At 41.4% G+C, this 57671-nt stretch carries 49 protein-coding genes, 1 tRNA gene and 4 pseudogenes (1 of these 54 cut by a window edge); 24 read left to right on the forward strand and 30 right to left on the reverse strand.

Going from position 1 to position 57671, the window contains the following annotated elements; genetic code table 11:
• On the reverse strand, positions 1-240 hold the start of the coding sequence (locus tag VY86_RS09360; RefSeq protein ID WP_238591613.1) for a hypothetical protein. 663 nt of this gene lie to the left of the window's left edge; only the first 240 of its 903 coding nucleotides appear in the window; it begins with the start codon at positions 238-240; its stop codon lies off the left edge, out of view.
• Between the two features lie 800 nt (positions 241-1040).
• Between VY86_RS09360 and VY86_RS26485 the strand changes: the two are divergent.
• Positions 1041-1220: pseudogene (locus tag VY86_RS26485) on the forward strand (hypothetical protein); the annotation flags it as partial.
• 126 nt (positions 1221-1346) lie between these two features.
• Here VY86_RS26485 and VY86_RS09370 read toward each other — a convergent pair.
• The 4 genes from VY86_RS09370 to VY86_RS09385 all read right to left on the reverse strand — a co-directional run bounded on the left by VY86_RS09370 (position 1347) and on the right by VY86_RS09385 (position 4342).
• The gene (locus VY86_RS09370; RefSeq protein ID WP_052760807.1) at positions 1347-2021 is read right to left on the reverse strand and encodes a hypothetical protein; all 675 of its coding nucleotides are present in this window, start codon (positions 2019-2021) and stop codon (positions 1347-1349) included.
• 970 nt (positions 2022-2991) lie between these two features.
• The gene (locus tag VY86_RS09375; protein WP_046974769.1) at positions 2992-3270 is read right to left on the reverse strand and encodes a helix-turn-helix domain-containing protein; all 279 of its coding nucleotides are present in this window, start codon (positions 3268-3270) and stop codon (positions 2992-2994) included.
• Positions 3271-3572: 302 nt separating this feature from the next.
• Positions 3573-3890 (reverse strand): type II toxin-antitoxin system RelE/ParE family toxin, encoded by a 318-nt coding sequence (locus tag VY86_RS09380; RefSeq protein ID WP_046974770.1) that lies wholly within the window; start codon positions 3888-3890, stop codon positions 3573-3575.
• A complete protein-coding gene (locus VY86_RS09385) occupies positions 3887-4342 on the reverse strand; it encodes an antitoxin PaaA2 family protein (protein WP_011144683.1) in 456 nt (151 codons plus the stop codon). Before VY86_RS09385 ends, VY86_RS09380 begins: the two co-directional genes overlap by 4 nt.
• A gap of 651 nt (positions 4343-4993) precedes the next feature.
• Here VY86_RS09385 and ligB point away from each other — a divergent pair.
• Positions 4994-6736: an NAD-dependent DNA ligase LigB gene (gene ligB / locus VY86_RS09395; RefSeq protein ID WP_046974772.1), complete on the forward strand. Its 1743-nt coding sequence runs from the start codon at positions 4994-4996 to the stop codon at positions 6734-6736.
• Here the strand turns inward: ligB and VY86_RS09400 are convergent.
• Positions 6730-7347, reverse strand: a complete 618-nt coding sequence (locus VY86_RS09400; RefSeq protein ID WP_046974773.1) for a trimeric intracellular cation channel family protein — start codon at positions 7345-7347, stop codon at positions 6730-6732. The two genes, ligB and VY86_RS09400, sit on opposite strands and share 7 nt — an antisense overlap.
• Positions 7348-7480: 133 nt before the next feature.
• Between VY86_RS09400 and VY86_RS09405 the strand changes: the two genes are divergently transcribed.
• Positions 7481-8770, forward strand: a complete 1290-nt coding sequence (locus VY86_RS09405; protein ID WP_046974774.1) for a YidR family protein — start codon at positions 7481-7483, stop codon at positions 8768-8770.
• Between the two features lie 62 nt (positions 8771-8832).
• Here VY86_RS09405 and VY86_RS09410 read toward each other — a convergent pair whose 3' ends face one another.
• The 3 genes from VY86_RS09410 to VY86_RS09420 all read right to left on the reverse strand — a co-directional run bounded on the left by VY86_RS09410 (position 8833) and on the right by VY86_RS09420 (position 11712).
• Positions 8833-9153, reverse strand: a complete 321-nt coding sequence (locus VY86_RS09410; protein ID WP_046974775.1) for a YceK/YidQ family lipoprotein — start codon at positions 9151-9153, stop codon at positions 8833-8835.
• A 542-nt stretch (positions 9154-9695) separates the two neighbouring features.
• Positions 9696-10949, reverse strand: coding sequence for a valine--pyruvate transaminase (locus VY86_RS09415; protein WP_046974776.1), 1254 nt, complete (start codon positions 10947-10949; stop codon positions 9696-9698).
• Positions 10950-11154: 205 nt separating this feature from the next.
• Positions 11155-11712 (reverse strand): DNA-3-methyladenine glycosylase I, encoded by a 558-nt coding sequence (locus VY86_RS09420; protein WP_046974777.1) that lies wholly within the window; start codon positions 11710-11712, stop codon positions 11155-11157.
• A 195-nt stretch (positions 11713-11907) separates the two neighbouring features.
• Between VY86_RS09420 and glyQ the strand changes: the two genes are divergently transcribed.
• From glyQ to VY86_RS09445, 5 genes are all read left to right on the forward strand, one after another.
• Positions 11908-12822 (forward strand): glycine--tRNA ligase subunit alpha, encoded by a 915-nt coding sequence (gene glyQ, locus VY86_RS09425; protein ID WP_046974778.1) that lies wholly within the window; start codon positions 11908-11910, stop codon positions 12820-12822.
• Between the two features lie 9 nt (positions 12823-12831).
• Positions 12832-14901, forward strand: coding sequence for a glycine--tRNA ligase subunit beta (gene glyS, locus VY86_RS09430; RefSeq protein ID WP_046974779.1), 2070 nt, complete (start codon positions 12832-12834; stop codon positions 14899-14901).
• Between the two features lie 119 nt (positions 14902-15020).
• Positions 15021-15281 carry a type II toxin-antitoxin system RelB/DinJ family antitoxin gene (locus VY86_RS09435; protein WP_021325378.1) on the forward strand — a complete coding sequence of 87 codons (261 nt, stop codon included), beginning with the start codon at positions 15021-15023 and terminating at the stop codon, positions 15279-15281.
• Positions 15281-15553 carry a type II toxin-antitoxin system YafQ family toxin gene (locus VY86_RS09440; protein ID WP_046974780.1) on the forward strand — a complete coding sequence of 91 codons (273 nt, stop codon included), beginning with the start codon at positions 15281-15283 and terminating at the stop codon, positions 15551-15553. The genes VY86_RS09435 and VY86_RS09440 overlap by 1 nt, the downstream gene beginning before the upstream one ends.
• Positions 15554-15924: 371 nt before the next feature.
• Positions 15925-16001 (forward strand) — tRNA-Pro (locus VY86_RS09445).
• Between the two features lie 100 nt (positions 16002-16101).
• On the opposite strand, the gene VY86_RS09450 is transcribed toward VY86_RS09445, so the two are convergent.
• From VY86_RS09450 to VY86_RS09475, 6 genes are all read right to left on the reverse strand, one after another.
• Positions 16102-17178, reverse strand: a complete 1077-nt coding sequence (locus tag VY86_RS09450; protein ID WP_223121375.1) for a methyltransferase domain-containing protein — start codon at positions 17176-17178, stop codon at positions 16102-16104.
• A 132-nt stretch (positions 17179-17310) separates the two neighbouring features.
• The gene (locus tag VY86_RS09455) at positions 17311-17604 is read right to left on the reverse strand and encodes a PadR family transcriptional regulator (protein ID WP_052760808.1); all 294 of its coding nucleotides are present in this window, start codon (positions 17602-17604) and stop codon (positions 17311-17313) included.
• A 611-nt stretch (positions 17605-18215) separates the two neighbouring features.
• On the reverse strand, positions 18216-18518 hold the full coding sequence (locus tag VY86_RS09460; RefSeq protein WP_238591615.1) for a cytochrome P450: 303 nt from the start codon (positions 18516-18518) through the stop codon (positions 18216-18218).
• A gap of 85 nt (positions 18519-18603) precedes the next feature.
• The gene (locus VY86_RS09465; protein WP_046976644.1) at positions 18604-19641 is read right to left on the reverse strand and encodes an IS5 family transposase; all 1038 of its coding nucleotides are present in this window, start codon (positions 19639-19641) and stop codon (positions 18604-18606) included.
• 45 nt (positions 19642-19686) lie between these two features.
• Positions 19687-20607, reverse strand: a complete 921-nt coding sequence (locus tag VY86_RS09470; RefSeq protein WP_238591649.1) for a cytochrome P450 — start codon at positions 20605-20607, stop codon at positions 19687-19689.
• An 85-nt stretch (positions 20608-20692) separates the two neighbouring features.
• Complete coding sequence (locus tag VY86_RS09475; protein WP_238591650.1) at positions 20693-21238, reverse strand: tRNA-dependent cyclodipeptide synthase; 546 nt, start codon at positions 21236-21238, stop codon at positions 20693-20695.
• On the opposite strand from VY86_RS09475, the gene VY86_RS09480 reads away from it, so the two are divergent.
• Entirely contained in the window at positions 21229-22440 is a 1212-nt protein-coding gene (locus VY86_RS09480) for an IS701 family transposase (protein ID WP_238591651.1), read from the forward strand. The two genes, VY86_RS09475 and VY86_RS09480, sit on opposite strands and share 10 nt — an antisense overlap.
• Before the next feature lie 118 nt (positions 22441-22558).
• On the opposite strand, the pseudogene VY86_RS24085 reads toward VY86_RS09480, so the two are convergent.
• Both VY86_RS24085 and VY86_RS09495 read right to left on the reverse strand, forming a co-directional pair.
• Positions 22559-23364: pseudogene (locus tag VY86_RS24085) on the reverse strand (IS5 family transposase).
• Between the two features lie 29 nt (positions 23365-23393).
• Entirely contained in the window at positions 23394-23750 is a 357-nt protein-coding gene (locus VY86_RS09495; RefSeq protein ID WP_338012147.1) for a tRNA-dependent cyclodipeptide synthase, read from the reverse strand.
• A 1091-nt stretch (positions 23751-24841) separates the two neighbouring features.
• Here VY86_RS09495 and VY86_RS09505 point away from each other — a divergent pair.
• The 8 genes from VY86_RS09505 (at position 24842) to VY86_RS09540 (ending at position 34633) form a co-directional block, all read left to right on the forward strand.
• Entirely contained in the window at positions 24842-25771 is a 930-nt protein-coding gene (locus VY86_RS09505) for an EamA family transporter (protein ID WP_046974784.1), read from the forward strand.
• Positions 25772-26357: 586 nt separating this feature from the next.
• Positions 26358-27965 (forward strand): dipeptide ABC transporter periplasmic-binding protein DppA, encoded by a 1608-nt coding sequence (gene dppA, locus VY86_RS09510; protein WP_046974785.1) that lies wholly within the window; start codon positions 26358-26360, stop codon positions 27963-27965.
• Positions 27966-28083: 118 nt separating this feature from the next.
• A complete protein-coding gene (dppB, locus tag VY86_RS09515; protein ID WP_046974786.1) occupies positions 28084-29103 on the forward strand; it encodes a dipeptide ABC transporter permease DppB in 1020 nt (339 codons plus the stop codon).
• A gap of 10 nt (positions 29104-29113) precedes the next feature.
• Positions 29114-30013 (forward strand): dipeptide ABC transporter permease DppC, encoded by a 900-nt coding sequence (dppC, locus tag VY86_RS09520; protein ID WP_046974787.1) that lies wholly within the window; start codon positions 29114-29116, stop codon positions 30011-30013.
• 12 nt (positions 30014-30025) lie between these two features.
• Complete coding sequence (gene dppD / locus VY86_RS09525) at positions 30026-31006, forward strand: dipeptide ABC transporter ATP-binding protein (RefSeq protein WP_011144700.1); 981 nt, start codon at positions 30026-30028, stop codon at positions 31004-31006.
• The gene (gene dppF / locus VY86_RS09530) at positions 31003-32022 is read left to right on the forward strand and encodes a dipeptide ABC transporter ATP-binding subunit DppF (protein ID WP_046974788.1); all 1020 of its coding nucleotides are present in this window, start codon (positions 31003-31005) and stop codon (positions 32020-32022) included. Before dppD ends, dppF begins: the two co-directional genes overlap by 4 nt.
• Positions 32023-32256: 234 nt before the next feature.
• On the forward strand, positions 32257-32964 hold the full coding sequence (locus VY86_RS09535) for a HAMP domain-containing protein (protein ID WP_046976796.1): 708 nt from the start codon (positions 32257-32259) through the stop codon (positions 32962-32964).
• A gap of 178 nt (positions 32965-33142) precedes the next feature.
• A complete protein-coding gene (locus VY86_RS09540; protein ID WP_046974789.1) occupies positions 33143-34633 on the forward strand; it encodes an insulinase family protein in 1491 nt (496 codons plus the stop codon).
• A 42-nt stretch (positions 34634-34675) separates the two neighbouring features.
• Here the strand turns inward: VY86_RS09540 and VY86_RS09545 are convergent, their stop codons facing one another.
• On the reverse strand, positions 34676-34882 hold the full coding sequence (locus VY86_RS09545; RefSeq protein WP_011144704.1) for a 2-hydroxymuconate tautomerase family protein: 207 nt from the start codon (positions 34880-34882) through the stop codon (positions 34676-34678).
• Between the two features lie 55 nt (positions 34883-34937).
• Positions 34938-35930 (reverse strand): inner membrane protein YhjD, encoded by a 993-nt coding sequence (yhjD, locus tag VY86_RS09550; RefSeq protein ID WP_046974790.1) that lies wholly within the window; start codon positions 35928-35930, stop codon positions 34938-34940.
• Between the two features lie 393 nt (positions 35931-36323).
• Between yhjD and VY86_RS24630 the strand changes: the two are divergent.
• From VY86_RS24630 to VY86_RS09575, 4 genes and pseudogenes are all read left to right on the forward strand, one after another.
• A pseudogene (locus tag VY86_RS24630) lies at positions 36324-37087 on the forward strand (Tn3 family transposase); the annotation flags it as partial.
• 41 nt (positions 37088-37128) lie between these two features.
• Positions 37129-37278: a hypothetical protein gene (locus VY86_RS26490; protein WP_387695699.1), complete on the forward strand. Its 150-nt coding sequence runs from the start codon at positions 37129-37131 to the stop codon at positions 37276-37278.
• 61 nt (positions 37279-37339) lie between these two features.
• The gene (locus VY86_RS09570; RefSeq protein WP_046974793.1) at positions 37340-37597 is read left to right on the forward strand and encodes a hypothetical protein; all 258 of its coding nucleotides are present in this window, start codon (positions 37340-37342) and stop codon (positions 37595-37597) included.
• Entirely contained in the window at positions 37594-38274 is a 681-nt protein-coding gene (locus VY86_RS09575) for a transposase (RefSeq protein ID WP_046974794.1), read from the forward strand. Before VY86_RS09570 ends, VY86_RS09575 begins: the two co-directional genes overlap by 4 nt.
• 121 nt (positions 38275-38395) lie before the next feature.
• Here VY86_RS09575 and VY86_RS09580 read toward each other — a convergent pair whose 3' ends face one another.
• From VY86_RS09580 to cpmA, 8 genes are all read right to left on the reverse strand, one after another.
• Positions 38396-38938, reverse strand: a complete 543-nt coding sequence (locus VY86_RS09580) for a hypothetical protein (protein WP_023046562.1) — start codon at positions 38936-38938, stop codon at positions 38396-38398.
• Positions 38935-39492 (reverse strand): carbapenem self-resistance protein CarG family protein, encoded by a 558-nt coding sequence (locus VY86_RS09585; protein WP_046974795.1) that lies wholly within the window; start codon positions 39490-39492, stop codon positions 38935-38937. Before VY86_RS09585 ends, VY86_RS09580 begins: the two co-directional genes overlap by 4 nt.
• Complete coding sequence (locus VY86_RS09590) at positions 39482-40342, reverse strand: formylglycine-generating enzyme family protein (protein WP_167630895.1); 861 nt, start codon at positions 40340-40342, stop codon at positions 39482-39484. Before VY86_RS09590 ends, VY86_RS09585 begins: the two co-directional genes overlap by 11 nt.
• A gap of 2 nt (positions 40343-40344) precedes the next feature.
• Entirely contained in the window at positions 40345-40593 is a 249-nt protein-coding gene (gene cpmE, locus VY86_RS09595; protein ID WP_046974796.1) for a carbapenem biosynthesis protein CpmE, read from the reverse strand.
• 7 nt (positions 40594-40600) lie between these two features.
• Entirely contained in the window at positions 40601-41764 is a 1164-nt protein-coding gene (locus VY86_RS09600; RefSeq protein WP_023045187.1) for a proline dehydrogenase family protein, read from the reverse strand.
• 72 nt (positions 41765-41836) lie between these two features.
• Positions 41837-42658 carry a TauD/TfdA dioxygenase family protein gene (locus VY86_RS09605; RefSeq protein WP_023045188.1) on the reverse strand — a complete coding sequence of 274 codons (822 nt, stop codon included), beginning with the start codon at positions 42656-42658 and terminating at the stop codon, positions 41837-41839.
• A 13-nt stretch (positions 42659-42671) separates the two neighbouring features.
• Positions 42672-43421: a carboxymethylproline synthase gene (gene cpmB / locus VY86_RS09610; protein ID WP_023045189.1), complete on the reverse strand. Its 750-nt coding sequence runs from the start codon at positions 43419-43421 to the stop codon at positions 42672-42674.
• Between the two features lies 1 nt (position 43422).
• Complete coding sequence (gene cpmA / locus VY86_RS09615; RefSeq protein ID WP_046974797.1) at positions 43423-44925, reverse strand: carbapenam-3-carboxylate synthase; 1503 nt, start codon at positions 44923-44925, stop codon at positions 43423-43425.
• Positions 44926-45246: 321 nt separating this feature from the next.
• Here cpmA and VY86_RS24095 point away from each other — a divergent pair.
• Positions 45247-46743 (forward strand): annotated as a pseudogene (locus VY86_RS24095) (IS1634 family transposase); the annotation flags it as partial.
• A 177-nt stretch (positions 46744-46920) separates the two neighbouring features.
• On the opposite strand, the gene VY86_RS09625 reads toward VY86_RS24095, so the two are convergent.
• The 3 genes from VY86_RS09625 to VY86_RS09635 form a co-directional block, all read right to left on the reverse strand.
• Positions 46921-51363: a hemagglutinin repeat-containing protein gene (locus VY86_RS09625; RefSeq protein ID WP_046974798.1), complete on the reverse strand. Its 4443-nt coding sequence runs from the start codon at positions 51361-51363 to the stop codon at positions 46921-46923.
• Between the two features lie 62 nt (positions 51364-51425).
• Positions 51426-53093 carry a ShlB/FhaC/HecB family hemolysin secretion/activation protein gene (locus VY86_RS09630; protein WP_046974799.1) on the reverse strand — a complete coding sequence of 556 codons (1668 nt, stop codon included), beginning with the start codon at positions 53091-53093 and terminating at the stop codon, positions 51426-51428.
• A gap of 839 nt (positions 53094-53932) precedes the next feature.
• Positions 53933-54523 (reverse strand): AidA/PixA family protein, encoded by a 591-nt coding sequence (locus tag VY86_RS09635; protein ID WP_046974800.1) that lies wholly within the window; start codon positions 54521-54523, stop codon positions 53933-53935.
• A gap of 516 nt (positions 54524-55039) precedes the next feature.
• On the opposite strand from VY86_RS09635, the gene VY86_RS09640 reads away from it, so the two are divergent.
• On the forward strand, positions 55040-55768 hold the full coding sequence (locus tag VY86_RS09640) for a LuxR family transcriptional regulator (RefSeq protein ID WP_046974801.1): 729 nt from the start codon (positions 55040-55042) through the stop codon (positions 55766-55768).
• A 580-nt stretch (positions 55769-56348) separates the two neighbouring features.
• Positions 56349-57521, forward strand: coding sequence for a MalY/PatB family protein (locus VY86_RS09645; protein ID WP_046974802.1), 1173 nt, complete (start codon positions 56349-56351; stop codon positions 57519-57521).
• The last annotated feature ends 150 nt before the right edge of the window (positions 57522-57671 follow it).

The following is a 57671-nucleotide window of genomic DNA, read 5'->3' on the forward strand; positions in this document are numbered from 1 at the left end:
CACCGGTTTCCCGAGAGCTTTGATTGCCCAACTTGGGTTCCAATTGGGTGTAGCAGCGGCGAATACCGAGGTGGAAAAGAGCGCCCCTACAGACACGCACATTATCCATACCGGCCACTGGCGGTAATGTGCCGTTATCCGACCAATATCCTGTTTCATTCTGTTGATGAATGTGTTACCCGCATTCATGGGATATTCAGATGGGGATAGTTCCCCAGTTGTTACGTGAGAAATTTTCATTTATTGCTGTAATCCCGTCCCGGTCAAATGACATCGACCTTTCAGAGATTCCCCTTTTTCCGGTTATTATTTTCTGCATCGGGTACCCGTGCAGGTCGTTACTACACGTTATCTGTCTTAATGACAGGTTTTGTTCAATTAGTCTCTGGACTCCGGCTCTTATTCACTTCCTCTTGATCGGAGGAAACCCAAGTCAAATACCACTTTGCACTGACTGTCCGCATTACTTTATGTTGCTTTCCGAGCCTTTAGGTATATTTGCCTACCATTTTCTGTTATTACTATCGCCGCTAGATTTATCAGCTATTGCTGGCTGATACACATGAGATAATTCAATATGACTATTGTTTATTGAGTTGAAGCCGGAATGGAAAACCATCTCGGCCAATGTAACCTTGGCTATTTGTATCCCAAAAACTCAGAGGGTAGCGTGCAGAATAGCGATGCATCTTGAAATCCATAGGGTATATATTGGATTTACCTTTTACCCACAGGGGAACCTATGCCATAAAACCTATCCCTTGCGGGTTAAACTGAATTTTTACTGACATGAATAATATTAGACATTATTTAAGTAAAAATCTAATAGAAAAAAGTTATCGGCTGATAACCTTAGGTTAATGCTACACCTGATTGTTGGTAGTGGTTTTTAGATTATTTTCCACGGATAGATCACAAGAGTGGTAATAATGAGATTTAGGCAGAGGGATTTAGCGGGGATATACATCTTTATGACTATTATTGCGTGAACGAGTAACTTAATTTGGTAATAACAGCGGGCAGGTAAGCTAATATTTCAAATTAATGAGACGCTGAAATCGGCCAACATAATGAAGGATCACCAGCTTGCCCGCGCTATCGGGGATGCGAGCTGGAATAGCTTCCTCATGAAACTGGAATACAAAGCCGCAGCGGCGGGACTCGTCGTTTCTGCCCACGGAGGCCAGCGTAAATCCGTCATAAAGACGGTGGCGGCCTGAGAAGTGGGAAGCCAACCGGGGATTACTCCCCGGTTGTTCTGTTAAAGATTTTTATTTATTGCTGCTACCGGCCTTCTCATTCCAGATAGGTTATCTGGGTTATTACAGGGATCTGGCTTCTCCAGGTTAGCTATTAGGTCTCAGGATGGCTGGGTCTTTAAACTGACCATTTGGATTGTTGCTTGGTGGCGTCCAGAAAGCAACATCATAAATCCAATCGCAAGTGTCTTGCATTTTAATTGTCAGTGCCGCGTTTTCCCACTTACTTTCCAATTCAAATTTCTCTTCGGGTTTACGCTCCCATGAAAATCCGGTCCCTCGGCAGCTTACTGTGTAAATCAGGTCGTTCACGCTAGATTCCATAACGTTTTTGTCTCCCTTGAACCTGTAGAGTATATAATTTACAACGTTAGCATCCGTATAGAGGGTCACTGTGGCTTTCCCTGGAGATTTATCTTTACGTTTGGCAACCATCTTACAGATATACGTGCCTGTGACCACACGTGGGACCTTGAAGATGCTGTTTTGTGCATTTATCCAGAACCTGCCTTGTTCCAGCGTCATATCGTCTACTCTCGGCTTTGGAAAATTACGATCTATTACTGTCGGAAAGACATTCAATAAGGTACTGGTACGTGATTCTGGGTAACGAATTGGCTTACCCCTGTTGTCTTTCCCATTTATCACCGGTTGCCCGAGAGCTTTGATTGCCCACGTTGGGTTCCAAGAGGGTGCAGCAGGATTAGGTTGATAATACTCTGATGGGGATAGCTCCCCGGTTGCCATATTAAAAATTTTCATTCTTTGTGATAACCCTGTCCCGGCCAGATTGTATTGGCCTTTTAAGGGCCCTCCTTTTTCAGATGATTATTCTCTGCATCGGGTCACCCGTGCAGGTTGTTATTACACGGTTTCGTTCATGTAAGAGTATTGCTGGAACTCATGTTTGAGGAGAAATCGTCTTGATTCATATTACTCTCCTAACTTAAGGTTATATCGGATTTGCCTTTACCTACAGGGAACCTATGCCATAAAATCTATCCCTTGCGGGTTAAGCTGAATTTCTATTGCTACGAAGACATAAATAAGATTAGCAATTATTTTAAAAAAAAGATAATAGGAAATAGTTATCGGCAGATAACTTCAGATTAATGCTAAATTAATTTTTTGGTAGTTGATTTCAGATTATTTTTTTATCTATAAGTGGTAAGGGTTGAAATTATGAGACTTGAGCCACAGAATTTAGGGGGGATGTACATCTTTATGGCTACTCTTATTAATACGTAAATATGTAACTTAATATGCTAAGTATTAACTGTAAAGCAAGGAAGAAAAATCACTAGGGGTGGCTTAATATCTTTTCTGTTTATAAAAAAGTGAGTTATTTTGGTTTTTTTAGGATTTACGTCCCAAACTATTTCGTAAAGTCATTGTCTTTTAATCTTTATTTGAAAGTGAATCTTAGTAATAACAGAGAGCGGCTGTGATGAGATTTCAAGTGAATACTCGACAGGCTGAACCGAGGTATTATGGCTCAGCCTTGGTTAATGGTTCACAATAATAAATTAATACTTAATAGATTAACTAATCGTATTCACCGTGTGCTTTAGTTCGAATGGCGAGGTTTCTCCCAGGCTAACTGATAATCATTGCAAAACCTAATGGAGAGAGCAAATTGATGCTCATTTGTGCTGTTGAGACGATCCTCATCGGTAAAGGCGAAAGTAAGCTGATGAAGCACACCCGAAGGTACTTTTCTATATCGTTTGGATTAAGTTGTTTTGAAGCCAAAATGTAATTCACAATTGCAAGCTCTGGCGTAGTTCAATAGTGTCTTAAGTGTTGGGTTTCCGTTTCCTTTTTCAAGCTTGGAAATATTCGCCTCTTTTGTTCCCATACGCTGTGCAACTTGGTTTTGCGTTAGACCAGCAGCATGCCGCATGCGTAATAAAGTATTAATTAGCTCGAATTCTGTCTCTAGCGCATCATACTCAGCTTTTACATCTGAGTTAGCTAATGCTTTGGATTTTAGGGATTTTAAGTTGCTCATTTTATAACCTCTTTCATTCGTTTATAAGCGAGACCAAGATCCAGATTGCTGACGAACCCCATTTAAAAAGTGGGGTTCTGTTGATGTCAATCATATTGTTGTCGTGTGGGGGTTTTTAGTATATCGAGGTATCGATTTTCCAGTACCTCTATTAGATCAAAGACCGGCCCCCGATGGTTAGCACTTTTGTCATTAATCCGATGGGGCTATTAAGGCCCTACATGATGTTTACTGACTTCATTTTCTAGCGCTTGATTCACGAAAGCATTAATCGTCACATCTTCTTCAAGTGCTACTCTTCCTCAGACTTTCCCACCAGAAACGCTCTCGCTTGACTTGGCCAGGGGCCATTGCTGGGCCGCATGGAGCACGCGCAGCACAACTACCGTACCACTTTCATCCTTGATGCGATAGACAATCACATAATTAGGCCGCACGACGATTTCACGGGTATCGTGCACACGGCCGGGGCGGTACAGTTTAGGCCGCTGCGCAGCGAGTTCGATTTTAGCATCAAAGTCTGCGTCAAGCTCAAGCGCGGCGCTGGGGTTGTTTTGTGCGATGTAATCAAAGATACGTTCTCGATCTGCTTCCGCGATCTTTCGCCAAATGATTTTCATGCGCGACCCTGTACAATGCGTTTACGCAAGGCTTCACGTTTGGCGGCAAATTTGGCCTTGACATCAGTGTGAGGGATACCCGGTCCGGGTTCATCTATGGCTTGCTGCACCTGCTCACGAAACCACGCATCATATGCAGCAGCCTCGTGGGTACGCTTGAGCGCTTCGGCACGATCTGGCCTGCGCGTTGAGGTATTGGGGGGAGCGGGGGCGTAGTTTGATGAATCCACGTCGAAGCGGGCAATGCCAATTTTTTTAAGGTAGGAAACCAGCGTTTCGAACTTGCGGAATAGCCGCACATTGCGGCTGCGCTGTGCGGCCAGTGGTCGCTCGTGCATTCCATAGCGTACCATCACGGCCCAGCCACCTGGCTGGCCTACGATGTGCGCTCCTTTAACGGCTCCGGCCTCCACTAGATGTGATAGGGTGCCGTGGTCGATAGTTTCAGCCATGTTGTCACCTCGCAATTTCTGAATATTTCACAATGTAGACTACTGTAATTTATAGAGCAAATTATAGTAAATTGCAAAGCGATTTATTATTTATCACCCAATAACTGAACGGAAAACAGGCAGTTTTCCTTGCCACATAAATGCCCCACAGTTTTTTATGCTCTCGCCCATTTTCGCGGGTTGCAGAAAATGCAAATACAGTGTCTAACCCCCTGACGGGCGATTGAATCGGGTCAATGAGGAAAATGGGTTGTATTAGGATTCATTATGAAAAGAACAGACCCCATTATTTTCAATGAGGTTTGTCAGCGGTCTGAGATCCTTTTTAGGATACGAGCCTGAATTTTGGGTGGCATATTTAATATCGACCCTTGAACTTATCGTATGTGATAAGTTTATCGGTTATTAAACCTCTGTCTTCGATGAGAACCTCTGGGGCGGGAATCGTTGATGGCAGCCCTGAATCAAATATTAAATATATCAGGTTTTCACCATAAATATCCGCTCTGTGTAGTGTATGAAAAAGTCCGCTACCTTGGGATTTCAGGCAGTTATTCTTCGAACCGCTTCGCAAAGTTATTATTTCTGCCTTGGACAGCATCTCTTTATCCTCTATTTTGTTGTTATGCATGGATAGCCAAGGAGCAACGGATGCTTAATTTATTGATATTAATTCTGTTCATTGTTTTCAGTTCACCGATAGTTGCGGCTGAAATTTTTGTTTCGAATACAGAAAAGAATTGCCCCGAATGGTCGCAGGACAAATTACAACGTGAAACTAACAGCTTGATGCAACAGATGGCGCACTGGGATCAGCTCTATCGTCAGAAAGGGATCAGCGAGATCGATGATGAGGTTTATGATCAATTAATGTCGGAGCTGACTCATTGGCAATTCTGTCTGAAACAAGCACCCCATTCAGATTTTCCTGTGGAAGTTTTTCCTGATAATAAGCTTGTTCATCCGGTTGCTCATACCGGATTAAGTAAACTGAAAGACAAGCAGGAAATTAACCGATGGTTGCACGGTAGATTACCTGTCTGGTTACAGCCAAAGATTGATGGTGTAGCGGTAACATTGGTTTATCAGAACGGGAAACTTGTTTCATTAATCAGCCGGGGCAATGGTGCCGAAGGGGTAAATTGGACAGCAAAAAGCCGACATATTCCCGATATTCCGCAGAATATAGAAAATGCTCCACCTGATTTGGTATTGCAAGGAGAACTCTTTCTGCATAAAGAGGAGCATAGACAGCAATTATTGGGGAGTGATGGCGCTCGTAATCGGGTTGCGGGTTTGATGATGCGTAAGGACCATTCGTCAGAATTAAAACAAATAGGTTTGTTTATCTGGAGCTGGCCGGATGGCCCTGCGGAGATGGAAAGTAAATTGCGCAAACTGGCAGATATGGGGTTTCCATTGGCGCTTCGCTACAGTCATAAAATAGAGGAACCAGAGCAGGTGCAGAAACTGCGGATGCACTATTTTGAACAACCCATGCCTTTTGCTACAGACGGTATCGTGCTGAAACAGGAAATTGAACCTAAAGGAAACCAGTGGCGGTCTGGATCTAACAGTTGGGCTGTGGCATGGAAACACCCTTTACGCCATCAGGTTACACAAGTCAGGGAAGTTAATTTTACTATTGGCAGAACGGGCAAAATCTCAGTGGTTCTTGGGCTGGATAAGGTGAAACTGGATGATCGGCAGATAAGCAGAGTCAATATTGGTTCTGTTCGTCGTTGGCGACAGTTGGATGTATTACCGGGGGATCAGGTGACGCTTACATTGGCAGGCCATGGTATCCCGAAATTAGCTCAGGTGGTATGGCGGATCAAAGAGCGTCAGGATATTCAGCCACCGGATAAGCAGCATTATCATGCACTAAGTTGTTTGACGTTAACGGTGGGTTGTGAACAACAATTTAATGCACGATTGAAATGGCTTGGTGAAAATCTGCAAATGACAGGCGTCAGTAGCGGTAGTTGGGCAATGTTGACCGAACAGAAGTTAGTCACTGATTTAACCGGTTGGTTAGCGCTTTCAGCTCAACAAATTGCGGCCTTACCAGGAATCGGAGATAAACGGGCACAGGCTGTTTATTCGCAATTCAGCAAGGCAAAAAATCAGCCTTTTTCCTACTGGATGAAAGGGATTGGAGTGCCTTATATGGATAAGCTGTCTGACAATGTTTATCACTGGCAGCAACTGGAGCAGAAATTAGCCGGAACACAGTTAAAACAGCAACTTACTACCGGGCAATTTAAAAAGTTGTCTGATTTTGTCAATGACACGCAGATTAAAGCAATCGCGGAAAAACTGTCAGTGGCAAGGATAACGGGTTTTGACCGGGAAAACGGGGTCGTAGTTAACCCCGTTGGTATGGTTCAGTGATCGGAGTGTTCGTAATTAAAGACCGGTAATCCAAGACGGTAGCGGATAGCAACCAATCTTGCTGTCAGACCGGCGATCAGGGTAATCAGAACAATGCCGTTTTGCGGTAACGGCGTGTGCTGTAAGCCAATATATAACCAGGCGGCGGTAAAGGAGACACCCGCATAGATCTCTTTCTGGAAAACCAACGGAATGGTGTTACACAACATATCGCGTAACACGCCACCGAAAACACCGGTAATAACCGCCGCAATGGAAGCAATGATTGGGCCATAGTTCATATCCAACGCAATCTGTGCGCCAAGAATGGAGAAGACAATCAAGCCAATGGCATCAAGGATCAGAAACAGGCGGCGCAAATGCTTCATCATCGGCGCAACCCAAGTGGTGATTACGGCGGCACAGGCAACGGTGACGATATATTCAGGGTGCTTAACCCAACCGAGGGGATAATGCCCTAGTAGTATATCTCGAACGGAGCCACCGCCAATCGCCGTTACGGAAGCAATAATAATCACGCCGAACATATCCATTTTACGGCGGCCCGCAGCTAAAGCCCCGGTCATCGCTTCAGCAGTAATACCGATGATATAAAGAACACTTAGTAACATAGAAATGAAATGTACGTAGCATAAAAAAGTAAGAGTAATGTCGAAGTGGTAAAGTCTCGACTGAAATTTTTTAGTTCCATCCATTTCGGATTAATATTATTTATCCGAAAAAACCTGATGCAAGGATAATAAAATGGCCTTTCAGGAACGGCAAATCACGTTAGATAACCGTAGCCACCAGCTTACTAATATTAATGTCTGGACACCAGACAGCCAGTGGTTAGTTTATGATGTGCGTCCTCATGGTGCTTCTTTTACTGGTTTAACGATAGAAAAAATTCATGTACAGAGTGGAAAAACAGAAATTATCTATCAGGCAAAGGAGGGCGCTCATGTTGGCGTGGTGACAGTCAGCCCAACAGAACCTGTCCGATATGCGTTTATTCATGGGCCAGAATGCCCAGATGAGCAATGGCACTATGACTTTCATCACCGTCGGGGCGTCATTGTCAGTGAGGATTCTCCGGGAAAAGCGGTTACGCTGGATGCAATGGATATTACTGCCCCTTATACCCCGGGAGCGTTGCGCGGAGGCAGCCACGTTCATGTATTCAGCCCGGATGGTAGCCGTCTAAGTTTTACTTATAACGACCATGTTATGCATAAGCTTGATCCAGCGCTGGATTTGCGCAATATCGCCGTGGCTGTGCCCCTCAAACCAGTTGAACCACCTAAGCACCATCCCCGTGAATATGATGGTAGCTATTTCTCCGTTGTGGTTAGTACTACTACTTTTCAGCCGGAGCCGGGCAGTGATGATATTAACCGCGCCTATGAAGAGTGTTGGGTAGGCCAAGCAGGATATCGTAAAGCGGATGGTAATTGGCAGCGTTGGGCATTGGCATTTATTGGCGATACTATTTCTGCAACAGGGGAAAAAGTACCGGAAGTCTATATCGTTGATTTACCTGAACAGGATGCTGATTATGCGGTAGCAGGGGAAAAACCGCTGCAAGGTACGGAAACAACGTTACCCGCGCCGCCTGCCAGTGTAATGCAGCGTCGTTTGACATTGACCAGCCACAAACGCTGGCCGGGAGTCGTGAATAACCCGCGTCACTGGTTGCGTGCTTCACCGAATGGTGAACAGATTGGTTTTTTAATGAAAGATGATAATGGTATTGTGCAATTGTGGACAATATCGCCAAATGGTGGCGAGCTCCGTCAAATAACTCAGAGTTACTGTGGCATCCAATCTGCTTTTAGTTGGGAAAGTAGCGGTCAGTTTGTTGCTTTTATTTGTGATAACAGTGTGATGCTGTGCGATGTGCGAAATAGCCAAATGCGGCGTTTGACAAAGCGTACAGAAAAAGCGCCTGCTGCGGAAGCGGTGGTGATTTCACCGGATAGTCATCATATTGCATTTATGCGTGAAGTCGATGGTTATATGCAAATTTTCCTGGTGGAAACCGGATTGAAATAAATATATTTGCCGTCAGTTCACTCTCCGCTGGTGGCAATAAATAAACCGGAACGGATTATCAATTAATTGGTTTTGGTTTGACGTTGTGCTTTTTCTATTTTTTCGATTCGTTCTTTTGGTGAACTTGCTGATTGATCCTCATCAGATTTTATATAGTCATACGGTAATAAAAGGGTATCCAGTAGCGCAGAAAAAGGCAGATCAATAGCCAGCAATGGTTTCATTACCCAGCCGGTATCATTATCTTTCAGCATTTCAATATTCGTCTTAGCGCCGGAATAATAACCACGGCTAGGCCCTGAATGGGTCATAATGCTTGTGCACCCGCTGGTTAACAGCCATCCTAATGTGACACAAAATAGAATTAATTTATTACTCTTCATCGGTTCTATTGATCTCGTATGGTCAAACAGCCGGAATACTTCGCTCTTGCGTTGGTTGCTTGGGTGGCTTCTATTCCCCTAAGTTCTTTAGCTAAGGGCTTTTACATCATCACTATAATCACGCTATGCAACTTTGACCATAGCATTAATACCTGAGAATAGTGAATTTTTTATGTAACACGTTTTTTCCTATTCTTCTGATGAATAAGAAACGACTCAAATCATCATAATGATTTGTGTAGCTCGTTTTTCAAACATCCTTTAAGAATAAAGCAATTTGGCATATCGGCTGAAAGTCTCATTAATGCATAATGCACTCTTGCATTAGCTATCAGTAAACGCACAAAAACCGGCCTATTCAAGCCATTAGATTGAGAATTTTCTGATTAAATAGATACTGCTGAAGGAGAGGGGGCAGACAAGGAATGTTTCTTTCTCTTCTTTGCACCAAGCACTCTACAAATTCTGATAATAATCATGTAAAAGTCCTCGTTGTCATTTGGCTCCCGCATTTTCATGCAGGAGCTTTTTTATTGCTGGTTTCAGGCGACTTTCTGATGTGCCAGTTCAATCTCTTCTGCCAGAATCGCAATCCCTTTTTCGATACTTTCCGGATCAGGAACGTAGTTCATGCGCATACATTCGTGAGCATGTGGCCAGTTTTGCTCGAGCCCTGGGAAGAAATAGTGACCTGGAACCATCAGTACACCGCGCTTTTTCAGCCTGTGGTAAAGCGTTTCTGTTGTTATTGGCAGGTTTTTAAACCACAGCCACAGAAAAATGGCACCTTCTGGTTTATGGATCAGACAAAGTTCCGCCGGCAGGTAACGACGGATAATATGAATGACGTCCTGAACCCGTTGTTGATAGAACGGGCGGATAACGTCCTGTGACAGGCGAAGAAGGTCATTACGTCGGATCATTTCCAGCGCCATTGCTGGCCCAACGCCGCCCGGTGCGAGGCTGATGATGCCGTTCATATTACTGACGGCATTGATGATTTTATCGTTAGCAATAATGATGCCGCAGCGGGAGCCGGGCAGCCCTAATTTGGATAAGCTCATGCACAGAATAATATTGGGATTCCATAATGGCGTGGCTTCGCTAAAAATAATGCCTGGGAAGGGTACGCCGTAAGCATTATCAATTAGCAGTGGAATTTGGTGTTGTTGAGCGAGATAATCTAGCCGTTGCAATTCTTCGTCAGTGATGACGTTACCCGTTGGGTTGGTTGGGCGAGAAACACAGATCAGGCCAATATCTTCGGTAATATTGAGATGGTCAAAATCAACACGGTATTTGAATTGGCCTTCTGGCAATAATTCAATATTGGGTTTATTGGCAACAAATAAGCCTTCATCCAGCCCTGAGTCAGAATAACCAATATATTCCGGTGTCAGTGGAAATAGTACCTTACGGGTGGAACCATCTTCACTGCGCCCGGCCAGCAGGTTAAACAGATAGAAAAATGCGCTCTGGCTGCCATTGGTCAGGGCTATATTTTGTGTACCAATTTCCCAGCCAAGTTTTTCGCGCAGCATCTCTGCCAATGCTCGAATTAGCGTATCTTTACCCTGAGGGCCATCATAGTTGCATAGTGTTTCCGTGAGTTGGCCGCTTGCGACCATTTCAGTCAGTAATTGCTGAAAATAGTCATCCATTTCCGGGATATGTGCCGGATTACCACCGCCCAGCATAATTGCACCGGGTGTCCGCAACCCTTGATTAAGGTCATTCATCAGGCGGGTTATACCTGCGTCTTGTGTAAACTTGTTACCGAATTGAGAAAAAATCATAGCCGTGTTCGTTGTCGGTGTGTTATTTAAATTAGAAGAAATAACACCATACCCTTCGCATTATCGAGGTGCAATCTGGAAAATTATGACTATTAATTATTTAATATGGCATTTAATTTAACATTTAAAATAAAGAGCTAAATGTTTGGTTAATATCCAGTTTTATTATTGGCGTTAATCTTGGTGCTATTGTAATTCACTGAATTTATTTTCTACATAAACAGTCAGTTATATGGTCATTGACTAAGCCTGTTGCCTGCATAAATGCATAGCAAGTGGTACTGCCGATAAATTTGAACCCTCTTTTTTTCAGTGCTTGTGATAACTCATCTGAAAGATCTGTTTTTACCGGCACCTCTGTGATGGTTTTCCACTGATTAATAATCGGTTTGTTATCAACAAAACGCCAGATAAAGGCGCTGAATTCCTCACCCTGTTGTTGCATTTTAAGATATGCTCGCGCGTTATTGATAATGGCGTTAATTTTGGCGCGATTGCGGACAATAGCGGGATTAAACATCAACCGTACCACATCATTTTCATCCATGACGGCAATTTTTACCGGATCAAACTGATGAAAACATTGGCGATAGCCTTCGCGTTTTTTCAGGATAGTCAGCCATGACAGCCCAGATTGCTGGCCTTCCAGACAGATCATTTCAAACAGCTTCTGGCTATCTTTTTGTGGTTTTCCCCATTCATTATCATGGTAAGACAGATATTCAGGATCAGAGGTCACCCAATTACAGCGTGTTAATTCCATGATGATTATTCCCGATGTTGATGGTTAATAATTGACTGTACTTTAACTGTATATACATACAAGTAAAATAGCCAGATTAAGATTTTTTTATTTCAGGGAGGAATTGAGAGCGAATTCAGGGCTGTATATCTTAAGGTCAAAGGGTATACTGACCGACTTCCTTTCAAATTCATATGTATCGCGTGCGGATCCAACATGCAAAAGTTTGATATCAAGACCTTTCAGGGGCTGATCCTGACATTACAGGATTATTGGGCGCGCCAGGGCTGCACCATTGTCCAACCACTGGACATGGAAGTCGGCGCGGGTACTTCTCATCCAATTACTTGCCTGCGTGCACTTGGCCCGGAGCCAATTGCTGCGGCTTATGTGCAACCTTCCCGTCGTCCGACGGATGGCCGTTACGGTGAAAACCCGAATCGCTTGCAACATTTCTATCAGTTTCAGGTCATTATTAAGCCATCACCAGACAATATTCAGGAATTATATCTGGCTTCTCTGAAAGAGTTGGGGTTAGACCCGACGGTTCATGATATCCGTTTTGTTGAAGATAACTGGGAAAACCCGACATTGGGTGCCTGGGGTTTGGGTTGGGAAGTGTGGCTTGATGGCATGGAAGTGACTCAGTTCACTTACTTCCAGCAGGTAGGTGGCCTTGAGTGTAAACCAGTCACTGGTGAAATTACTTATGGTCTTGAGCGTCTGGCAATGTATATCCAGGGCGTAGACAGTGTTTTTGATCTGGTTTGGTGTGATGGCCCACTGGGTAAAACCACTTATGGTGATATTTATCATCAAAATGAAGTGGAACAATCCGCCTATAACTTTGAGTATGCGGATGTCGATTTCCTGTTTAGCTGCTTCGAGCAATATGAAAAAGAAGCGCAGGATCTGATGGCGCTGGAAACGCCGCTGCCTCTGCCGGCTTATGAACGTATTCTTAAAGCGGGTCATACATTCAACTTATTGGATGCCCGTAAAGCTATCTCGGTGACTGAACGTCAGCGCTATATCCTGCGTATCCGCACCCTGACTAAAGCTGTTGCAGAAGCTTATTATGCCTCCCGCGAGGCACTGGGTTTCCCTATGTGTAAAAAGAATCAGAACTAAGAGGCTGTCATGACTCAACAGACTTTCCTGGTGGAAATCGGCACAGAAGAGTTGCCGCCGAAGGCTCTTCGTTCATTGGCTGAAGCATTTGCGGCTAATTTTGCGGCAGAACTGGATAACGCGAATCTGGCTCATGGTGAAGTGAGCTGGTTTGCCGCGCCGCGCCGTCTGGCGCTGAAAGTAGCTAATCTGGATGAAGCGCAGGCTGACCGTGAAGTGGAAAAACGTGGCCCGGCGATTGCTCAGGCATTTGATGCGGAAGGCAAACCGACAAAAGCAGCTGAAGGTTGGGCCCGTGGTTGTGGTATCACGGCCTCTCAGGCTGAACGTTTAGTGACAGATAAAGGCGAATGGTTACTGTATCGCGCGCTGGTAAAAGGCCGCCGTGCAACAGAGCTATTGTCGGGTATGGTCAATCACGCGCTGAGTAAGTTGCCAATTCCTAAACTGATGCGTTGGAGCGATAAAGAGACTCAGTTTGTTCGCCCGGTGCATACCGTTACCATGTTGTTTGGTGATGAACTGATTGAAGGCGAAATTCTGGGTATTAAATCTGCACGCGTCATTCGTGGCCATCGTTTTATGGGTGAGCCTGAATTCACGATTGACAATGCGGAACAGTATCCGGCAATTTTGCAGCAACGCGGTAAAGTGATCGCGGATTATGAAACCCGTAAGGCGCTCATCAAACAGGATGTGGAACAAGCGGCGGTTAAACTGGGTGGCATTGCGGATATTAGTGACAGCTTGTTGGAAGAAGTCACCTCGCTGGTTGAATGGCCGGTTGTGCTGACAGCGAAATTTGAAGAGAAATTCCTCGAAGTACCAGCAGAAGCACTGGTTTACACCATGAAAGGTGATCAGAAATACTTCCCGGTTTACGACAATGCGGGCAAGTTGATGGCGAACTTTATCTTTGTTGCCAACATTGAATCTTCTGATCCGCAACAAATCATTTCTGGTAACGAAAAAGTGGTTCGTCCTCGTTTGGCTGATGCGGAATTCTTCTTTAAGACGGATCGTAAACAGCGTCTGGAAGACAACTTGCCTCGTTTGGAAACCGTTCTGTTCCAGAAACAGCTTGGTACATTGCGCGATAAGACGGATCGTATTCAGGCTTTGGCTGGCTGGGTTGCAGAGAAGATTGGCGCTGATATTAATCACGCCACCCGTGCGGGTCTGTTGTCCAAATGTGACCTGATGACCAACATGGTATTTGAGTTCACCGATACGCAGGGTGTGATGGGAATGCATTACGCCCGTCATGACGGTGAAGCGGAAGAGGTTGCTCTGGCGCTGAATGAGCAGTATCAGCCGCGTTTTGCCGGTGATGAATTGCCTTCTACGGGTATTTCCTGTGCGTTAGCCATTGCGGACAAAATGGATACTCTGGCGGGTATTTTTGGCATTGGTCAGCATCCGAAAGGCGATAAAGATCCGTTTGCACTGCGTCGTGCTGCGCTGGGGGCTTTGCGTATTATCGTTGAGAAAAAATTGCCATTGGATTTACAGGCATTGACAGAAGAAGCGGTTCGTCTGTATGGCGACAAGCTGACGAATGCCAAAGTTACTGATGACGTGGTTGAGTTTATGCTTGGCCGTTTCCGTGCCTGGTATCAGGAGCAGGGTTACAGCATTGATACCATTCAGGCTGTACTGGCGCGCCGCCCAACCCAACCCGCTGATTTCGATGCCCGTGTTAAAGCGGTCACTCATTTCCGTACATTGGATGAAGCCGCAGCGTTGGCCGCGGCGAATAAGCGCGTTTCTAACATTCTGGCTAAGTCTGAAGAGACATTGAACGAGAAAGTAGATGTTTCTACGTTGAAAGCGCCAGAAGAGGTGAAACTGGCAACGCATCTGATAGTTTTACAGGATAAGCTGGCGCCTTTGTTTGCCGAAGGGCACTATCAGGAAGCTCTGATTGAATTGGCTTCTCTGCGTGAAGTTGTCGATGCTTTCTTCGACAATGTAATGGTAATGGATGAAGACCAGCAGGTGCGCGTGAATCGCTTAACTTTGTTAAGTGAATTGCGGGACCTGTTCCTGAAAGTTGCGGATATTTCGTTACTGCAATAGTGACCTGAAATAGTCAATTCCGGCTGTTGTGAAATGCGATAGCCGGAACTTAATACCTCTAACCTTGATTTTGTGGCTCATTCGAGCTACATTTTATTTATAAATTAAAAGGGGGATTTATGGCTGCAAATGCATTTGTTCGGGCAAGAATCGATGAGACATTAAAAGCAGAAGCTACCGAAGTTTTGGCTGGTATGGGGTTAACCATATCTGATCTTGTGCGTATCACCTTGACTAAAGTTGCGAAGGAAAAAGCATTACCGTTTGAAATGAGAGTACCTAATAAATTGACTGCCGAAACTTTGGCTAAGAGTGATCGTGGTGAAGACATTCATCAAGCAAAGGATGCTGACGATTTATTCGATCAGCTTGGTATCTGATGCGTCAGCCAAGATATTCAAGTCAATTTAAGCGTGATGTGAAATCCGCACAAAAACGTGGCAAAGATATGAACAAACTTAAGGTCCTAATGCGTTTGTTGATTGATAATAGACCATTGCCTGCTAACTATCAGGATCATCTTCTCCGTGGTGAATGGAAGGCGTTTCGTGATGCTCACATTGAGCCTGATTGGTTATTGATTTACAAAGTAGTTGGTGATGTCGTTAGGTTTGAACGAACAGGAAGACATTCTGACCTATTTGATGAATAAACCTTTCTAGGGGCACTGGGTAGCAGGTTAAAATAACTTACTGCCTATTTCAATAGGGCTATTTTATTTGCCATTTTGAACCTGGGCAGTGCTCAAAATCCTCACGTACTACGTGTACGCTCCGGTTTTTCCGCGCTGTCCGTGTTCAAACTGCCTGCAACAATTACGCCTATTGAGATAGGCTCTTAGTTAGAAAAAAGAAAGTCCAGATTTAGCTACAACATTATTTTTTACCTAATGACGTATTTCTGTGAAATCCGTGAGAAAGTGCGACATAACTGAGGTTCAGTTGTTTTTATCAGCAACTAATCTCTGGTTATCAAAAAGGTATTGACGGCCTGTAGCGAGCGCAGTAAGATTCGTCTCGTTTTCGGCGAGTAGCGCAGCTTGGTAGCGCAACTGGTTTGGGACCAGTGGGTCGGAGGTTCGAATCCTCTCTCGCCGACCAATTTAGAGTTCGGGGCTGTCAAATAAGCCGCAGACTTAAAGAAATAGAGAAGCCTTACAGTGATTGCTGTAAGGCTTTTTGCTATTTGGAAGCATTTACTCTAACAACCACAGCCACTTGGTGCATAAACTTGCATAACTTTGCTATCAGCATCAAAATGCTTCGCCCTTCCACCGTTGAAAAGGCCATAATGTTTTTTCCCATCACCTATTAAATCAAATAATGTATGGTAACGACTTTTGGTGATCATATCGGCGGTATTGCGGCATACAGGGACTGCTCTGCCTGTCTCAAAAATATGTTCTCGATCAAGCACAAACTGATCCGGTGCATCGGGTAAATTGCCTTTGTAAATGGCAACTTGACCATAATCCTCACAACGGTCTTCTAAATCTAATTTGAACAGCCTCAGCGTCATTGAATACAATTTTGCGCCGCCTAGTTTTGCCTCAATCTCCTTATTGTTGATGGATTTCAAACTGCTATTAATGACACGAACATCATTAAAACCGGCTGTTCTTGCTAGCCGTATGAAATCTTCAAAGTACAATGCGTCACCGATACACTCACAAACCATCTGTTGGTCATTTTTCAGTGATTGGTCCAGTCTTCTATCTAAAAAAATGTCAGAAAAATAGATTTCACCACCCGATTTGAGTAAACGGGCCATACCAGCCAACACACTTGCTTTAGATACAGATAGATTGATGACACAGTTTGAAACGATAACGTCTATACTTTCAGGTGGTAAATTAAGTTGTTCTAGTGACTCGATATAGCCTTGCTGAAAATGCACATTGGTGGATGAATAGTTAAAGATTTGACGATGATAATCCACAAAACGTTGGGCAAATTCGATTTGTTCTGCCGTTGCGTCAATACCAACAACTTTACCCTCAGTACCTACGAGATGAGACAGAATAAAACAATCACGCCCACTCCCACATCCCAAGTCTAATACTGTCGTTCCTTCTAGCAAGGGAGGAAAAGGCGTACCACAACCATAAAAACGCCTCTGTACATCAGGATGAATAAGCTTAAGAATTTCTTTGATTCGGTCTGAAGTGGTGCTGTCCACTGTGCATACATTTACAGCAAGCTCCTCTCTACTAGACAGGGTTTTGCCATAATAGTGTTGTATGTCTTTGATTCGCTGTTTAATCGATTGTTCGTTCATATTTATTTCCTCCAAATTAAATCATTAATAGGCTGATATTACGTTTCGGTAATTTGGCGCCAGATTGACAATAGATTCCTCATATTCCTGATCAATGCATAGATGTCCAATGTATTAAGTCAAAAAAAATCGTCATTGCTGACGATTGATATGTGCGGCGACTTCCATCCAAGCTTCTACAGCGACAGTAAAAGCTGTCCGCCCTTTATCTGTTAATGTGTATACTTTGCGTCCACGGCCTGCAACGGTTTCATTGTGTACCGTTACATACTCCCCCTGCTCAAATTCACGCAGCACCGGATAAATTGTACCTTCGGTAGGTGAACAACACCCTTGGGTAGAATGTTCAACCTCTCGGGCAATTTCGTAACCATGCATAGGCCGTTGTTGTAGAACACTGAGAATGAAAAATTTGGATAAGCTCATCTTAATGATGCCATTCCAATACATTCGATCAGTGTAGTCCACTGTTGCTCGTCCAACTGTGTTAAGTGTTTTCTTTGGCTTGTTCATAACGGCATCGTATACCTTGAACATCAAGGTGTCAATGTATCAGGTAGCCCGTTTAATTTACTTTATTATTGACTTTACTTATCATCATGAGTCTCCTCTTTTCGATAATAAAATGTAGGTATACCCGTTATCTTTCAAGTTGCCTCTTTGTTGGCTGCACTCACTCACCCCGGTCACATAGTTATCTATGCTCCCGGGGATTCACTCCCTTGCCGCCGCGATGCATCTTGAAATCCATAGGATATATCTCCTGATTGTTTCAAGGGATACTCACTTCCGGCATCCCTTATATTCCATCGCTTCCATAGTGATTTTCAGATAAGGGCGACTATTCCTTGACAGCAGACGATGCTATTGGATCAAAACTCAAAAGGAGTTTAGCGGGTCCTCGTGTATACACTCCTGTTTCTTGATAATGATCATTACTAAATAAGATTCCAAAATAGCGCTACATCTTATACTACTCATAATTCTATATATAACAATGGGTTGAAGAAGGCCATGTGTAGCAAAATTATGAAATGTTATTTAGCAAAACGTAAATTGTGCAGGCGATCCAAAATAATATTGGATGCAACTTCCAACTGATTAAGTGAAAATGCAGCCGCAGCACAGGCATGAGTACCTGCACCAAAAGCTAAATGTCTTTTTCGATTTGTTTTCTGTTGAGAAGTTGTATTTTTTCTTCGATATAGATCAAATTCATTTGGTTTGTGAAAAACCGATGGATCGCGATTAGCTGCGCCAATCATACAAAATATTACAGCGCCTTTAGGGGAACCTCTAAAAACTCTCAATACAAAAAATAAGATCAATTTTGCACTCACCAATAAATGACCTTATTGTGTATGACTTTTTCTTGCTTTTTCAGGGGAAAAAATAAACTCATCGCTTTTTCATCACATACCGGAATTAAAAGGCATGAATGCCGGATTTTCCAAAATAAACCAAACGTTGTAAATTATAGCAGGTTGCCTTCAGAGTCATCGCAAAAGTGGCTCGCAGCTGGCCTATCGTTCGGATAAATTTTTCACCCATCTGAGAGAATGAGCCAAAGATATGTTCTACTCGTGCCCGGGTTTTCGCTATTTTCTTATTTCGGCCTTTCTGACAGTCTGATAAGGGCTTATTGCGTGACGCTTTCCTCTGAATATGAACACGATAGCCCTGTTCCTTCAGCTCACGTTCACGCATCTGGCTGGCATACCCTTTATCAGCATAAATGTCCCGACTTGTATTTGACCGATCCAAAACGGCTTCAAAAAACTGGCTGTCATGGACAGCTGCGGTTCCTGTCGCGATGTGGCGGATCACTTTATATTTTGTATCGACATTAATGGTCAGTTTATAGCCAAAATAACTTTTACCGTTCTTTTTCGTCCAGGTTGCCTCGGTGTCTTTCTGGCATCGTTTGTTTGCTGTCCAGTTATCCGGGGTTTTACCCTGACGGATTTGTTCATTCTCTTCCTTCTTATTGTGCTGCTTAGGAACTGGAATCAACGTGGCATCAATGATTTGACCCCCTCTAGGAATGAATCCCTGTGTCGAAAGCTGATGCTTCGCCTCTTCAAACAACGCTCTGGCACCTGCCTGGCCAATCCGTTTTTCGAAACACCAAATCGTGTTACGGTCTGGAATATTAATGACATCGGTCAAGCGACAAAAACGTTGCCAGCTCATTCGGTCAAGCAATTGATATTCCATCTTTTCATCGGAAAGATTATGGAAATGTTTCAGGATAATGATGCGAACCATCACCTCAGTCGGGAATGGCGGGCGTCCACCTTTGGGAGAAATAATACGTGGCGCGACAAGGTCTATGGTGTCAGCCAGTGCCGAGAAATCAACATACTTATCAAGAACAAGTAGCGGATCACCTAATTCATCGATTTTTCGACGGTGATATTCGGATGCCAGCTTGTCTTTTTTTAAAGCAGAACGAGGCGGTATCATGACAGCGCTACCTTGCAGAGATGTACTGTGCCTACATTTTACTCAATTTTGTGGCTGTGAAAAGTTTTTAGAGGTTCCCTTAGGTATATCGATACCAGAAATAGTGACGTCTTCACCCGCTTCTCTTGGAATTAGCTGTACCGGTGATGTCAGACGTAAAGTTTCTTCAAATGCATCTCGAACCAGACTGCGATCTTTGAGCACTGCATCAAGCATACTTGGATTAGATATTAAGTGATTAAGCATCATTGCTAATATCTTGTCAGCAGGTTCTATAGCAGCTAATAGAATGTTTAAACACAGTGCTGTAATTTCACTCATGGACATCGCTGTATCTTGACAAAATATAGATATAATGTCCTCACTGGGATTACACCGTCTCTGATCTATTATAGGCTTTAGTAAGCGAATTAATTTCTGACTACATTCAAGACTGTGCATTTTTTCTGGTTCTGTTTGGTCAAACTGGGTAATAAAACTGGCGATACCCTTGTGCCATTCAGCTATATCACGATAGTTATCACTTGGCAGTCCGAGAATACCTAATGTTACTAATACGGCATAATCGCGGCCAAAGTCATTAACAATATCTATATTTCCTTTTTCCATATAAGGTTGTAAGAGATCTTCAGTAATCTTTCGAATCATGGGTTCGTAGTAGCGATTAAAATAATCTCTTGAAAGTCCTTGCATTATGAGTTTTCGTTTACACGCATGCTCTTCACCTTCCATTTGAGCAAGAACGCGATCCCCCATAACTGGTTCGGCAAGTGCAGTTAATGGCTGAGTATTGAAAATTGAGGATTTTAAAATAGCGTCAACATCCTCATATTTGCCAATAAAATAGCTATTTTGGGATTGTTCAAAATAAACTAAATCTTGTTTATGCAAGATATCGTAAAAATCATAAGGATTTTTTATGAATTTAGGATCGTGAATACTAAAAGAACTTAATTTAGCCATTATTTTGCTTCCTTTCTAAAGATATTGGGTACTAAGAGCTTATTAACTTTAAATACAATTACTATTTCATCAGACTGTTTGTATTTTATGGTTGAGTGACGATTCCGTAACTTTGTCTATCTCCTACTTGTATAGGATAACTGCCGTTAAACAACCCTTTTCCGATTGGCCAAGGACGGTGATAAAGTAACGTAGAATACTTTACCCCAAGTAATCGAGGGGTATCGAGGTAAAAGGGAATTTCAGCGAAAATATATGGTAACGCTTTATATACTAATTGTAGGTCAATTGGACCAAAGTATTGCCCGGTACCTTTTAGTCTCCCTTTTATGGCTTGAAAGGCCATATTAAGGCAGATTTTTTTAAAAGATTCTGATTCATTAAACGCGTTTTCAACTTGTGTTTTAAGAGATTGGTAGTCATGGTTTAGTGCAAAGTCACAAAATTGAATAACTCTGATTTGCTTACTTTTTAACATTTCTGTGGAAATAGCATAATCAAGGTTACATAAAAGACGTCTAATTTCGCGCTGTGTTTTCTTGATAGCCTTAGTACTACAGCCGTAGATAGATATTGTGTCATAATGCGCCAAGTTCTCATGCCAACATAGCGAAAGATTCGATGCAAACACCGTTGACCCTGTGGACACAGGAGCTGGATACATTACACGCCCGTTTAGCTCCCCTGTTCAAGCGCTCCGAACCCCGACAGCGCAGTCTGGCCTACCTTAAGGGACTCCTCAGCAACGTCGAACGCAAGAACGGCTGGCAACTGGCTGAGTGGATGGGCGAAGCCACGCCTGACGGGGTACAGCATCTGCTTGAACGTGCCTTGTGGGATGCCGACGCGGCCCGCGATATCTTGTGTGACTACGTTGTCGGCCACCTGCGGGATGACAACAGCGTGCTGATTGTCGATGAGACCGGATTCATCAAGAAAGGGCAGTACTCCGCCGGCGTACAGCGCCAGTACAGCAGCACCGCCGGACGGGTGGAGAACAGCCAGATTGGCGTCTTCCTGTGCTATGCCGGCGGTGGGGGCAGTGCCTTCATTGACCGGGAGTTATATCTGCCCCGTCAGTGGGTTGATGACCCGCCACGGCGTGAGGCGGCGGGTATCCCCACGGAAGTGAAGTTTGCCACGAAACCCCAGCTGGCCCGCCGGATGCTTGAGCGGGCACTGGATGCCGGCGTCCCCTGTGGCTGGGTCGCGGGCGACAGTGTCTATGGCGGTGACCGCCGCCTGCGGGTCTGGCTGGAGTCGCGCCAACAGCCCTTTGTACTGGGCGTCGCCCGGAATGAGCCGCTGTGGTGGAAGGGACCGGTGTTCATGAGTGCGCAGGCCATCGCCAAATCGCTGACGCCCCGAGCCTGGAAGTGCCGGTCTGCGGGAACCGGCGCCAAAGGCGAACGTCGATACGACTGGGCGTTTACCCCGCTGTGGCGCCTGCAATTAACGCGGGAAGAACGGCGTTTCGGTCACTACCTGCTCGTGCGTCGCAGTCGTGATGAGAAACAGGAATTAGCCTACTACGTGGTGTATGCCCCACGAAAGAAGGCGAAGCTCAAGACGCTGGCGCAGGTGGCGGGCCGGCGTTGGGAGATAGAGACGGGTTTCGAAGCCACCAAGGGGGAGTGCGGTCTGGCGCAATACGAAGTGCGGCGCTGGCAGGGCTGGTATCGCCACATCACGCTGTCCTTGTTAGCCCACGCGGTGCTGGTAGCCTTGCGGGTGCAGGAGAAAAAAAACGGTGCCGGGGCTGATTGCGTTGAGCGTCCCGGAGTTGCGCAGGCTACTATCACGACTGATGTGGAAAACCCAAGATGTCGTTGAACACATTCTGCATTGGTCTCTCTGGAGGCGGAGGCACCAGTACCGTGCTCAGCAGTGTCACTACCGTCGCAGAGGGGGGAGCCCACCCTCAGGATAAGTACGGCTGTAGTATTAGAGCCTATCCCAATAGGATTTTGTTCCAGACTATAATCCCGCAGGCAAAATGTAACATAGCTTCATAGTTTTCGACCTTCTTTTCCCATCGGATCAGTATCCGACGAAAGCGATTCATCCAGCTATGCGTCCTCTCGATAACCCATCTTTGAGCTTTAAAGTCCGTATTTTGGCAGGCATCTGATTCCTCCTTGCGAGACTGAATATGCGGCTCGTAATGCCGACTTCGTAGATAGTCTTTCAGCCATTTAGCATCATATCCCTTATCCAGACACAGCCTGACCTTTTTACCCGGCTTGCCTGTCTGAAGTGCATCGAGCGTATCTGCAACCAGTTTGATATCGTGCGTGTTTGCTGCGCCAACAACGAGTGAAAGAGGAAGCCCGTTAGCCTCGGTCATGAGGCTGCGTTTTACGCCTTGTTTCCCTCTGTCTGTGGGGTTACGACCTGTTTTTTTGTCCCCGCTAAAGGGGATTTGGTCATGCAACCATCCAGTGATAACCACGACCAGTCGATGATCGCGAGGTGCTTGCAGGCCAGCAAACCGTTCTGCCAGAAGCGTTCAAAAACGCCGGCGTCACGCCATTCCTGAAAACGACGGTGAGCCGAACTTGACGAGCATATTCCTGTTGCATTCAGGGCATTCCATTGGCAGCCTGTTCTGAGCACAAAGAAGATGGCATCCATAGCGGCGCGGTTATCAACCCGTTTGCGATGTGTACCTAGCGGATGCTGAGTTTTATGTTCGGGGATAAGTGGCATCATTTTTTCCCAAAGCTCATCACTGAGCCGCCATTTGTTGTTTGTCATACTCTCTATACCTTCAGAAATTATCCGTTCTAGAATATTATACAACATGACAATTCCTTTTGGGATAGGTTCTTAGCATTCTCAGCTCCACTAGCAACTAAAAGGCGTGAAGCTTCACGTTCACAAGGTAACAATATGTCAACTTGTCGGAAATAATGACTTGACCACTGAATAAGGTCCACTACATAGTCCTTTGAAAAACGTGAGTTAAAGGGGCTTATCCCTATTAGCGCGTGATCACCTTTTTGAATAATTTGGTCACAACGAGAGGTTTCACCTTGGACAGTAAATGATGGTGAATTCTCGTGTAGCAATGTTGAATGGACTGGTAATATTTGATTGTTCGTTTCTTTTAAATATTTTTTTTCAGTAGATAACATTTCCATTGACTTTCCATTTTTTAATGTAATCCTACATAATCTTGGTATAAATTGTTTAATTTTTATATAGACTTATTACATCTCCATTGAAATATTTATATACCCGTCATCTTTCACGCTGCCTCTTTGTTGGCTGCACTCACTCACCCCGGTCACATAGTTATCTATGCTCCCGGGGATTCGTTCCCTTGCCGTCGCGATGCATCTTGAAATCCATAGGGTATACATAAATTTGATCTAACTTAATCTCGTAAAAATGTCAAAAACTATCGAAAGTCAGAGTTAGATAAATCACATTTCGAGCCGATAAACGAATTGATGTTAAATGAGTCTTTATCAATTCAGGTTGCTGTTGAAAAAGTGAGAAGAAAATCGGATATAAAAATGCATCGTCACCCTTGAGGACAAGACTGCATTTTCTAATAAGAAGGTTGTTCGGACAACAACGTTTAATGCTGTATTTTTAACTTTACGTCGATATGATTCGCCCGTAAAATTATCCGCTTTGGTAGATAAATTCAATAGTTAAAGAAAAAATAATTAAAAAAACATATACAAATTCCGCTATTTAACTTGAGGTTTGTTGAATCTTTTGTGCCAATAATTCCTGTATAAAAGTTACGTATATACTAATGATGACATGGTGTAAAAATAACATTTAATTACTATCAATGGTATTTAATGTTATCTTTATAACATTAATTTTATGATAAATAAGACTTGGTTTGTTTATCTGAGGAATATCTCTCATTCATTAAATGACTTGTTTGAAAAAACATAAGAATGGTGTATGAATATTATCTTCTATGAACATCAAATGGAATGTAAATGTGAAATTAAATGACATAGGCAGCACAGTTTTACTCGAAATTAATAAGTTTAAAATAAACGGTAATCGAGTATTTTCGAAGTGTGAATATCAAAATTCTATAAGTAGACATAAAGATAGGAATATATACCCTATGGATTTCAAGATGCATCGCGACGGCAAGGGAACGAATCCCTGGGAGCATAGGTAACTATGTGACCGGGGTGAGCGAGCGCAGCCAACAAAGAGGCAACTTGAAAGATGACGGGTATAGAATAATAGGTGATATATGTCTTCATATAATGGCGTAATATATGGGGTTATTTTTTGCCTCATCAGTGCAGCATTTGATGTGTTTGTGGCGTATTTAACACAATCGATAAATTCAGCTATTGTTATCTTTTATTGCTTTATATCATCTACTTTATTATTTATGATGATAAGTATTTTCAAAGGGATTGATCAATTAATTGTGAAGGTCCGCAAGAACACCTTATTGGTGTTAATTGTTAATATCTCAATTCTATTAAATTGGGGGGGATTAATCATTTCGCTACGTTTTCTTGAGCCTGCAATAGTGGGTGTCGCTTCAGTGGCTTGTGGCCCTGCGATAACAATCCTCCTTTCATCTTTTATCGATAAAGATGAGGCAAAAACAGAAAAATTAGAAGTCGTCATATCTTGGTTAGTTCTCATTGGGGTAGGTGTGATGCTAGTGAATACATTTTTAGGAAATAGTGGATTATCATCAACCTCAACTCAGGATAGGATTATTGGTATTGTTAGTGTGATAATTGGTGCTGTAGGAACGGTATTATACACTATTTCTTCTAAGAAATTATTCAAGGAAAAATGGCAAACATATGAGATATTGTCTGTTAGAAGTATCTTAATGGTGATACTTTCATTTTGTTATATTTCACTATCCGATGTTTCTCTTAGTTTGAATATTGATCTGATTCTTCCGATGTTGATTCTTGTTGCTGTCGGGCACTTACTTCCAATCTATCTCGTACTGAAGGCAATTAATGCCATTACTCCCCTTCATATCTCTTTATTATTTTTACTGATACCTGTATTTACGATTCTTTTTCAATATCTTGATTCACGCATAGCGTTTTCTGTTGAAAGTTTGATTGCAGCTTCGGTTATAGTTTCTTTATTAATTATTCTTGGAGTGAGCAAGATAAAAAAGACAAAAGGGTATAATGAGGTATAAATAGACAAAATAGTTCGCCGCTATCCTGTGTGACGATGGTAAGACGATGGTAAATAGTATTAATAGCGATCTGATAATGACAACGGTCATTAATTTACTAGTTAATCATTAATGAAACCAGAAGCGATGAAAAGTAGATAAACTAGTAACAGGTTTTTGTATTTATTTATATTATTAATGTTATATTTATTTGACTTACTTTTCAGGTGCCGACTTTATTCGGCGCACAGCATTTTATGCCAGTTATCATCTTTTTCACTGAAATAATCGTTTACTAATTAATCAAACAACCACAATTTTTGCGCACAGGTTAATAGCGATTAATCCTGTAGTCATGGTCTTTTTATGGTCTTTTTGTCTATAAAATGTGCTCGCTGTCATGTTTTTGTGCTAACTATGTTAATTATTAGTTTCCTTTGTGTTTTCCTGTTGTTTATGACATCTGTTGAGATCTTATTGACGCAAGAGACAACAGTTGTTTAATTGATAAGCTGAAAATAATAAACAAAACCTAAACAGCGCAGTTTCTGACAGAAAGTGCAGATTCTGACTGTACACAACACCACCACAAATGGAGTGCAAGAAAATGACAACTTTCTCTAAAGGGGCGAAGTTATTGAAGCTAGGGGTCAGCTTAGTTGCATTGGCAGTCACCGCCAGCGTTCAGGCAAAAACATTGGTTTACTGTTCCGAAGGCTCACCGGAAGGCTTTAATCCACAACTGTTCACCGCTGGCACAACTTATGATGCCAGCTCCAGACCACTGTATAACCGTTTGGTTGAGTTCAAAACAGGTACAACTGAAATTATCCCGAGCCTGGCTGAAAAATGGGATATTAGCGATGACGGTAAAGTTTACATTTTTCATCTGCGCAAAGGTGTTAAGTGGCACGATAGCAAAGACTTCAAACCAAGCCGAGAATTTAATGCTGATGATGTGATCTACACTTTCATGCGGCAAAAAGATGCAAACCACCCATACCACAAGGTGTCAGGCGGCAGCTATGAATATTTCATTGGCATGGGTATGAGTGAGATGATCAATAAGGTTGAAAAAGTAGATGATTATACTGTGCGGATTGAACTGAGCCGCCCGGAAGCACCATTCCTGGCTGATTTAGGTATGGATTTCGCTTCTATTATGTCAGCAGAATATGCAGATAAGATGATGAAAGCCGGTACGCCAGAGAAAGTCGATCTAAATCCGATTGGTACAGGCCCGTTCCAGTTGGTGCAATATCAGAAAGATTCTCGCATTCTGTATAAAGCCTTCAAAGAATACTGGGGAGATAAAGCCAAAATTGACCGGCTAGTTTTCTCTATTACTCCTGATGCATCCGTTCGTTATGCAAAATTGCAGAAAAACGAATGTCAGATCATGCCATATCCAAATCCGGCGGATATTGCCCGCATGAAACAGGATAAAGATATCGTTTTGCTGGAACAGCCTGGCCTGAATGTCGGTTATGTCGCTTTTAACGTCACTAAAAAGCCATTGGATAACGTCAAAGTTCGTCAAGCGTTGACGATGGCAGTCAATAAAGACGCTATCGTTGAAGCGGTTTATCAGGGCGCGGGTCAGAAAGCCAAAAATCTGATCCCACCAACCATGTGGGGTTACGACAATGATCTTAAAGATTATCAGTACGATCCAGAAAAAGCGAAACAGCTCCTAAAAGAAGCAGGGATGGGAAGTGGTTTTACCATTGATCTGTGGGCAATGCCGGTACAGCGTCCATACAACCCGAATGCCCGTCGTATGGCTGAAATGGTCCAGGCTGACTGGGGAAAAATTGGTGTTAAGGCCAAAATTGTCAGCTATGAGTGGGGAGAATATTTAAAGCGAGCTAAAGATGGCGAGCATCAAATTGTCATGATGGGTTGGACGGGAGACAATGGTGATCCAGATAACTTCTTCGCAACTTTGTTTAGCTGTGCAGCCAAAGAGCGAGGTTCCAACTACTCTAAATGGTGTTACAAACCGTTTGAAGATGTTATTCAGCCAGCCCGAATCGTTGCTGAGCATGCTAAACGTGTTGAGCTTTATAAACAGGCTCAGGTTGTGATGCACGAACAGGTTCCGGCCCTGATTGTGGCTCATTCCACGGTGTATGAACCTATCCGTAAAGAGGTCAAAGGTTACGTCGTTGATCCTCTAGGCAGACATATTTTCAGCAACGTGTCTCTCGAATAATCCTGTTCTGACTTAAGGTGTTGATTAAATTGTGAGCCAAAGGGGGAAAGTCCTCCCCCTTATCAAGCCAAACGGCCTGAGAGCTGTAACCGGCATTTAAAGAAAGAGAGTTCGGGATATGTTGCAGTTCATACTCCGACGTCTGGGGTTGGTAATCCCAACGTTTATTGGCATTACTTTACTGACTTTTGCTTTTGTCCATATGATCCCCGGCGATCCGGTGACCATTATGGCCGGGGAACGTGGAATATCGGCTGAGCGCTATGCCCAGCTAATGGCCGAAATGGGGTTGGATAAACCACTTTGGCAGCAATACTTTCATTATGTAAGTAATGTGTTACATGGTGATCTTGGTATCTCCATGAAAAGTCGTATCTCTGTGTGGGAAGAGTTTGTTCCCCGTTTCAAGGCAACTCTTGAACTGGGGATATGCGCGATGTTGTTCGCTATTGCTGTCGGTATTCCTGTTGGTGTCCTGGCGGCAGTAAAGCGAGGTTCTGTTTTTGATCATACTGCGATAGGCATTTCTCTAACCGGATACTCTATGCCGATCTTCTGGTGGGGGATCATGTTGATCATGCTGGTTTCTGTTCAGTTGGATCTGACACCGGTATCTGGTCGGATAAGCGACAGTGTTTTCCTTGATGACAGTTATCCGCTAACGGGTTTTATGCTAATCGACACACTATTCTGGGGTGAAACTGGTGATTTTAAAGATGCGGTGATGCATATCATTTTGCCTGCCGTTGTCTTGGGGACGATTCCACTGGCGGTGATTGTCCGTATGACCCGATCTTCTATGTTGGAAGTACTAGGTGAAGATTATATCCGTACTGCACGCGCTAAAGGTTTGAGTCGTATTCGTGTGATTGTGGTCCATGGGCTTCGCAATGCATTGCTGCCGGTTGTCACCGTTATCGGCTTGCAGGTGGGCATTATGCTGGCGGGGGCTATCTTGACTGAAACTATTTTCTCTTGGCCGGGGCTTGGACGCTGGCTGATCGATGCCCTTCAACGCCGGGATTATCCGGTGGTTCAGGGAGGCGTATTACTGGTGGCGATCATGATCATCTTGGTTAACCTGATAGTTGACTTGTTATACGGCATCGTTAACCCGCGTATCCGGCATAAGAAATAGGGAGCACATTATGTCTCAAGTGACTGAGCCTGCAAACAGTGCGCCTAAGATTATGACGCCGATGCAGGAGTTCTGGTATTACTTTAAGCGCAATAAGGGGGCCGTTGCTGGCTTGGTTTATATTGTGCTGATGTTGTTGGTTGCTCTGTTGGCTGGGGTGCTTGCCCCACACGGTGCGGCTGAACAGTTCCGCGATTCTTTGCTGACGCCACCGGCATGGCAGGAAGGGGGAAGTTGGCAGTTTATTCTGGGTACTGATGATGTTGGGCGTGATTTACTTTCACGTCTGATGTACGGCGCTCGGCTTTCATTGCTGGTAGGTTGTCTGGTGGTGGTGCTATCCCTGTTGATGGGGGTTGTTCTGGGAGTGCTGGCGGGTTATTTCGGTGGTGTGGTGGATATTATCATCATGCGTATCGTTGATATTATGCTGGCATTGCCAAGCCTGTTGCTGGCTTTGGTGCTGGTGGCGATATTTGGGCCATCCATTGTCAATGCTTCACTGGCGTTGACCTTTGTGTCTCTGCCACATTACATCCGTTTAACTCGCGCTGCGGTGTTGGTAGAAGTTAACCGTGACTATGTGACGGCTTCACAGGTGGCGGGAGCGGGTTCCATGCGCCAGATGTTTATCAATATCCTGCCTAACTGTCTGGCGCCACTGATTGTGCAGGCTTCTCTGGGTTTTTCTAATGCCATTCTTGATATGGCTGCTTTGGGTTTTCTGGGGATGGGGGCGCAGCCACCCACGCCGGAATGGGGGACAATGCTGTCTGATGTATTGCAGTTTGCACAAAGTGCCTGGTGGGTGGTGACGTTCCCCGGGGTGGCGATTCTGCTGACAGTGTTGGCGTTTAACCTGATGGGTGACGGTTTGCGTGATGCACTTGATCCTAAACTCAAGCAGTAGTGAGGTGGCGAAATGGCACTGTTAAATGTAGAAAAATTATCAGTTCACTTCGGAGACGAAGAGGCACCATTCCGCGCTGTTGATCGCATCAGTTACCGGGTGGAGCAAGGGCAGGTTGTCGGGATTGTTGGAGAATCGGGTTCAGGTAAATCGGTTAGTTCATTGGCTGTAATGGGATTGATTGATTATCCGGGTAGAGTGATGGCTGACAAACTGGAATTTAACCAGCGTGATCTGACCAAAATTTCCGAACAAGAACGTCGCCAACTGGTTGGTGCGGAAGTGGCAATGATCTTCCAAGATCCGATGACCAGCTTGAATCCCTGTTATACCGTTGGGTTTCAGATTATGGAAGCGCTGAAAGTGCATCAAGGTGGCAATCGTCGTACTCGCCGCCAGCGGGCAATTGATCTATTGACTTTGGTCGGTATCCCTGATCCTGCATCGCGTCTGGATGTGTATCCGCACCAATTATCGGGTGGTATGAGTCAACGGGTCATGATCGCAATGGCGATTGCTTGCCGGCCAAAATTACTGATTGCTGATGAACCGACAACCGCTTTAGATGTCACCATTCAGGCGCAGGTTATTGAACTGTTGTTGGAGTTGCAACAACGGGAAAATATGGCGCTAATATTAATCACCCATGACCTGGCATTGGTTGCAGAGGCCGCTCATCACATTATTGTGATGTATGCCGGGCAGGTGGTGGAATCCGCCAAGGCATCGGAAATCTTCCGGGCACCACGTCATCCGTATACTCAGGCGTTGCTCCGGGCATTACCTGAATTTGCTACGGATAAATCCCGTCTTGCTTCTTTACCGGGTGTTGTGCCGGGGAAATATGACCGGCCTATCGGGTGTTTACTGAATCCACGTTGTCCATATGCAAATGACCATTGTCGTCAGGTGGAACCGGAATTAAGAACGGTAGGAGAACGTCAGGTGAAATGCCATATACCGTTGGATGATGCGGGGAGGCCGACAGTATGAGTGAGTATCTTTATCCGGCGCAGAAAATATCCACTGTGCCATTATTAAAAGCGACAGATCTGAAAAAATATTATCCGATTAAAGGGGGACTCTTTTCACCTGCTAGAACGGTAAAAGCGTTGGATGGGGTCTCTTTCGAATTGGAAAAGGGAAAAACGTTGGCAGTTGTTGGTGAATCGGGGTGTGGTAAATCCACGCTGGGGCGATTGCTGACGATGATTGAAAAGCCAACCGACGGGGAGCTTTATTATCAGGGGCAAGATCTGCTGGTGCCCAATAAAGATTCTGAAAAGCTACGTCGTCAGAAAATCCAGATTGTGTTTCAGAATCCTTATGGTTCACTTAATCCGCGTAAGAAAGTTGGGCAGATCCTAGAGGAACCTCTGCGGATCAATACCAAGTTGAACGCACAGGAACGTAAAGAGAAAGTGTTGCAGATGATGGAAAAAGTGGGGCTAAAAACCGAACACTACAGCCGTTATCCGCACATGTTCTCCGGTGGTCAACGCCAACGGATTGCGATTGCTCGTGGCCTAATGTTGGACCCGGATGTGATGATTGCGGACGAACCGGTTTCTGCGTTGGATGTCTCGGTGCGGGCACAGGTGTTGAATCTGATGATGGACTTACAACAAGAGTTGGGGCTCTCTTATGTCTTTATTTCCCATGACTTGTCTGTGGTTGAACATATCGCTGATGAAGTGATGGTGATGTACCTTGGTCGTTGTGTGGAAAAAGGCCGTAAGGAGATGATTTTCAGTCATCCACGTCACCCCTATACACAGGCGTTATTATCAGCAACGCCAAGGCTGAATCCTGAATTACGCCGTGAACGGATAAAATTGACCGGCGAATTACCAAGCCCAATGAATCCACCGCCCGGTTGTGCATTTGCCGCTCGTTGTCGCCGGGCACTTAGCATTTGTACTCAGTTTCAGCCAAAATTGAATCAATATGGTGATCAACTGATCGCTTGTTTTGCAGTTGATCAGGATGAAAATGTTACGGTGGAATAATTGGTTAGCAATTATTCAATAAAACATCTTTGGTGATAATGGGTTAGTCATTATCACCATTTAAATATTTACTTATATTTCTGATGGTCATTGATTGCTGCCAAAGGCAATTATTTCAGAAAAATAACGACTTGGATAAGTGAAACGGGATCGCTAGCGATAAAATCAAGTATACTCAATTCCATTGATCACGTGTTATAACTGCGATATCCACAGGCATTGGTTTAAGTGAAAATGAAATTGCGCGTCAAACGTTCGTTAACCATTAAACAGATGGCCGCAGTGACCGGCGTCACGCTGGTGACCATTGCTATTTTTATTACGATCCAATTGTGTCATTTTATACAGCAACGTAAAGATGATTATGTCAGCCAGCTTAATAATGCGGCAGTTCAGGTACAGGCACCGTTAACGGAAGCACTACTTAATTCCGATCTCAGTAAAGCAAAAGAGTTGCTGATAGGGCTGCGCACTGTCGGTATTTTAGGACGTGCGGATGTGGTGTTACCGGAGGATATCCGGGTGATACGATTGAGCTTTGCTACCCATCGCTCAATCCCCGAACTGGCTAAACGTGTTTTTGGGATACCTGTGGAAGTGAGTATTCCTCTTCATGTTTATGGTTCAGTATCGACAGATGCTAAACCGCTAGGGCATCTGATTTTGCAAGTGGATTCCAACCGAGTATATCGTTTTGTCATTAATACGTTGGCACTGATGCTGACAACTTATTTATTACTGGCCCTTATCCTTACGGTGTCGATAAGCTGGTGTATCAACCGGATTGTTGTGCACCCATTACGAGACATTGCGCGGGATCTTAATAACGATCAACCATCAGAGCCAATGGCTTGCCCTAAATACCATCAGGATGATGAACTGGGTATGCTGATCAGGGGATATAATCGTCAATTTAATAAGCATAAACCTCCGTCATCATGAAACCATTCATGGCGGTTTGAGGTCTAATCCTCAGTTATAATCCTGACAGGATTTCGCCTGCTAAAATTCAGGTTTTTGCTTTTTCTACCGTTATTATTGGTCGAAGGGAACATATTCTGTCATCAATGGTTAAACCTTCGAAGGCTAAAACCAAGGATAGACATTTATAGGGGTTCACATGCAGGGTACGAAAATTCGTTATTTTATTGGTGGGATAATGCTGGCAGTTGCGGGCCAGACGCAGGCAGAAGCCTTGCAGCCTGACCCTGCCTGGAAACAAGGTAAATTGGAAAACGGTTTTAACTGGCAAATTTTGCAGACGCCACAACGTCCTAACGACAGAATACAGTTGCGCCTGGTCGTGAAAACAGGGTCACTGGCGGAGAAAACCCAACAAACGGGTTATACCTGGTTGATTCCGAAAGTCGTGCTTTTTAGTAGCAAAAGTTTATCTTCCACCAAATTAGAGCAGTTATGGAACAGTGCTATTGATCCAAAATACCCACTGCCTCCAGCTATTGTTTCATATGATTTCACACTCTATAGCTTGAGCTTGCCACATAATCGGCCTGAACTACTAAAAGACGCGTTGAACTGGTTGGCTGATGCAGCGGGCAAAGCGGTATTTACACCTGAGACTCTACAACATGCCATGAAAATGGCTGATACATCCGTTGCAACCTATCCACCAGATATACAAGATCCCGTGTGGCGTAGACGTTTGAAAGGTTCAACGCTGTTAGGGCACGATCCGGCACAAAACGCGCCTCAACCTATTGATTTGGAGAAGCTTAAGCAGTTTTACCGGCAGTGGTATACCCCTGACATGATGACGTTATACGTTGCGGGACATGTAGATAGCCGTACTCTGCCGGAAAATATCAATCTAGCGTTTTCATCATTGAAAGGTAAACGCCATACTCCGGCCACCATTGCCGCGTTGTCGCCAATGAAACCGGAGACCATAGGGATTATCAGCGATAAAAAGAAAGAAGATACTTTATCCTTGATTTGGGATCTCAATTGGCAGCCGATTAATGATTCGTATGTACTTAATCACTATTGGATTAGTGATATTACCCGCGAGGCACTTTATCGCTATCTGCAACTTGGGTTGGAAAGAAAAAATGATAAAGCGTTGAAATTGGGGCTGGATTGTAAAGTCCAGTATCATCGTGCGAGTTGTGCCCTGAATCTCAACACGGCAGCCGGTAATTTAAAACCTGCAATGGAGTATCTGGCGGCTGAATTGGCCACACTACGCGATAAAGGATTGCCGAAGGGACAATTTGATGAGCTATATGCGCAAAAACAAGCACAACTCGGCCAGTTGTTTGCCATGTATGGTCATACCAGTACGGATATTCTGATTAATCAGCGTCTTTTGTCCCAACAGAGCAATGTGGTGGATATCGCCCCTGAGCAGTATCAGCGTTTGAGGCAAGCATTTTTAGCTTCCTTGACCCCTGAAATGCTTAATCGTGAGTTGAAGCAGATCCTTTCACAAGAGGTTGCATTTATTCTGATCCAACCGGAAGGGGAAGCGGAGATAGATGTCGACCAGTTAAGAAACAGCTTTAATCAGATTATGCCGCTGACACCACATAAGGATAAGGTTGATATTCCGGCACAACCACCGATATCTAAGCCTGAGGCAAAAGCTTCTTAGGCAACAAAAAGGGCGGACAATACCGCCCTTCATCATTGGAGGCTACTTTTTAGCCTCAGCTCTAAGTTCAGTCACATTCTTACCGCCGATTCCCCAATTATCAGTATCGACTTCATCAATAATGACAAAAGTTGTCGCCGGATTTTTTCCCAATACATCGGCCAGTAACTGAGTAGCACCTTCAATTAATTGCTTCTTTTGTTCTGCTGTAGCACCTTCACGGGTAATTCTGATATTAACAAACGGCATAAACAGCTCCTTATTCATCGGGTTATTATTAGCAGATCGCTCTGCCTGGGCACATTTATTCGGTATTTTTATGATTATTATCCGCGGTGGCTATCCAGGCAGCGCAGAATAGCGTTAAGCGGGCAAAGAGGTAGAAAAATGTCATCAGGCCGATAACAGAACCAAATGCGGCACCAGAGGGAGAATTGGCGAGGCGTGGTAACGTCATGGTCATAATATATTTGATCACTTCAAAGCCTATCGCGGCCATCAATGTTCCTTTCAATAGCGCTTTACGTTCTGGCTGGTGGCGTGGTAACACCCAGAATAGCCATAGGAAAAGCAGATAGTTGGCTGAAATAGAGATGGCTAATCCAATCAGGACCCAGGATGGACGTAGCCATTCAATGCCATCTAACCCTAACATCTTAACAATAGTTGCTTGGGCGGAGCCTGCGATAGAGGTCAGTGATAGCGTGATCACCAGCGCTAATAATAGCCCAATCAGAGAAATAGCATCACGAAAATATTTAAAATAGATTTTCTCATTATCTTCTTGATTTCGCACCCAGACAGGATGGAATTGTGCAAGAATGGCCTGACGTAAATTACTGACCCAATTCACACCGGAATACAGCGCAATTGCCAAACCGGTTAATCCCACGGTAGTACGTTGTTTAATTGCCGTATTGACACTATTTTTCAGCGTGTTGGCAAGAGTCGGATCACTAATACTGTTGGCGATACCATTAATCAGTTTTGCCAGCAAATCAGGATTAGAGGCCAGAATAAAACCCGCAATGGCGAAAGAGAGCATCAGGATTGGAATAAGTGATAAGAAGGAAAAATACGTTATTGCCGCGCCAAACTGATTACCCATCCGATCATTAAAACGCAGCGTTGCACGGATAAAGTGAGCGATAATAGGAATATTGCGGATATAATTTCCTGCTCTGACCGTCAGGGAAATCGCTTTTTTACCGTGATGAATTCCCTTTTCCAAAGGCGTTTTGGATAACCTTTTCGGCTGATGTTGGGTTGTTTCCTGTTTTTCTATATCCTTTGGCATGAATAGCCTCAACAATTACCTTGAATAAACATGAGTGATTTCATAATGCCACGTTAAGATGATTATTAACAATTCATCATACATAGATACTTAATTCCTGTTTTGGGTGTCATTGCCGCCAATAGGACCAAAGAAAATCACCCATGTTCGAAAATCTCTGCTGAACGACTCAAAGCGATGATATTGGGTCAATTATATGAGTCTTTTTATTCCTGAATGGGGTGCGGAATGTCGGTTCAAAGACATGAGTGCGCTTTTTCCGGGTCTACGGATGGGGCGGTACGAACATCATTACGTCTTCTGTCTACCGCGTGAGGGAGCGCCTGCTCTGATCGTGGCTATTTTCCATGAACGCATGGACCTGATGACACGACTGTTGGGTCTACCCCCATCTGGGCTAAAGGTATCTTCACCAAAAAACAACGTCTTTCACAACGACCCCTTACCGAATGCCTGACGGCAACATTACCAAAGCGACTACGCCCGTATCTGTTAATATTTGACACAGAGGGCAACCCGGTTCATCTGTACGCCGACCGCTATGAGTTCTGGCTGTACCGCCAGATAAGAAAACGGTTTCAGTCAGGCGAATTTTATCTTGATGACAGCCTGCAACACCGGCATCTTTCCGATGAACTGGTTTCGAATGAAGAAAAGCGTGATGTTCTGGCACAAATGAGTATTCCCTTCCTGCAACAACCCCTTGATGTTTTGCTGGATACGCTGTCATCCGAGTTACATCAACAATGGCGGGTTTTCAACCGCGAACTGAAACAAGGCCAACTTAAGCATCTGGAGTACGACAGGGACACGCAGAAATTACATTGGCGCAGGCCAAAGGCAGATAATCGGAAACCCCAGGAACAAACATTTTATTCCCAATTGCCGTTCTGCGATATTGCCGATGTGCTCCGTTTCGTTAATAAGCAGTGCCATTTTCTGTCAGCGTTGAAACCGTTACAGCCGCGCTTGACTGTATCAGTAATGCGATTGCGACACTGCCGATCTTCCCGCATTATTCGTTTGATCTTGACGTCCTGTACGGTGCTGTCGATGGGCAGAAATTCGGTGTTGAGCATCCGACCGTGAAAGCCCGCTACTCGCGTAAATATTTTGGCCGGGGCAAGGGTGTGGTCGCCTATACACTGTTGTGTAACATAACTCAGCGATTTTATCTCGACTGCTGAGTAAACCGGGAGTGACTGACAACATCAAGGCACTGGCATTGATAACCCAAATGTCCCCCGTCGCCTGGCAGCATATTTTGCTGAACGGGCATTATACCTTCCAGAGTGGGGGTAAAATTATTGACCTTGATGCCCTCGTGGCGGGGTTGCATTTAGGATGACGGAATTTTCGGCGAAAAAAGAAAAAGATCAATAGACACAAAATTGATTGTGCTATTTCTCATGAAAATCATATCAGGGAAAAATAACCACGGATACTCTTATATTATTAATGAAATATGGGCTGAGTACATTCATGAAAAAATACCGTTACCTCAGCATAAGCCCGTCTCGGCTTCATCAATGTGCGAAGCCAGAATGAAATTACCTGATGATGCAATAAAAACCATAAACAAAAATATCGTTTCTGTATGGGAAGATAATACCCATCCCGAAACATGGAAAGGACATCGACTGTTTGCTATAGATGGCTCAAAATGAATGCCGTATTCAGAGTACAGGAGGGAAACAGGAATAAGACTATTAGAGATTTTTCTGACAGTAATTCAGATGATCTTATTGTTAGTTATACGCCATCGGAAGCGGTAAAGTCAGATCTTAGAAAGAGAAACCTTCTTTCAGAATTCCCATGTTTAACGTTAAGACTAATAAAGCATATTGATCGAAATGGTGAATATATTCTTGCCACTACTCTTGTTGAACGAGGATATTATGAAGTCGAAGCTTTTCATGATTTATATCACCATCGATGGAATATAGAAGAGTTATATAACTTGTCCAAGTCAATCCTTTGCATTGAGGATTTCCATTCACAGAGTGAGAAAGGCGTAAAACAAGAAATCCAGGCGCATATATTATTACTGAACCTGACAAGGATATCGGAAAATGATATTAATCACAGAGGCAACGATAGCGACTGCATTGATAGCAGAGAAAATAAACAGAAATTGAATTTCAAAAACGGTTTGTTTCTCGTAGTAAGACACTTGTCTTTGCTGATTCAGGGGATAAAAAAACATTTAAAATCATTTTATTGTGCTCTTTCAGAGGGACTTGCCGGAATGACTCACCGGGTGAGTCCTGGGAGGCACTATCCACAAAAATCTATGCGTCCCAGAACCCGATGGAACTCTTTTGATGCCCCGGCAAGAGTTTAACCGAATGCCATTGTCCGGCTTACAACCCCTTTCTCTTGTATTCACAAGATCTATATAGTTATAATTTATCTTATTTATGTATGATAGAAAGGAATCTCATAATAATCTCAATAAATCAAAACTAATAAAGAATTTCGACCTGCACAGGTTCACTTATTATTTTAATAATTCCAGTACTAGTTTTTTCAAATTCGACTTGATAACTTTCATTATTAATTCCTGCTATAATGTTATCTAAATAACTATATGCAAATCTTATTGATTTATTATTAGCCCAATCTGGCAATTGTTGTATGTAATAGTTAAAAACTATAAAACCTCTTTTTTTATCTACATAACTGATATTTAAAATCTCTTTCAACATCATTTTACCGTAACAGAAATCACCATTTATATTAAATTCTTTCTTTCCTAATTCAGAAAGAATCCATATCTTACTCTTTCCTTTCATGTTTGACTTAACTAATCCAGCATCAACAAGAGACTCCATTCTAGCATTGACCCATATGGAATTTTCATTGTTTAAAACTGGCCACTCAATTTCTCCTAAACACATATTTATTTTTTTATCAATCTCCTCTTGTACCTTATTTACATAAATATTATATTCTTCTGAATGGCAGAAAAAAGAAAAAAAACAGAAGATAAAAAAAATATTTTTCATAAATTACATCCCTCATGGAATTCTGAAATTGCATCATTAACACTTTTATATTTTCTTTTTGTTACAAATTTATCAAAATAAGCCCAATAATAATCTGAAATACCAGCATCTGCATCATTATATGCCATTTTATATATGATAAATTCAATAGGGGATGATTCAAATATATCTCCTTTCTTTTGTTTTATTGAAAGGATAATATAATAGACTCCATTCTTTACTCTTAGTTCGTAATCTTGCACTTTTATTTCAGATGCAGATAATTTAAAATCAAACCAAGTAAAACCAGTATCATTTGGAAGAGGAATTATATTAAACTTCCCTTTAGCATTTTTTATAAAAAATGTTAAAGTATTGCTTGGATGTGATGTGTTATTTTCAAATTCAGCATAAAAAACCACATCTTTTATTCCATCAGAATTCAAATCTATAAAATTAGAACCGTTTTTTAGATTTACTTTTCTCCCATTACAAGAAAATGCATTAAATGAAAAAATAAAAATAAAAATAAAAATAAAAATAAAAATAAAAATAAAAATATATTTAATTTTCATTAAAATAATTCCTTACTAATCTGAATCCAACATCTGGAAGAAAATAATTTGAGCTATGCATATCACAACCTGATAATGTTTTCGAATGAGAAAGATAGCTACCGCCACAAAAATAATACATCTTAATTCCATTAAAATCGGAAATATGATAAACCCACTCAGAAACATTTCCACTCATATCATATAAGCCTAAATCGTTTGGAGATAAACTACCTACTACCTGCGTGCCAAATTTATTTATATTAAGCTCAGGATACCATGCTACTTTTTTTGGGTCATTACTCCCAGAATGATAATATCCATATCTTCCTAATCGCAATGCAGGCTTTCCACCTCTTGCCGCAACATGCCATTCATTTAATGTGGGCAAACGGTAACCATTAGCTTTTGTGTTTATAAAAATATCTTCTTTATTATTTTTTTTCTTAATAACCTCATTCCCCTTTTGCAAATAAACAGGACTGAGTTTTAATTTTTCACTTAATGCATTTGAAAAAACAATAGTATCTAACCATTCTATATTCGTCACAGGATGTCTTCCATCATCTTGTTCTGATGGAAGACAATTTTCATAAGATGCTCCATTACAACCATCATCAAATTCATAACCATTTAATATTGCCCATTCATATACTTCTTTATATAATGAATAAGTTACTTCATTTTTCATTATATAAAATGAATCTAATTTAACATTAGAGTGATTCTCATAATCTTCAACACCAAATACATAACCAACATAGAAATCACCTCCTTCAACAAAGCTAAGTTTAATATCATTAAATGAGTATGAATTTCCAGACATAATTATACACAGAAACAAAAAGATACAATTAATATTATTTTTCATTTCTATATCTCGATATTACTCATAGGATAAGAACAACATGTTAAAATATAACCGTCAGATATTTTATCTCTAGATATACCACCCGCGTGCTCTAAGTTAACCTCGCCAGAAATAAGTTTCACTTTACATTTACCACAATACCCAGAAGCACAATGATATTTTAATTTCACTCCATTCTTATAAGCACATTTTAAAATAGTTTCATCCGATGAAATATTAAAAGTATCGTCATCTATTTTTAATTTAAACATACTATTATTACCCTAATTTACTTTTTAATCTTAAAATAATTTCTTTTGCTATTATTTTGTTTTCTTTAATGAAAGTATCGGTTGCTACTGCATTCTCATTAATCCTTCTTAATAAATATGGCAATGATTTATCAATTGGTCCATATGGTAAATACTTGCATGTTTTAACACCATTAAAAGCTAACTTCGATGATATATCATCTCTAATGCCATATAATTGGCCAACCCAAAATGATCTATTTTTTAATTCATTTTTATTTAAAATAATCGATATACTTTTTTCATTATGAGTTGCAAAAAAAGGATAAAAACAATCTATTTCTCTTGAAATATAATCAATTAAAAAATTATAATTTAAATCAGTATCTTCTTTTTTTGAAAAGAATGTTCCAATGGCCCTTTCCTTATTATTTACTTCTTCCTCCAAGTAAGCCCCTCTAACAATTTTAACACCAACTTTAATATTATTATCAATGGCTAAATTATGTATTAGTTTCAAGATCTCAATAGATTCTTTTTTATAAGACTGTATTGTCAATGTTATAACAGGGAAAGTTTTATTATATTTAATCATACTGTCTATTGCGATTTTATCTACTGCCGCTTGAATCCAAGACTGTTCTGCATCGATCATCACCCTAACAGATTTAAGCTCTGCGTAAGAAAATATTTTATTATAACGCTCCAGTATTCTAATCCAATAATTGACATTTTCTCCAGAAAAATTAATATTTTTTATTTTATTCTCATAAACATGAAGAGATCCTAACGAGGTTGGTTTAATCACCACATATGGGATGTTTTTTTCTTTACTAGCAATATCAATCAATTTTAGCGTAGACTCAATAGCATTATCAAAGAAGACTTCATCGTTTTCCCCTTCAATTGCATAATCTAATACACTGTAAATATTATTTTTTGATAAAAAATCCACATTATTTTTTACCTCACCTATATTCTCCCCACCAAAATAAACTCCATTTAAAAAACCAACAAAAAATTTATTATTCTTGCTTAAGAAGAATCTAATTATCATTAAAGATATATTTCTTGTTATTTTATTTGTTAATAATAAAGTCACAAAAAATTTCAAAGAAAGGGTTGATATACTGTATCTAGAATACAATAAAGACTTATCTTTAAATGAGTTATTTACTTTTTTATTTGTCATTATTTATCATTTCAATGATTAACAATTAATGCATTTTTTAAAAACCCCTTCCTGCGAAGGGGGAGGAATAATTTAAATATCAGCAGTTTGTCCACGGTAAAGACGACGAATGATATTATCGTCATCAAACTCCTCTCTTTCATGAATAACTCTTCTGTTATCCATTATAACTAAGTCACCTTTTTCCCAATAGTGCTTATAATAATAACGAGGGTTTTTCATAAATTGAGTAAGTTCTGTGAAAAATCTCTTTGTTTCTTCATCTGTAAATCCAACAATTCTAGGTTCCCAACTAGATGGTTGCCCTTCATCGAATGGAAAATATATTAACATTTTTCTTACCCATCCAAGGTCAGTAAATACAGGAACTTTAAACCATCCAGTAGGAGATACATCTACGTAGTAACCATACTCTAATACCCGAACTTCAAAAGTTTCATTTTCTAAAACATTTAATAAATGCTTAGGCATTTCTTTGCATGCAAGAACATGGTCACAAACAGTAGTAGCACCGCGAAATTTCATATTTTTTATTTCCGCAGCATATAAAAAAACCTGATCTACTTGAGATAATAACAACCCGCCATCAGCATGAAATGGAAGTTGTCCACGCCCAGTGACTATTTTTCCTTTCTCTCCCTCAAGTTTCAATGTATCACGATACCCAAAGCCAACATCTATTTTTTCATCTGCATACTCAACAATTGTTCCATATTTACTATATATATCACGGAATTCATCAGCATCAAGATTAATTTTATTAACTACAACAAAACCTTGTCTCATAAGGAGATTTTTAATTTCTTCGGTAGAAGATTTTAAAAAGTCATCTGCACTTATTTTAGCACCAAAGCCAGATTTCATTATTGGTGACCACTGTAAACAACTATTCATTTAATGATCCTTATTAATATTTTTCGCCAAGTACTTTTTTAAAATGATGTTGAGAATCTCTAGAGCCAAACGAATTTTTATGAACTAATTTTGATTCCTTCCTACTTTCTTCTAATATTTCAATGAACTTTTTATTCATGAATTTTTTTGTATTTGAGTATGCTGTTTTTGGATACTTTGCAAGTGAATTAGCAAGTTCAATTGCAGTTTCTAAAAGAATTTCTTTATCTGTTACTTGATTTGCAATATTGTATTTAACACATACTTCTGATGAAAGCTCTTCACATTCAAATACAATCTTTCTCATTAGATTGTGACCATGTGTAAAACCAAGTATAGCCGCCCCTACAGAACAACCAATCCCATGTTTTAATTCAGGCATTATAAATTTAGCTTCATTTGACATAACTCTTTGGTCAAACATTAAAGAAAATTGAAATCCCATTCCTATAGCATAACCATCTACTGCGGCTACTGTTGGTTTATTTACTTTCAAAACTGTACAATATAGATCAATTACTCGATCTATCCAAGTTTCTACACTTTCTCCTGATAGATTTTTAACCTCATTGAAATCTCCACCAGAAGAAAAAGAACGGTTTTTTCCACCATAAATAACTATGGCTTTCACATGCACGTCTTGTTCAGCTTTAATTAAAGATTCTTTAATTGAATTTTCTAACTTTTCGTTAAATGGATTATGTTTGTTCGTATGATTAAGTATAATTACTCTAATTGAGTTAAAATCTCTTTCTATAACCACATTAATTCCTTTTTATAATTTCACGTAACTTGGTTGAATTTGCTTCCTCAATTAATAGATTTCCTTTTAAAAACTCTTTATATATAGAATAACTAAATCTTGTTTTAGCTTGGTAGTTATTTACTTCAGTCCCGATAATTTTTGCGAAAGATTTATTAACGGAAGATCCTTCATGGATACCTATTTTTTTTCTCCATACTATTTCTTTTGGAAGAAGATTTATGCTATCAGCATACTCTCGCAAAATGTTTTTTACCTCATTATCCCTAATTTTAAAGTATGGATCCAAATTATTACATAAAGATATAAGATTATTAGTCCAAAATGGGTGGTAAACATTCAATCCATAACTTACTGCTCCATGAGTTGAAAATTCTCCAGTCCATTTAGTTCTATAAACCTGCTCAGACAATATTTTGTTTGGTTCAGAATAGGATTTACCAGGCTCTAATATACCTCCAAACAATAGGTCAGAACCATATCCTGTTATCAACGAATTAACTTTTCCCTCTGCTAACTCATAAATATTAAATAGCCCTGATTGGATCTCAGAAGATAACCCATCAAATATTTCATTATGATAAATAGATTTCACTATACCTGATATAATTTCATCTTCACTAAGGATCTTAATTTCATGGTCTGTACCAAGATGATCAGAAACTATTTTAGAAAATTCAAATTCATTACTTAATTCTGTTCCTATAGACCATGTTTTTACTTTACTAAAATATTGAGAAGCTAAAGCAGTAACCAAGCTTGAATCTAATCCTCCTGATAATGGAATACCTATAGTTTCATTATTTTTAGATAATCTAGATATAGAGTTTCTTAATTCTGAATCAATTATATCAAGAAGAACGCATTTTTTTATATCAAAAGAATTTTCATCTACAGGAGATGTAAGATATTTAATCTCTAAATGAGGATATTTTTGTGAGTCAAATGTTAATCTATTTATTGTTCCAGGTTTTAATCTGGACACATTTCGGATTGGCGAAAAATCATCTGGCCTTAGTGATTTTTGAATAACTTCCCTTTCAGATTTAAAATCAAAAGCTTTTTCCCCTTCTACTTTACCAATAATTTTCAAACTATTAGTAATCCAAATAGAATCAGTTTGTACTAAATTTACTAAATTTAATCCTCTAGACTCTGTTATTATCTCTATATTACCTTTTTTATCCTCAATAAAAAGGCAATAGTCTCCTTCTGCTATAGAAATAATAGAGTTGCCAAATTTTTCTCTAATTGATAATATTACTTCAACATCACTTAGTATATTAGATCTTCCTTCTATTTTCCCAAGAATAGATCTAATGGTAGATATGTTATATATATTACCAATTAAAAAAGCAATATGCTTTTCATTTTTAAACTTTGATATATTTGTTGTATTACTAAACAATATTGTTCCAGTAAACAATTCATCAAGTTCAAAATCATTTGTTAATTTATTATCAACATCAATACCATGCTTAACAAAGCAAAACTCAGAGCCCAATTCCAATCCCCTCTTTTATTTTTATAATGCTAAAAAACAGTTTCATAAACTAATATATTTTCAACTACAGAAATGGTTTATTAAAAATAACAAATAATACAAATATAATCAATAATTATAACAATTAAATTAATAATAATTAACAAATAAAATATAACCATTTGTTATTTAATGATTTATTTTTTATAACCGTCATTCCGCACCTAATTCCTGATTTAAAAATAGTGTGATCTTTCGCCTGTTTTGTGTATTTATTGCGTTGATGAGATTGACGGTGGCCTCCAGTTTTGATCTATTACTTTTATTTGCCGGAAAATCAATATGTCCACACCAGCGCCTGTCATTAAACGTCTTGATCATCTGGGTATTATCGCTGCTTTTTGTCATGAAGTTCGTTTGCCTCGTATGATTGATTCCATCATCCCAAAACACTCGGAGCATACCGTTTCTCATGGGGATGCCTTCCTCGCGATGATCCTCAACGGACTGGGATTTCACAGTTGAACACTGCATATGTTTCCCGGCTTTTTTCAGCATAAACCGATTGAACGTTTAATTGGCCCTGGCATTGATGCAGAGCATCTGAATGACGATGTGCTTGGCCGGACACTGGATGCCTTATATGAAGCCGGTGTTTCAGAAATTTATCAGGTACTTGCTGAACATGTCATTGATAAGTTAGGTATAAAATCGGATTCTGTGCACCTCGATATCACCCGTTTCCACGTGGATGGCGAGTACAAGTCACCATTAGAGGACGACACTCAGCGCATTGAGCTCAGGCCGGGATACCCGTTTATATGCAAGCGATAAGTGGGAATACCAACGATGCCAGGGCCTTTGCCGAATTCACAAAACAACATATTCGTTGCCTGAAAGCCGCCTAAAACAGCCGTTACTTTGTCGCGGATGCCGCCCTTTACAGCGAAGACACGATATCTTCTCTTCATCAACAAAAACAACTCTTTATTACCCGGGTGCCTTTAACCGTCAAGGAAGCTAAACAGCAGCTCCTGAGCGTGGATCTCAGCCAGCTACAGCCTGTTACCGACGGGTTATGCGAGATGTTGGGTAAGCTCCTGCTATGGGGGTGTGGCGCAGCGGTGGTTATTGCTCAGCAGTGAGTCTGCCGCCAAACGTGAAGGACAGACCTTCGAGAAAAACACACTTAAGATGACGGAAAAAGAACTGAAACGGTTTGAAAAATTGTGCAAAAAAACGTTTACCTGCAAAGCAGATGCCTTACAAACCCTGTGTGATTTTGAATCCGAATGCCAACTTATCCGTATTGATGCGCCTGAGGCTAAGGAAGTCGTCACTTATCAAGGCCGTGGACGCCCGAGTGAAGATAAACAGCCTGATGTTCATTATCAGCTCTCAGGCCGGGCTTACAGCCAGCTGGATAAAGTTGCTTATGCAAGGCTCAAGGTGGGGATGTTTATTCTGGCCACCAACGAAATGGATAATGGTGTGCTTGATATGGAAGCATTACTTTCCACTTACAAAGCCCAACAAAAGGTTGAGCGGGGCTTCCGGTTCCTGAAAAGCCCGGAATTCCTGACATCCTCCCTGTATCTGAAAAAACCAGAACGCATAGAAGCCTTATTGATGGTGATGACGTGCAGTTTAATGGTTTATGCCGCTCTGGAACATAAAATCCGCACCGGATTAAAACAAAACGCCGCCTTTTACCCGGATATGAAAAACCTGCAGACTCAGTCTCCCACAGCACGTTGGGTGTTTTTAACCTTTGAAGGAATTAACGCCTTTGAATTTCAGGGACACCGGATGGTGACGGGAATGCAGCCATACCAGAATGCATTTTCAAACAACACGGCAAAAGGCTATGGCTTCAAAATAGGCAGCTCAAGTCTGAGTTGGTACAAATTAATCATGCCTGAGGATTTCCACGAACTGAATTTTTTCAAATACTCTGATCGTGCCTCAGGCATTTAGCTCCCTTCTTAACTATAGCTCAGATTAACTAATAACAAATTAATGAGATTTACGGTTAATTATTTCGCCATTAATTGTGCCGTTTTCAGTTTCATTGCTATAGGTTTTCACCAAAGGTATTTTACCGGACAGTACATCTTCCTGGACTTCCTTAATAATTCCGCCAACAGAATCAGGTAATACAAGGCTGCCGCCTTTGCTATTGTCATAGCCAGTGACAGATTGTTGTTCCACATTTTGGGTGTTAAGAGTGACATTACCTTGTGCACTACCAATCTGACCACCAATCAAATGTGTATTTCCTTTTACATCCAGATTAACGCTCTGATTACCGGAAATTACCGATTGTTCACTGACTGTTTCCCGATCTTTAATATCGACATTACTTTTGAATTTACCTGTAACACCATTAATCCCTTTAATATTATTAAGGCTATTAAACGCGGAGGTTAGTCTTTCTTGTAATCCTTTCTGCTGTGGTTCTTCTGTTGTATTTTTCGATGGATCATCTTTCGACACATCGTCTTTAGAGGTTTCATCTTGAGGTGCATTATCCTTAGTTGCTTCATCTTTGGGGATGTCACCACTTTTGACTTTAGATTCTTTCGTGTAATTAATACCGGCATCAACACCGACATTTAACCCATGCTCAGTATCTTTTCGGCTTTCAACACGCAAGTCACCGCCAATATTGCCTTTTACCTGATCAGCATCTATTCGTGCTCCGCCTACTATCGTGTCACCACCACTGTTGATAACGACATTTTCACCCTTAATATGACTATTATGCTGGGTTGTTGCTTGCAGGCGATCAACACCCGCTTTGACTTCCCCGCCAAAGTTATGTTTTGTGGTGGTGGTTGTACTGTCATCCTCAGCTTTTTTAACCGAGCTTGCATTATCGCCACTGCCTTTCAGGTTCAATTCCCAACTGTCGTTATTAATCCGATCCTGAGCAGATACCAGTTCGATATTTCCTTGTTTGGCATTCAGATCGATCTGCTTACCTGTCACTTCAGCACCTTTCAGTGTCAGGTTATTGCCCGCACTCAGATTGACACCTTGCTTACCGCCAATCTCACTTACCTGAGCTGCGGTGCTGTTTTTGCTATCAGTGTTGTAACCGCCGCCAAGACCGATATGAATATTCTTGCCTTCTGGGGTGGTTCCTCCTTTAGCTGATGCTTCACCGTTATAACCGGTTGCTGTTTTCGTCGTGCTGTTGGTGGCGTTATCAAAATGGATATCACCTTTAGCATCTACACTGGCTTTGCCGGCGCCGGCATTCAGAGATGTACCCTGATATTTAGCATCTCGCTCGACATGGATATCAATATCATCTGTTGCGGTAATTCGGCTGGTGACTGCTTCGGTTGTGGAAGTATGACTGCTTTGTGTGCCGCCTTTGCCTTTACCGTTAGCAGAGATATCTTTGCCGGTGGTGGTATAGACACGCAGGTCAGCATTGCCGCTGGTTTCACTGTGGCTATTTTCGCGGTGATTCTGTGCTGCTTCACTGGTATGGCTGTCGGCTTTCAGCGTGACATTACCCTGGCTGGCGTGATATTGAGTGCCCTGATCATACAGCTCGCCATTGGTTTTAATAACCACATTGCTGGCCTGGACAGATGTCACAACAGCGTCGGACTTTTTGCTGGCTGTCTGGATGCTACTGCCGTTGGCTGCAATATCCGCTCCCAGATTGGGTGTGCCTTTCTTGGCGAATGTGCCATCCAGAGCTGATTTTACGGGCTCTTTCACTACTTTCTCAACCGGACGGGTGACAGCGCTATAATCTATATTGACGCCAATATCCGTGCCAACCTGTAATTTACTGTTGGAATTTGATTCAGTATTGGATACCGCCAGATTGCTGACTTTGCCTGCCTCAGCAGTATAAGCGCCATTGACTTTATGGCTTGCACCTTCCTGAACCAATTCCCCGCTGGCTTTAATGTTCAAATCACCTGCGATCTGCGAACCGGAAACAACGGCGGTGGTGCGGGTATGATTATTGTTATTACCTTCATAGCCACCATGAATACCGGAGCCCACTTTATCGATTCCTCCGGTAAGATAGACACCAACGTGCTTTTTACTCTGAGATTTCTCTTCAGATTTTTTATTATTCGCGGCTAACAGATGAACATTTGCGCCGGTGATCTTAGCATCACCTTTGGTCGTCACCAGATTGGAACCACTGAGGGTGACGTTTTTATCAGTATCAATAGTGATACTCTCCCCACTCAACGTAGAAACTTGCTGTGTTGTCGTCTGATTTTTCTGGCCGTTGCTGGTATGTGCAATACCCACGCCGGCGCGATACTGCTTGTCTCCCTTTTGCTGGAACTGACTTTGCAGATCCAGAGAAGTGTTTTGCTTATCAACCTGTTTTTGCTCGCCATAGGAGAGTATGTTGATATTACCGGATGTATTCAGGCTAAGGGCACCGGTACTTTGCACCAGACTGCCAACCACATTCAGATCTTCATCGCCGAGTAATTTGAGATCAGCCTCGGAAACCAACTCGCTGCCATGAGATTTCTGTTGATTGCTACTGGTTCTTTGTGAGCTGTTGGTGATGTTGAATACGGTACCCGTTCGTTCATCAATTTTCTGATTGAGATGGCTGACAGCATTGTCGATAGTTAACTTGCCACTATTAGCATGCACAAAAGCACCTTGAGTTGCTTTTACTTTGCTGCCGGTAATGGATATCCCCTTCTGACCTGACAGCAATAAACGTCCATTGGCGGTCAGTTCTGACGCATGACTGGTTTCTTTTAACTCACTGTTATCTTTATTACCGCCGCCGCCGATACCGCCCCAGTATTGCTTATCATCACGTACAGCACGGCTGTCAGCAATTTTCTGAACATTGATTTGCAGTTGTTTACCGGCTTCCAGTGTCAGTTTCTGACCTGCGTGAACCTTTGTTCCAAGCAGTTCGGCCTGAGCTCCGGCCTTAATATCAAGATCACCACCTGCTTGCAATTCACTGGCAATCAGGCGCTGAGTTTGTTTACTCTCTTCCCAACTTCCCGTTTGCAACTTAGCTGTGTGATTTTTCTTGTAACCTTTTTCTGATGTTTTCTCTGTTTCAATCAGACCAGCAATCTGCACATCTTTTTTTGCTGTAATAGCCAGTTTATCTTTGGCATCTATTTGGCTGCCAAAGACCTTAACGTCACCTTCAATGGCGTTTAAATTGACATTCTGCCGGGCTTTTATCGTATTCCCTGACTGATGTTGTTTTTCACTCTCCTGAGTAACCTCATGCCGCCAGGAATAACCCCGTTGGTTATCGACATTTTTAGTGGATTGAATTAATTGCTGCCCGTCTAAAGTCAGATTAGCGCCACTCAGACTAACATCGTCGCCCACTATATCTGTGGCCGTCATCTGGTTATTGTTCTTGGCAACCAATGAGATGTTTTTGCCTTCCAGTTTAGTACGGGCCAGTGACTGGCTGCTTTTACTGTCATTGGTATAAGAACTGCGGAAATAGCTTTGGTAATTATGACTACCGTCACGGCTATATTTTGATTCGCTGACTTTACCTTTTACCTGAATATTGTTGCCCAGAAGCTCAACATCGCCACCTTGCAGGTGTGCGGCTTCTAAATTAAGGTTGCCGTGAGAATCAACAAGAATCTTGTCATTCCCGGTAAGAGAGCCTTGCAGATTTACCCCGCTGCCTTTGGCGGTATTCAGCAAATGAATGCGCCCGGCTTGCATACTGCCAAGATAATAACTATCCAACACCCCGGTTAATTTTTGCTGAGAATCGCGCACTTCTCCCGTGGCGGAGGTTTTATTTTCACCACTGATAGCATTAATCTCTTTTTGAGCGGTGACAGTTCCCCGGTTGTCAATTTTAGGGGCAATAAGATCAAGAACCGCGTTGGCGATTAAGCCATCGGATTTAATTCTCAGACTATTCTGATTATCAAAAGTGCTGAAACCTTGTAAATTACCCTGTTCTACCAATGGATTACCAACGACCAGAGCAGCGCGGTTAGTATTAATAAAACCACATCCATTACAGGTAATGCCATTTGGGTTTGCCAGCACATAATCTGCTGCGATACCAAACACCTCCTGCTGACCTAATAGCAGGGAAGGGTTCCTGCTGATAACCTCATTGAGAATCAGGCTAGCGGCTTGACCATTTAAATTGGGGTTAGCGGTGAGCTGGCCTGCTAATTGTGATTTCCCATCCTCCAGAGCGTTATTCAGGACGGCGCCCAACTGGCCGACGTTATAATCCAGATATTGGTTATGTGACAACCCGGAAGAGGAGGGCGTCACGATATTCACAACAGTTGCTTTACCTTCGATAGATAAAATATCGGGACGATGTGCCTGATCGCCACCACCAACGATTTCATTGGCAAAGCCGGTGGAGCAGGAAACAAGGATGATTGCCATAGAAGCGGCAAGCTTGCCGGTAGGGGATAACCTGAATTTTTTATTTTTCATACATGAGTCTCTCTATATTTAGTTATATTACTGTGTACAACGTTGGGCACTGCTAAAAACCATCAAAAGGTGTAAGAAAAACGGGTCAGAACCTGCACGGGTTCATCGGATGCGTTACTGTTGGAAAGCAATTTTCCACGGCTGGCTTCGATATCGAATACCATGTGCTGGTATCTCAGCGTGGCGCCAGAACTGAATCCCGCACTGCTTTGCCAGCCTTGAGGGCTGCGATAGCCTTTAACCTGGCCGGCATCAATACCGATACGTACAGATAACGTACTGTTAGCAATTAGGAAGTTGCGGGACAACGTATTTTGCAGATACCAGCCGTTATCCCCGGATAGTGTGTTTTTGCTGAACCCCCGGACCGCGTTGCGATCAGTAATATTCAGCCATTCAACGCCGGGTAGGCCGTGCCGGTTGTATTGCCCATAAAGCAGGTTATTGAGTTGGTAAGATGAATTGAACAGCATAAAACGCTGATGCAGGTTAACCATCAACTTACCTTTGGTGAATTGCCTATCAAGATAAGTTGTGGCGGTTTGGGCGCCAAACCAAGGCAAACCCTGTTCAACACTCAGATTTAGGGTGATTAAACCGGTGGGGATTATGTGTAAATGATTGACCCCGAGTTCAAACACACTCAGCGTCTGGCTGCTGACACCGATCTTGGTGTCATTGATGTAATTGTTGTAATTCTTATAAATAAGCTGCCCGCTGACGGTATTAATCTGAGATTGATTGCGATAGAAGGCAAAATCAGAACGCATCCCAATTTGCTGAGTATTCCCGTAGATTTTTACGGTTTTGGTTTGCAAATGGGGATGACTGGCATATTGGGAATAACTACCAAATCCACTGAATGTTGCTGCGCCGTAGGGCACTGAATAGATAAGAGTAGCCGCGCGGCTGTAGCGATTGGATGGGCTATCCAACGTACTACTGACATTTAGGCTGATAAAGTCGGATAAGCCGAATGGACTATCAAAACTGGCATTGGTACGGGCCAGCCATTTCCCGGTACTTTTCTGTCCATAATTATCAGTGGTGATATTCAGCAACCAGGGTTTACTGTGCTGATTATGCAGTTTAACGACTGAGCCACCATTAACTGTCCCCGGTAAAATATCCAGAGTGGTTTTATTGGACTGTAACCGGTTCGCCTGATCTAAACCCTGATCAAGTTGCGTGATATTCAGGGGCTGCTTTTCCAGACCGGGGAATAACATACTGCTGTTAACCCAACGATTGCCCCCTTCGATTTTCTCAATAAATCCTTCAATAACATTTAGCCCTAACTCTCTGTTGGCATCGGGAGCAATAAACTGAATACGGGCGGTAACATAGCCTTTACTGATATACAACTTCGTCAGCTCATGGCTGAGTCGATTGATATCATGACTACTGATACACTCTGGGGACAAAGCGCTGAGAGTATTTAACTCCCGAACAGAAAGAAGCGAGATCCCTTTCAGATAAACACCTGTTAACGGCAGACACTGTCTGGATTCCGGCAGTACCGGCGCAGGCGTTGACTCAGGGACTGTATTAGCCTGTTGTTTTAATTGCTGATATCGGCGTTGTTCTATCAGTTGGTTAATTTCCCGGGAACTATCTTGCAACGTTCTCCTGGCTTCAGTCATCGGCAGATTATCATTTAACTCTGCTGGTGAAGCGGTTATTTGAAAGGAAATAGCACACAATATTAAAATAGATATTCTTTTTATCATACATTCACCGATAAGGATGATATTTTATTCCATAAAACAAAAATATACGGTTTTAGCCTGATAGGTAATTGCATGCGTATTGGCTAACTTATTCGTTATTAAAGCATACTCTTGGTTATATCATGCTCTGATTAACGAGTAGCGTTTCTGTTACATCTCGATTTTCTATTATAAATTTCAATTAATTGGTTATGCAGATAATAATAAGTTAATAAGAATACTTATTTTATTGCTTATTAATGAATTGACTTAAGTGGAATGAGTAACCGATAGTGATTTTGATGGGTAATAGGATGATGCCATTAGGAAGATTCTTAAAGAAAGGAAGGGTTAAGCCAAATAAGTAATAATAAACTAAATTTTAGTTCAGTGTTATTTGGCTTATAAAATGATAATTCCTGATGTAATAGTTTTTATAAGTGATTTTCGTTAGATAAATGGATGATAGAAAGAAGAGTGTTTTGATTGAGAAAAGAATAATTATTTGGAGATTGTTGAATTGGTGGCTGGAAATAAATTTTACTTATGTTGCTGGAAGTTTTATTTTATAAGATAATAATATTATTAAGTTTTGTTTTTATATAGTTAGGTGTTTATTATAAATAAGTTTTCATAATTATGCTCCACTTCCAACCAGCCCTTGTGTACCAAGATATACAGCCTTTTCATCCAAGTGGTCTGTAGAATCAATGAGATAGGCTACAGAACCAATGTTGTTCAAAAAGAAAACAAAAGGCATAGGTGTATCAGTATTATGGAAAGCTATTTATATGTTTGGGTAAATTGATAAAATACTGGAAAACTATTTTGATAATTTTCCAGTAGGAAGCTACAGATACTTAACTATTAGTTACTTCAACATATGGATCGTATCGATAATAACCCAGGAGCTTTGTACCGTCATAAGCGGCAAAAAACCATGTATATCGTTCTACACCTAGCTTATGAGCCGTTGCTTGAAAATAACTATCTCGAGATTCAACAAAAATGGGTTTAGGTTCATCCTCTCCCGCATTAACTCCAGAAGGAATCATTGGCGTTTTTTTACCTGTTGGGTTCTGTGACCATATTTGTGATGGAGGAGAGATGACATCTTCTCCTAGACTAAGTTTTTGGAACTTATACAATATAATAGAATAGTCGAAATTATTAGATACAGTTGTAGCCCTCCATCTAATATTTGCATTAACGGGAACAGTTATACGAGCACCAGATGAACTACTAAGTCTCATTCCATCTGCGGGAGTATAACTCGCTATATATACATACTCCTTGATCGTTATTGGATTTTTAGAGTCCAGAGAATTCTTAATTTGGTTATTATGAATAAATTCAACAATTGAATCGACATCAATAATAAAGGTGACATCGGCTATAACAGAATTCCTGGCTGTGACAATATTGTTTTGATCTTGAATTACTTCACTCATTATAATACCTCTTTATATACTTAAATTATCTATTGGAAATTGCAGGGTTATTTCGATTGCTAGTTATTATTATAATAATTTTCTTTTTTTTTAATAATTAACTATTAAGACTGAAACATCCACTGGTATAAATCATAGTTTATACGGAAAAATTACTGATATATTTATCAGGGGTTGATTTATATAGTTAAATATTTAAGTTAACTTGTTGTTATAAAAGATAAAATAGAAGAGTTTTAGATTAATGTGTTGAATGGTTGCTTATATTGTTTTGTAAATGGTTTAATATTCTCCACATGAATATATTATATTTCTATATATAGTTTTGTCTGATTATTAAAATTTCAATCATATTGATATAATTTCTCTTATTTACGAATAGTACATTGTGACTTACCAGATATCTTTCATCTGTATAACAGTAAATGATTATTTTCTTTATTAAATGGGAGTTTTGCTACTATAATTAATACTGGGATTTACTATCAATATTCTTAATTTTCAAGAGGACATTGAATGAATATTTATAGAACATATACCTCACCCTATAAATTTCATGAATTAGATGTAGATGCTCATTTTGTTGCTGAAATTTGTGAAATTATTAATAAAATCTCGGGGTTTAGCTTGTTCTCTCTTGTCTTAAAGGCTCGCTTTCCTATATCTAACCGTGAAGTGTATTTTTTTGATAATTATCATGAATCTTGGAAAAACATTTATATAGAAAAAAAGTATTGGATGATTGATCCCGTTCTAAATTTCCGGCCTGTTCCACCTTCTTTTTCAAAAGTATGGGACTTAGATTTTTTTTCAGAATCTAATGGACAAGAACTTTGGTATGTGAATCAGAAACATGGGTTTCGTTCTGGGATCACATTTAGATTGCCTGCATTTTCAGGGACTTACGGAATATTTTCTGTTGCGGGGAAAGACGGGCATATTGATAACGAGACAATGTATAAATGTAGTGGAGAAATTTTAGGGGTATATATTAGGATAATCAGACACTTGACATCAAACACAAAATATTTGCAATCGTTCTATATAGATGAAACTTCATTTTCAAATAGAGAATTAGAAATATTAAGGTATACCGCAGATGGGATGATATCAAGTGAAATTGCAGCAACCATCTGTGTCACTAAAGGTACAGTTGATTTTCACCTAATGAATATTGTTAAGAAACTTGGCTGTAGAAACAAATTTCAGGCAATAGCTAAAGCTGCATTACTTGGCTATATATAATTAATATCAATTTGAAACTATCAGATATTTATATTTTTCACTTTATAAATCAACTGGAATTATTAATATTATTACTCAAATTAATTGATAGGAGAATTCGAACAGAAAATAATTTCTTACCTCTGTACCTTTATTGGTACTATTGTAAATAGGAGTTGGAAAGATTTTCCATGACGAGATGAAAATGATGTTTATTGAAAATATAAAAATAGCTTCAACTAAATGCACTTATCCTTTGGCAGAATTTTAATATTATGGTTCTGCCTGTTCTCTGCTTAATATATGTATGATTCCGGGGTTATTAATGACTGTTCAAGTCGTTGTAATGTGCCTGCTAAGCCAATAAAGGGTAAATGTTAGACTTTATTCTGAAATTTATATCGACGATAGGAGATTTCCCTAGATAATCCATGGTGCTATTTATTAAATAACATTTAACAATACCCGTTAAAGCCATTATGTTGGGGATGGATACTTTCCCCATCAGTCATGATGATATTATGCTTCACAAATTGTTATCGGGCCGTAAGCTCTGTCGGTAAAAGATGAGCTTGATGCATTAATTTAAAGGGAGAAAATAATGTTTGACTTTGATACCCCTATTGATCGCCGCGGTACTTGGTGTATTCAATGGGACTATGTTGGAGATCTTTTTGGTGCTAACGATCTCCTCCCTTTTACTATCGCTGATATGGATTTTGCCACTGCTCCCTGCGTTATTCAGGCATTACAGAAACGTGTGGATCATGGCATATTGGGTTATAGCAGCTGGCAGCATGAAGAATTTTTTGGTGCTATACGTCATTGGTATCAGCAACAATTTAATTGTGAAATCAATACAAATTGGATGGTTTATGGCCCTTCTGTGATGTACATGGTTTCACAGTTAATCCGAATCTGGTCTGAACCCGGTGAAGGTATTGTCGTCCATACTCCTGCTTACAATAACTTTTATAAAATTATTCAAGGGAACCAGCGGCAACTACTTTCTTGCCCATTTGAGAAACAAGGCAATGATTGGGTGTGTGATATGGATCAACTTGAAGCCTTGCTATCTCAACCGGAAACAAAAATATTATTGCTGTGCAGTCCACATAATCCAACTGGCAAAGTCTGGAGTCATTCTGAACTTAAAACTATGTCTGAATTGTGTCAATGTTATAATGTCAGTGTCATCAGTGATGAAATTCATATGGATATACTCAGGGGAGAAACGAAACATATTCCCTGGAGTGAAGTTGCTACGACTCGCTGGGCATTAATCACTTCGGCATCTAAGACATTTAATCTTACTGCGCTGACGGGGGCTTATGGTTTTATTTATGATGATCATAGTCGTGCGGCATGTTCTCATCAATTAATGCAGCGTTATGGATTATCTTCTCCTGCTATTTTCTCGATATCAGCCCATATTGCGGCTTACCGGGAAGGGCAACCTTGGCTTGATGCATTACGCGATTATCTGAGTGGTAACTTGAATTATATTGCTCAGGAACTGAATGCAGTATTTCCACAACTGAACTGGCAGCCGCCACAGGCGACTTATTTGGCCTGGATCGACTTGCGTAATCTGCATATTGATGATGATAAGTTACAGCAGTTACTTGTCCATGAAGAGAAAGTTGCTATTATGCCGGGTAGAATTTATGGTGAAGCTGGCAATGGTTTCCTTCGTTTTAATGCAGGATGCCCCCGTAGTAAAGTTGAATTAGGTATCCAAAAATTGATCTCAGCATTGAAAAAGCTATGCTGATAATGATTAATTCTGGCAGGTAAACTGTTTCTATTATATTGCTAATGAGTGATAGAAAAATAATGGCTGGGTTCTGTAATTAACGGAACTCAGCTTTTTTGAACTTGGTGGTAATAAATTGAATCAATCAGAATATAATGAAAGAGAAAA

The organism is Photorhabdus thracensis, from assembly GCF_001010285.1.
GTDB lineage: Bacteria > Pseudomonadota > Gammaproteobacteria > Enterobacterales > Enterobacteriaceae > Photorhabdus > Photorhabdus temperata.

Bases quoted from the DNA above. Each gene is read 5' to 3' on its own strand.
- VY86_RS09370 (WP_052760807.1), bottom strand. From the start codon at position 2,021: ATGAAAATTTTTAATATGGCAACCGGGGAGCTATCCCCATCAGAGTAT.
- VY86_RS09375 (WP_046974769.1), bottom strand. From the start codon at position 3,270: ATGAGCAACTTAAAATCCCTAAAATCCAAAGCATTAGCTAACTCAGAT.
- VY86_RS09380 (WP_046974770.1), bottom strand. From the start codon at position 3,890: ATGAAAATCATTTGGCGAAAGATCGCGGAAGCAGATCGAGAACGTATC.
- VY86_RS09385 (WP_011144683.1), bottom strand. From the start codon at position 4,342: ATGGCTGAAACTATCGACCACGGCACCCTATCACATCTAGTGGAGGCC.
- ligB (WP_046974772.1), top strand. From the start codon at position 4,994: ATGCTTAATTTATTGATATTAATTCTGTTCATTGTTTTCAGTTCACCG.
- VY86_RS09400 (WP_046974773.1), bottom strand. From the start codon at position 7,347: ATGTTACTAAGTGTTCTTTATATCATCGGTATTACTGCTGAAGCGATG.
- VY86_RS09405 (WP_046974774.1), top strand. From the start codon at position 7,481: ATGGCCTTTCAGGAACGGCAAATCACGTTAGATAACCGTAGCCACCAG.
- VY86_RS09410 (WP_046974775.1), bottom strand. From the start codon at position 9,153: ATGAAGAGTAATAAATTAATTCTATTTTGTGTCACATTAGGATGGCTG.
- VY86_RS09415 (WP_046974776.1), bottom strand. From the start codon at position 10,949: ATGATTTTTTCTCAATTCGGTAACAAGTTTACACAAGACGCAGGTATA.
- VY86_RS09420 (WP_046974777.1), bottom strand. From the start codon at position 11,712: ATGGAATTAACACGCTGTAATTGGGTGACCTCTGATCCTGAATATCTG.
- glyQ (WP_046974778.1), top strand. From the start codon at position 11,908: ATGCAAAAGTTTGATATCAAGACCTTTCAGGGGCTGATCCTGACATTA.
- glyS (WP_046974779.1), top strand. From the start codon at position 12,832: ATGACTCAACAGACTTTCCTGGTGGAAATCGGCACAGAAGAGTTGCCG.
- VY86_RS09435 (WP_021325378.1), top strand. From the start codon at position 15,021: ATGGCTGCAAATGCATTTGTTCGGGCAAGAATCGATGAGACATTAAAA.
- VY86_RS09440 (WP_046974780.1), top strand. From the start codon at position 15,281: ATGCGTCAGCCAAGATATTCAAGTCAATTTAAGCGTGATGTGAAATCC.
- VY86_RS09450 (WP_223121375.1), bottom strand. From the start codon at position 17,178: ATGAACGAACAATCGATTAAACAGCGAATCAAAGACATACAACACTAT.
- VY86_RS09455 (WP_052760808.1), bottom strand. From the start codon at position 17,604: ATGAGCTTATCCAAATTTTTCATTCTCAGTGTTCTACAACAACGGCCT.
- VY86_RS09470 (WP_238591649.1), bottom strand. From the start codon at position 20,607: ATGGCTAAATTAAGTTCTTTTAGTATTCACGATCCTAAATTCATAAAA.
- VY86_RS09480 (WP_238591651.1), top strand. From the start codon at position 21,229: ATGCAAACACCGTTGACCCTGTGGACACAGGAGCTGGATACATTACAC.
- VY86_RS09495 (WP_338012147.1), bottom strand. From the start codon at position 23,750: ATGGAAATGTTATCTACTGAAAAAAAATATTTAAAAGAAACGAACAAT.
- VY86_RS09505 (WP_046974784.1), top strand. From the start codon at position 24,842: ATGTCTTCATATAATGGCGTAATATATGGGGTTATTTTTTGCCTCATC.
- dppA (WP_046974785.1), top strand. From the start codon at position 26,358: ATGACAACTTTCTCTAAAGGGGCGAAGTTATTGAAGCTAGGGGTCAGC.
- dppB (WP_046974786.1), top strand. From the start codon at position 28,084: ATGTTGCAGTTCATACTCCGACGTCTGGGGTTGGTAATCCCAACGTTT.
- dppC (WP_046974787.1), top strand. From the start codon at position 29,114: ATGTCTCAAGTGACTGAGCCTGCAAACAGTGCGCCTAAGATTATGACG.
- dppD (WP_011144700.1), top strand. From the start codon at position 30,026: ATGGCACTGTTAAATGTAGAAAAATTATCAGTTCACTTCGGAGACGAA.
- dppF (WP_046974788.1), top strand. From the start codon at position 31,003: ATGAGTGAGTATCTTTATCCGGCGCAGAAAATATCCACTGTGCCATTA.
- VY86_RS09535 (WP_046976796.1), top strand. From the start codon at position 32,257: ATGAAATTGCGCGTCAAACGTTCGTTAACCATTAAACAGATGGCCGCA.
- VY86_RS09540 (WP_046974789.1), top strand. From the start codon at position 33,143: ATGCAGGGTACGAAAATTCGTTATTTTATTGGTGGGATAATGCTGGCA.
- VY86_RS09545 (WP_011144704.1), bottom strand. From the start codon at position 34,882: ATGCCGTTTGTTAATATCAGAATTACCCGTGAAGGTGCTACAGCAGAA.
- yhjD (WP_046974790.1), bottom strand. From the start codon at position 35,930: ATGCCAAAGGATATAGAAAAACAGGAAACAACCCAACATCAGCCGAAA.
- VY86_RS09570 (WP_046974793.1), top strand. From the start codon at position 37,340: ATGAAAATCATATCAGGGAAAAATAACCACGGATACTCTTATATTATT.
- VY86_RS09575 (WP_046974794.1), top strand. From the start codon at position 37,594: ATGAATGCCGTATTCAGAGTACAGGAGGGAAACAGGAATAAGACTATT.
- VY86_RS09580 (WP_023046562.1), bottom strand. From the start codon at position 38,938: ATGAAAAATATTTTTTTTATCTTCTGTTTTTTTTCTTTTTTCTGCCAT.
- VY86_RS09585 (WP_046974795.1), bottom strand. From the start codon at position 39,492: ATGAAAATTAAATATATTTTTATTTTTATTTTTATTTTTATTTTTATT.
- VY86_RS09590 (WP_167630895.1), bottom strand. From the start codon at position 40,342: ATGAAAAATAATATTAATTGTATCTTTTTGTTTCTGTGTATAATTATG.
- cpmE (WP_046974796.1), bottom strand. From the start codon at position 40,593: ATGTTTAAATTAAAAATAGATGACGATACTTTTAATATTTCATCGGAT.
- VY86_RS09600 (WP_023045187.1), bottom strand. From the start codon at position 41,764: ATGACAAATAAAAAAGTAAATAACTCATTTAAAGATAAGTCTTTATTG.
- VY86_RS09605 (WP_023045188.1), bottom strand. From the start codon at position 42,658: ATGAATAGTTGTTTACAGTGGTCACCAATAATGAAATCTGGCTTTGGT.
- VY86_RS09625 (WP_046974798.1), bottom strand. From the start codon at position 51,363: ATGAAAAATAAAAAATTCAGGTTATCCCCTACCGGCAAGCTTGCCGCT.
- VY86_RS09630 (WP_046974799.1), bottom strand. From the start codon at position 53,093: ATGATAAAAAGAATATCTATTTTAATATTGTGTGCTATTTCCTTTCAA.
- VY86_RS09635 (WP_046974800.1), bottom strand. From the start codon at position 54,523: ATGAGTGAAGTAATTCAAGATCAAAACAATATTGTCACAGCCAGGAAT.
- VY86_RS09640 (WP_046974801.1), top strand. From the start codon at position 55,040: ATGAATATTTATAGAACATATACCTCACCCTATAAATTTCATGAATTA.
- VY86_RS09645 (WP_046974802.1), top strand. From the start codon at position 56,349: ATGTTTGACTTTGATACCCCTATTGATCGCCGCGGTACTTGGTGTATT.